Source organism: Pseudanabaena sp. lw0831, from assembly GCF_016584665.1.
Taxonomy (GTDB): domain Bacteria; phylum Cyanobacteriota; class Cyanobacteriia; order Pseudanabaenales; family Pseudanabaenaceae; genus Pseudanabaena.
The window spans coordinates 1-56866 of record NZ_BBJB01000112.1 but is presented as its reverse complement, the minus strand read 5'-3'; the positions used below and the strand labels follow the sequence as shown (position 1 = coordinate 56866).

Here is a 56866-nt window from a genome sequence, read left to right as displayed (position 1 = left end):
AGCTTTTGCTGTTGTCTCTATGTTAGGATCGCCAGCCGTAATAAATGGAATCAGCGCGGCTTGCCCTTTAGCTCGCAGTTCTTCAAATCGAGCGGAAACGGATATCATGACGTAAAAATTCCCACAGAATGTAGTCCCGTATTATAGTAGCGCCTCATGGCTACTTGTTACTGATCCCCGCCAAAGGCTCAACAAAACCAATTTTTATAATGAGAATTGCTGCTAAAAGCGGGGCAACCCGCAATAAATTAGAGTCAGCACCAAGTGCTGACTCTAATTTATTGCGGGTTGCATTTTCCAGCGCGGATTAGTCCGACTCGTTTGGCGATCGCTTCACCCTGAGAGGCAAAAGCACCCCAAGTTTCCACGGAATTTGCAATTTCTTCGCTACGATCGCTTTTGACGATCTCGCAATGACCCGTATCACGTTTACAAATAAACCATTCCTCTGAAGCAGGGCGATCGCTGAGATCTTGTGAGTTGTGAATTTGAGCAGACATAGGATTTATCGTGGTACTAAATTACATAAATACTAGAGTTTTCCGAAGACAAACTCTAATATTTATGTAATTTAACAGGTTGCATCGCGTCCCTAAACGTAGTAAAAGAAATCATAGATTTGTTAAGCTTTTGTAAGATATTGCATACCACTTAAGAAATCCTAAACAACTACAAATATTAAAAAATGGCGTTAACTATGGCGCAAGTCTTTGGAGAATTCACAGAAAATTTTTCCGAAAGAAGCGAGTTTTTGGTTCTAGGATTTTCTCCATCATCTTTACCAATCCAACTACGTTGGAAGACCAATGGGCTTTCGGCTGATTTCCTTGGAGATTATGTCAAGAACTTTTTCCCTGGTGACACTAGTGCGGCTTTAAACAAACAAACTGAAGTACGCCATGCAGTTAGCTTTGTCGCGAATGAATTGCTAGAGAATGCAATGAAATATAGTGATAAAAGTGCAGGACAACCAGTCAATCTAGAAGTGCATCTATTTAGCGATCGCCTAATATTTGTATCAAAAAATAGTGTTCACCAAGAAGCGATCGCTAATTTTCAGAACTACTTGCAGCAAATTACCACTGATGATGTGGGTGAAATGTATATTAATCAAGTTGAAAAAAGCGTTGACAATGGCGAATCCGAAAGTTCTGGGCTTGGCTATTTGACCATGATCATGGACTATGATGCAGTTCTAGGATGGAAGTTTGAACAGATTTCTAATAAGCCAGCCACAATGGTGACAACAATGGTGCAGTTGCCCCTGTAGCAAATTATTCAACAAAGTTATTAGGTTAATCCCTAGTGAAGTTTTTAGAAAATATGAATCAAATTTTTTGTCAGGAGAATTTAAATAATGGAAGTTAAAGGAGATGACTATCGGGTCTGGTATGAACAATCAGATACAGTTATCTATTGCGAAGGATCTCTACGTTTAGCAGGGACAGAAGAATATGCGCCAATTGTGCAGGTTTTAGAGGATGTAATTGCACAAAACCCAAAAAAGATCACCTTAAATCTTTGTCAGTTAGAATTTTTGAATAGTTCAGGTATTAATGTCCTATCTAAATTCGTGATCAAAGTTCGCCAAAAAGAAACAATTAAGATTACTGTGCAAGGCTCTGAAAGTATACCTTGGCAGGGGAAATCCTTAAAAAACTTGCAAAGACTGATGCCAGCGCTTAAGTTGGAATGGATTTAACCAAAACCAAAGTCCAAAAAGAGCAATCACCAGATACGCTGGTGATTGCTCTTTTTGGACTTTGGTTTTGAGGCTAAGTGGCAACAGCGATAACTCTATGAATAGTTTCTTTGCGAACAGTCTCTAAAAGATTTTTGATTAAGGTTGCTGAAACATGACCAGTATCAACCTCTTGACCCGATACTTGCGACAAAAACGTCAAAATTTGTTTTGGCAAAATCAATGTTAATCCATTTTTTAGATGTAGTTCTAATTTACAAACTCCTGTAACTACAGGGTAAATGCTGTATTGATTTAATCCATTGATAAACTGTCCACCAGTATCGAAATAGCTCAATTGAAGATATCGATAGCTAGGGGTTTGGCTACCATAACCATAAAGTTCTTGTTTGATGAACTCAGAAAGCTCAATGGAGTTATTAGCCTGTGCAAATGCCAAACATTTTTCTAATGCTTGAGTTAGTGGCAACTTATTGATTGCTTCTTCCAATTCTAGACGTGATTCTAAGGCGGCTAGGATATTGTCTAGGCTAAAGGTAATACGAGCTTCAGGAACTGACATGATGATCCGCAATGATAAAGCTATCTTTAGTAAAATTAGGACATAAAACTTAGAAAGTAAAGATAAATGCTGGGCATTCCAGCAATTCTAGTTTTCAAAATGGATTTTGATATTTTTAGCGATTACGATGCTGAAAATCTTCACAATGAGACTTATACTCTATCAAAAAAAATACTAGAGGCAGAGCGAAGCAATGCCTCTAGTATTTTTTTGATGGTGACAGATTGTCTTTACTTCAGTAATTCAATTATAAAACCGATTTTGGAGATTTTAGAGCCGCAGGCTCTAAAATCTCCAAAATCGGTTTTGATGAGCTATGTGATGATCGGCTAAAATGATAATCAAAGTTATTCTTGCCTAAAGTCCATGCTCACTTCCGATCGCATTGTTAAACAAGAAATTACACCAGATTTTATTGATGTAGATGTCCCCAAACGCGGGATGCCAGTTACGATCATTACAGGCTTTTTAGGCAGCGGTAAGACCACCTTACTCAATCACATTTTACAAAACCAGCAGGATTTGAAGGTTGCGGTTTTAGTAAATGAGTTTGGCGATATCAACATCGATAGTCAATTATTGGTTTCTGTCGATGAAAATATGATGGAACTTAGCAATGGCTGTATTTGCTGCACCATCAATGATGGGCTAGTTGATGCTGTTTATAGTGTGCTTGAAAAAGGCGATCGCATTGATTACATGATTGTCGAAACTACTGGCGTAGCCGATCCTTTACCGATCGCCTTAACATTCTTAGGCACTGAGCTACAGCATTTAACTCGTCTTGATTCGATTTTGACTGTTGTTGACTCTGAATCGTTTACATCTGACCATTTCAATAGTGATGCTGCTTATGCCCAAATCATGTATGGCGATATTATTATTCTTAATAAAACCGATCTAGTTCCCGAAGAAAAGCTACAAGAACTAGAAACTTACATTCACAAAACCAAGACTAAAGCCAGAATTTTGCGATCGCATTTAGGAGTTGTCCCATTACCGCTAATTCTGGATATTCAGATCGACCAATCAGCGATCGCTGCTACCAAAGAGTCTAGTCAACAGGCTGATCATCACGAGCATGACGATCACGCCCACCACGACCACGCTCATGCCCATGAACACAGCCATGATGCCAATTGCCAACACGATCATCACGACCATGATCATCATCACCATTCTAATCACCTAGAAAACGACGGATTTATCTCAATTTCATTTCAAAGCGATCGCGCCTTTGAGCTTGATAAGTTTCAAAACTTTCTGGACAAGCAATTACCAATCGATGTTTTCCGCGCCAAAGGTATTTTATGGTTCGCCAATATCGACAGTCGCTATGTCTTTCAACTCAGTGGTAAACGTTATGAACTCAAAACTGACGATCGCGGCAAATCTTTAAATAATCAACTAGTAATCATTGGTCGTAATTTGCACCGTGAAGAACTACTAGCAAAGCTCACAGATTGTCTTGTCTAAATCAAAAATGCGCTTTTGAGAGTTAATAATGAGCCGCGCGAAGCGCGGCTCATTATTAACTCTTTAGGACAAAAAAACACCAGCAAGGGTTCTTTTTTTTGGATTAGGCGTGAATTGCTATGCGATCGCATAATTGATCGGCTTGAATTACCCCCTCAACCCGATCAACAGGCGCTCCATCCTTAAACAAAACTAATGTTGGCAAAGCATAAACCTTATATTGTGAGGCTAGATCGGGGTAGTTGTCAGTATTGATCTTTACAATCTGAACTTTATCTTTCATCTTTTCACTAACCTTGTCCAAAATCCCTGTCATAAGCTGACAAGGACCACACCAAGGTGCATAAAAGTCCACAAGTACAGGCAATTCTGAACTTTCCAACAATTCGTCAAAACTACCAAACTGCTTTTTTACTGACATGGGGCGATCGCTCCTATAAAAACTCAATTCTATAACAATTGCCATAAAAGTAGGAGAGCTACAATGTGTCCCTAGCTATTCTCATTACAAAAACAATTTCGATAATTGAGAATTGCAGATGCGTCCTACCTGCTTTTATATTGGTTTTAATATTTTTTGTCGCAAAGGTTACATCACTAGGCTAAAATTGTCACTGGCTATTACTCAACCTGCAATGATCTCTAGTAACGATTTTCGACCCGGTGTAACAATTGAACTTGACGGCGAAGTCTGGCGTGTAGTTGAATTTTTACACGTGAAGCCCGGCAAAGGTTCCGCATTCGTTCGCACGACTCTAAAAAGCGCCATGACAGGTAAAACCCTAGAAAAGACCTTTAGGGCTGGCGAGACACTCCCTCAGGCTGTTCTAGAAAAAAGCTCAATGCAGCACACCTATAAAGAAGGCGATGATTATGTCTTTATGGATATGCAGAGCTTTGATGAAGCGACGTTAACTACTGCCCAGATTGGTACTCGCGTCAAGTACATCAAAGAAGGCATGGAAGTCAATGTTGTGCGCTGGGGTGAAAGAATCATTGAAGTTGAATTGCCCAACACTGTTGTCCTCGAAGTGATCGAAACCGATCCCGGCTTAAAGGGTGACACAGCAACGGGCGGTAGCAAATCCGCGAAGATGGAAACTGGCGCGTCAATCAATGTTCCTCTATTTGTGAATATTGGCGATCGCATCAAAATTGATACTCGTGAAGACACGTATTTGGGGCGTGAAAATTAGGTGGAATTTAGCTTAGAGCAAGTACGTGAACTAGTCACGATTCTAAATAAGACTGATATTACCGAACTGACTCTAGAATCAGGCGATGTCCGTCTGAGTATCCGTAAAAGCGAAAATAGATATGCTGCACCTGCGACTATGCCAACAGCTGCCGTTGTCTCCGCAATGTCATCAACAGCGATCGAGAACAATGCAACAAGCACTGTGGCACATACCACCACGATCGCTGATTCTCTTCCTACCAAAAAGCTGATCGAAATTACATCGCCTATGGTTGGTACTTTTTATCGCTCTCCAGGTCCTGACGAATCTCCATTTATCGAGATTGGAGATACAGTCAAAAAAGGTCACACAGTTTGCATCATCGAAGCAATGAAGTTAATGAATGAGATCGAATCAGAGGCTTCTGGCAAAATCGTAGAAATTCTAGTGGAAAATACTCAACCAGTTGAGTATGGTCAAGTTTTAATGCGAATCGAAGCAAATTAAAGAATAGACTCTTTCCATTTACTCTTTAGACATAGAAAAGGCGGCACAAAGTGCCGCCTTTTCTATGTCTAAAGAGTAAATGGAAAGCACACCTAAGAGATATTGCCCTTAATTGTAAACAATTGTTAAGATAACTACATCGAACATCAAGTAACTTCTTCAGAGGACACAATGGAAACCAAATTTGACTTTAATGGCAAAAATCTTTTTACCCCAATCGCCTTTCGCGAAGACTTTAATCAGTTTGCCCGTTTAAGTGAAACTCAAGCTTGGTCAATGTTTTTTACAGCAAGTCGTGAGGATAATGCGTTGGGATTTAGTAAAAGCACAGGAAGATTTTGGACAGGGCTAGTTATTGCCGCAGTTGTCGAAGCGATGCTCGGTGCTACCATTTTTCATGTTCTTTAAAATGATTGTTGTCGATCAAATCTTGATACCGTCAACCTGTGCGGCAATCAAGATTTGCTCTCTTCATCTATTAAGCTTTGCGAACATTTTTGATTAACCAGTTAAACTTGGCTTCGGCTAGTTCTAAGTTGCCTAACATAGACTGACCAAATCCACCAAAATGTGATTCTAAGTTGTCAATATCGTAACCATACCCAAGCCGACTAACAGTACCGCGCAGGCGATCGGAAAGGCAAAGGCAGATGGCACGATAAAATCGCGATGCAAAATTTATATCCTGTTGAAGTTTCGATAAGAGTTGAACTCTTGGTATTGATAATACGACGCTTTCTTCTAGCGATCGCACACTAGCCAGAGGGGGTCTACTGTCAATAAATGAGACTTCACCCAGAATTTCTCCTTCAGAAATTCTGGCAAGTTCTTTATGATCTTGAGACTCAATAGCAACACTAAACGATCCACTCACAACGATATATAAAGCTTCACTGACCTGACCTTCTCGAATCAGTAGGCGATCGGGGGCAATTGTCTCGCTTTTTCCTTTCTGGACGAGCCAGTCAAGGTCACTATTATTGAGTTCGCTAAAGAAAAGTAAAATTTTCTTCACATTTAACCTCTGTAACTGGATAAAACGTAAGAAATCATATTCTTGCAGATTATTTTGTAAAAATAGTAATGATAATTAAAAAATTTAAGAAATAGTATTTTTTAATTTTTAGCTATTTCTAATGATGCTTAACCTTAAAACAAAAGCGGCGCAAAGAGCCGCCCTTATTTTAGGATTAAATTACAAAATCAACATCATTTTCAATGTTTTAGGCTTAGATAAATCTCCCTCAAATAGAATTTTGCAATTGGCATGAAGATGACGAGCAATGTGGTACAAAGACTCAATTTCATCTAAAGCATCGATTTTGATGGCAATTTCTTCCAGAGAGAGAGAGACATTTGAAGTTTTCAATGCTTCAACAAGTTTCATTTGCAAAGCAAGTACTTTTGCACCAGCTTTTTTACCAGCCTCAACTCCAGGTTGATGGTAAGCGTTGATGTTTACTAACGAAGCATAAAAACTCACAGCACGCTCATACAGAGCAATTAATGCGCCAATCGTAAGTTCAGAAACAAACGGGATCGTGACCGTGATGGAGTCTCTACCATTTTCGTATAGAGCACTGCGAGTACCTTGGAGAAACCCTAGTAAATAATCACCTGTGACAACACCTTCTTCGACTTCGGGATGTGGCTTTGCCGAGTCCAGTAAAACTTCGATAAAAGTTGCAAAGAAGTTAGGGACACCTTCGCGCAGCTGCTGTACGTAAGCATGTTGATCGGTAGAGCCTTTGTTCCCATAGACTGCGATCCCTTGATAGACAGTATTACCATCAAGATCTTTCTCTTTACCGAGAGATTCCATTACCAGTTGTTGCAGATAGCGACTAAACAACAGAAGTCGATCCTTATAGGGCAAAACCACCATATCTTTTTCGCCCTTACCGTTGCCTGTAAAGTACCATGACATCGCCAGAAGAGCCGCAGGGTTTTGGTGAATATCCTCAATACGGGTAGCGGCATCCATCAAACTTGCACCACGCAGCATTTCGCGAATATCAATGCCTTGAAGGGCTGCAGGTAATAAGCCGACCGCCGAAAGTTCTGAGGTTCTGCCACCAATCCAGTCATACATGGGGAATTGATCGAGCCAACCACCAGCGATCGCATATTTCTCCAACGCACTACCGACTCCTGTAATCGCGATCGCCTGTTTCGCAAAATCTAAACCTGCTTGTTTAAAAGCAAACTCGGCTTCTTTCATGCCATTGGCTGCTTCAGGAGTACCGCCAGACTTGGAAATTACCAAGACTAATGTTGTACTAAGGCGATCGCTTAATAGGTCGAGCACTAAGTCGATCCCATCGGGATCGGAGTTATCCATAAAACTGATTTTGAGGGGCACATCGGCTTTAGCAAAACATTGGGCAACAAATTGTGGACCTAAAGCCGATCCACCAATGCCAATCGAAAGAATATCTGTAAACTTTGGTGCACTTGGTGGATGGATGATCCCCGTATGCACCTTCTTTGTAAAATCTTCAATGCGATCAAGAGTCTCTGTAATATCTTTCCGCAATTCTTCAGTAGGAGCGATTTCAGGGGATCGCAGCCAATAATGCCCAACCATCCGCTGTTCGTCAGGATTGGCGATCGCGCCTAACTCTAGAGCTTTCATGTCGGCAAAAGCCCTGACAAACTTAGGTAGTATCTGTGTCACAAAGTCTGGCGTAAACCTGATCCGACTGATATCCACGTACAGCCCCAACTCTGAATGGTAGTACAGCCAGTCTTGATAACGTTGCCACAGTTCCACAGCCGAACTCATACGAACCTCACTTTGCTTTTTCTGGATAGCTTAGATGCATAAACCCAATCGTAAGTGATAACAAGCAACCTTGTTTGCTGTTATTCCTACAGATTGCGATCGCCACTGTTTTTTGTAAGTATTTATGCAAAATAAATTACCCAAATTTGTAAGGTTGCGCCCCTGCGGGGCGCAACCTTACAAATTTGGGATTTCTAGCACTATAGGCGATAAAAATGCCAAAATCGGTTGTTAAGTCTACATTAAGAAGTGCATCAAAGTTGGGTTGCTGACACCAGCAAAGTGTTATGGTGATCTCATAGCCAAATCAGCTATTCGGCGCAGTGGGGTAATTAAAAACAAGATTGCGCGTTTCAAATTTTTTAGCTGATTTGGAACTCAGAAGCGAGGTCATAGAGATGAAACTTGTAATTCAAGGCAAGAATATTGAAGTCACGGAAGCCATCCGCGAGTACGTCGAGCAAAAGATCGACAAAGCGGTGAGCCATTTCCAAGCATTAACCACAGAGGTAGATGTCCATCTATCTGTGGCTCGTAACCCTCGCATTGCTTCTAGCCAATCGGCTGAAGTAACAGTGTACGCAAATGGATCTGTGATCCGCGCCGAGGAAAAGAGCGAGAATTTGTATGCAAGTATTGACCTAGTTGCTGACAAAATTGCCCGCAAGTTGCGGAAATTCAAGGAGCGCAAGAGCGATCGCGCTGCTGCAAAAACCAGTGTTGCCGTGGTTGAGCAGCCGCCTATACCATTGCCAAATGACAATCGTGTGGTTGAATTGCCAAGTCAGGTTGTGCGAAACAAGTACTTTGCCATGCCTGCACTGTCAGTCGAAGAGGCTCTTGAACGGCTAGAGTTAATCGATCATGACTTCTATGTTTTTCGCAACGCCGATACTGGGGAAATCAACGTTGTCTATGAACGAAATCATGGCGGCTATGGTGTAATCCAACCCCATGATGTCAAAAAAAATTAAGCCAAACTTCAGAAGAGGGCGCTAAGTGCTATTCAAAAAAAGGAAGGACGCCTTGCGTCCTTCCTTTTTTTGAGTTTAAATTTGCTACGCTAGAAGACTAAAGCAAATCTTGCACAATTTATTTTTTATTTTTTATCTCAGAGCAGACATGACTGTTAAGTACGGCGAACAAGCGATCGCAGAAGTAAATCTCACCACTTTTCCGAATCCTCGAATCGGCAGAGATTACAAAATCCAAATAACTCTTCCTGAATTTACTAGCAAATGTCCATTTTCAGGATATCCCGACTTTGCCACAATTTACATTACCTATACACCTGACCTCGTATTGGTAGAACTCAAGGCGATAAAGCTATATATCAATAGCTACCGCGATCGCTTTATTTCCCACGAAGAAGCGGTTAATCAAATTCTTGATGATTTTGTGAAGGCAGGCGATCCCTTAAGAATTAATGTCAAAGGTGATTTTACGCCTCGCGGAAATGTCCATACGGTTGTGGAAGTAAATTACACTAAGCCCCAAGAAACAATCTAGCTTTAGATTCGTCACATTGATATGAGTGCAGTTGATTTATGAAAATTCGCAAAAAAAAACAAACAACGGCTAATGACGAAATCAATCTAACCGCTTTTTTGGATGTGGTATTTTCGATTTTGGCTTTTTTTATCCTGTTATCAGCAGCCCTGACTGTGCCAAGTCGGATTGGCATCGATTTGCCAATTAGCGATCGCAATAGCAAGGGCGACTCAAATTCAGGTGATCTTCAGCCAGAAGATGTTTTTGTAATTACTCTTGATCCTGCGGGGCAAATGTTAAAAGATGGAAAATCTATGCCGCCCCAGCAGTTGTCGCAGGAGATTACTCGGTTCTTAGACTCCTCTACGAGAGGTATGGTTGTACTTAGTGCTGATGACTCAACAGTGTCTTATCAAATCGTGATTAGTCGCTTATCAGAATTAAGAGCCATTGCTGGTAATCGGGTGGCGATCGCCACGTCTCGATCTTGATTAAAGTGTTTTGCTTAGTAAATTTATACTTAATAAATAATTACAAAATCAAAATCAAAATACTTACATAAAAGAACAAAAAACAATGTTGCCGACTGAACCCAAAAGCAAGCTAAATGTATGTCAAGCGGATAACTCTATGTTTAAATCTGTGCATACATTTGTGGCTAAGAATTCTATGCTTCAATTTGCGAATAAAGCAGGTAACCTAATCATGCAGCATCCTTTTTGGTTGCTTGTGGTTGGTTCTGTCGGAATCCATACTGTCTTTGCTTTAGTCGCGCCCAATCCAATCAAAAAAGAAGAGCTTCGTGAAGTCGTAGTCTCAACCCTTCCAGTTGTTAAACTACCTCCCAAGCCATTACCAACTAACTCAAAATCGAATAAATCGCTCTTAGACAATTTCTTCGTCAAAACTATGCCTAAGTCTGGTTCGCCCCAGACTACATTTCCCGATAGGTTTAGCAGCCCGCTAACCACATTAGACTTAGATGACCTTGGTAGTTTTGAGGGTTTACAACCAGTTACAGAGTCGTACTCAGTTCCTCCATTAAGTAATGACACTGATGCACCACAGTTTGTAAAACCACAAACTCCTACACCACCAAAGGATCAACCGCCCCAGCGCTTTACTCAATCTGGACAGATCGATAACACTGCTCCTGTGAAGCCAACAGATAATCTCAAGCCTGAGTTTAAGAATGGCAATCTAAGAAAGGATGGAACAGCTCCAAACAAAAATAATGGCAATAATAAAACCCCTGATAAAGTTGCAACAAACCCACAAGGAGGCAATGGCGATCGCAGAGAAAAATCGATTGACAATGTTACAACTGCATATATAACCAATCCGAAAATTCTTGATTTAACTTCTAGGAAATTACTTAGGACTACAGAAATTGCGCCTCCTGATGCACTGCTATCCGATCTTGATAACAGTAGGCGAGAAAAAGGAGTGGAATGGATTCCGCCAAAACGTGCAAATACTTCTGGGAAAAGTGGGACAGTCACATTTATGTGGTTAGTTGATCCTAACGGTAAAATCGAAGAGGATACTGTACTTCTTATTTTAAGTGGAATTCCTGAGTTAGATGATATTGCTAGAGAAGCAGCTAAGGGTTACAAATTTAAACCAATTGAAGATCCAACCAGTGGCATACATCGTCTTGTGACCGCTAGATATAAATTCCCCTAGCCCAAATGCGGCGCACTGTGCCGCATTTGCCAAAAACAAAGATGGCGCAACGCGCCATCTTTGTTTTTTTCTAGCCCAAATGTGGCGCGGTGCGCCGCATTTGGTGATCATTCAAAGATGGGCGTTGCGCCATCTTTGATTTTATGGATAAATAATTGGAAAGTCTTGGACATAATTGCCATCGCAGGCATATTTAGCACGATATTCTTGTAAAACCATGCGATCGCCTTCTAATTTATAAAGAGCCGATGAGCCACAATCACCAACACCTCGAAATTTGGTAAAGTTGGTCATGGTTTGCGATCGCACATTAAATCTAGGCAGCCCTGCGATCGACCTGTAAGTGACCCGTTGTGGCTTTTCACCTGTTTTCGGCTCTTGGAAACTATCAAATTCAAGAGGGACTACACGAGGTTTCGGAGCTTCGTCAATCCATAAGACATATTCAAAGTTTCCTTGATAAGCAGCTAGGAAACACTTGATCTGTACCAAATACTTTTTGTCGGTGATTTGGAAAGCTTTAGACCCCATCCCGCTTTGTCCATCTTCTGAACGGAAGTTATCCTTACAAACCCCTAAAGTTTCGCGATTTTGCAGCACATATTGCAATGGATCAGCAGGAGAACTAGTTGCGGACTTAGATGGATTTGAGCGAGTAAGATAGCGCAATAATTGCTCTTCAGTTAATTTTTGATTGGGGAAAGTCACCCTTAATACTGGCTCAGGATTTTGAGTAGTAGGTGATTCGAGCGTATAAATATATCCATCATTATTAAACTCGATTACCCCATCTTTCTGAGGGTTATAATTCATCGCTTCTAAGTTCAAACCACCACTGCCATCTTTGTTTCGGCTGATGTAGTATCGCGGGCGATCGGGTTCCTTTGCATCGGCACAAATATAAACTCGATAGTTGGAAGTTTCCCCATAGGCATAAATCACTTTGGTTTTGCCACAGATAATATCGCCTTCAAGTTCTTTGATATCTCCAACAGCGATCGTTTTTGCAGAAGTGTTTGGAGATGTAGAGGTTGGTTTTGTGTTGGCTGGAGTTGCATCAGGAGATGGAGAGACTGTTTTGGAAGTGGTTGTAGTGGTTGTAGTGGTTGTCGTCGAATTATTAGGTGACAGTGATGCTTTTGGGGCATCTTGATTAGTACACCCAATAAATGAAAGGCTTGCCATCACAGCCATTAAACCAAGTCGAATTTGCAACATGAGTCCTGCTCCTGATATCTGCTCTCTAAGTATAGCGATCGCCCCTTTAGTTAAGACATAAAACCCAAATGAGAGTTCCGACCTTTCTAATAAGAACCAATTTTTTGTGGCTCCGCCGCGCCACAAAAAATTGGTTCTTTAACATGTTGTAATTCTAGCTACGCCCCGTAATTGATTAGCGTACCATTGGGAAACTCGATCTAATCCTGCTAGTTCACTCACTGCAATTCCATTATGTCCATGTTCTTTTCCTGAGCTGTGAATATATTCACTATTGCCGATGTAGATGCCAACATGGGTTGTTTTTGTTGGATTGCCGAAAAATATTAAATCACCGATTTGGATTTCTTCAATATTTACGGGCTTTGCAAATGCTTCTTGTTGATAGGCATCGCGAGGTATCCAAATACCAACCGAGGCAAAAGCAGCTTGCATTAATCCTGAACAATCATAATTTGGCGCAACTGTTCCGCCCCACAAATACTCATTTGGTATTGCCATAGCTATTTGAATAAAAGCAATTACCTGAGTAAGACGATCGCTTATTTCCTGAGTACTTAAAGCTTGCGGCAAATTATCTATAAAACTTTGGCGATCGCTTAGTTCTAATTTCTCAAAATCTTGACGATCAAGTAACCCTGTATAGTCATCTTCAAGTAATTGGATTTCGAGGGAATTTGGCTCAGATTCTAGTACCTGCAAATATCTACCCTTTGCCATCTGCGTTGCTAAGCGATCGAGTTTTGGCGAATCGTAAATATTAATGTCAGCCAAACTGCGATAAATCATGGCTATATTCCCAAAGTGTGTTTCAATGCTTTATCAATTTCGGGGGTTGGTAGCGAACCGATCACATTGTAAATCGAAGAAATAGTTATGGTTGTCAGATTATCGGTCATTACTACTGAGTCTGTGAGTAAGCCTGATTGCTTGCCAGCGATCGTGTTTAATAGCACCAAAACACGGCTGGGATGAATGCTCCTGATCCTGCGGCTAGTGATCATCGCGACTACTACTTGCGGAAGTCCTGTTTGTAAATTATCAGCTTGGACAATTAGTGCGGGTCTTGTTTTTGCCGTAATTAGATCTGAGTTGGGAAACACCACGAGAGCCACGTCTCCGCGTTTAACGTTTTTTGACAGCATCGTAATTATCGTAAATACTCATTTCGGGGCTGTCCCACTCTTCAGCAAAGGTCAGTAAACTGGATCGCAATATCTGTGCATCTGCCTTATTAATGCCGAGGGATTCTAAATCAATCCCACCTGAATTCAGGAACGTGACGATAACTCTTGTGCCATCGGGGATACCTGTGGGTAGATCGCCGATCTTGATTTGACCGTTACGGTATAAACCTTCAAAACTTGTGAGCATAGCAAGCTATTCCATAATTTTGGGGCGGAAGTTATCTTTTAGAATACCAAAATCCAAGCCCAAAACTAGAGACACGAAGCGCTTATTCTCATTTACAGGAATTACCAATTAAACCCAAACCAAGAAAATTTTTAAAAGTGTTGCAAAGCAACACTTTTAAAAATTTTCTTGGTTTGGGTTTGAGCGCAAAGCGCTGTAATTGCGGTGCTAAAAAACAATTAGTACGAACTACGGGTTGCATTATCATACTTTGCTGCTAGTATGTGTGCATCAATTTTGAAAACTAAAAAAGTGAGCTAGCAATAGCCGTGACCGTGCAGCTTCCCCCCCTTCCCGAAATTCATCACCCAAAGATTCAGGCGCTTTTCCAGAAGAGCGATCGCGAACTCGTGACGCTATTTCAAAGACATCCTGAAGAGGGTCAGTTTTTTGCGGCGATTTTTTGTCGCTATGGACAAGTGCTTTATACCTTAATTGGTACAGCAACAAGATCGCCTGTGCAATCAGACTACTTATTTGTGAAAACTTGGGAATATATCTACCACGAGATGCGAGTGCTAGACTTGCGTGCGAATACACCTCGCCTATCCTTGCAGAGTTGGTTGATTAATATTGCGGCAATGATGATTAATCGTGCTGAAGTCCCACCTGTTGAAGAGATCCAATATTCACTTAAAGATACGCCGCCAGTATTTTGGTGCTACCTTAATCAAGCGCTAAATCAAATGGCTGGTAACCTACGTCTGATACTATTGTTGTCTCAAACTTTTCAGTGGAGTCATACGCGCATCGCAGCTTACCTACATGCTGAAGGTGAAAACATCTCTGCTAGTGATGTTAAACAGCTTCTAGTCAGGGCCTATCATGCTCTAGAAGATGCCCTTCCCGAAGATATCCGAGACATTTACCTAGCTCAAACCGCCGTTACTGCCTGAGGTAAAGATTATGCAAACATTGAGTCCCACCATCTCTCCAACTATTTCCAGAACATACAACCCAAGGGGTACTGACGCAGAGACTGATTTTTTGCCTGCGATCGCTCAGTCTTCAGTCTTGCAAACAGCGTTGGCTGGTTTGGATGCGAGCCTCAATGACGAGCTAGATCGTTATCGCCATTGGCAAGACAACGGTCAAACTATCTCATACCTCAATCCTTTCCGACCTCGTGCTGTCTCAACTCAGTCGATCTGGACATCACCAAGTTTGTCCGACGCGCTCTCACCGATTGCCCCAATCGCCGATCCAACTACTAGCGATCGGCGGACAATCCAAATGCCTGTAATGCCACCAATGGGGACAGGGTTACTAGCAAATCCATCGATTAATATTTCAGCAGCCGAGCTACATAACTTTAAAGGGCTAGAAACTCTCCATAGCCTTGAAAGTTTGAATGGCACTGGTTTTGAGCAAGATTTACCCTATGCTCAAGACATGAATGGCTATGGTGAGGCAAGCGGGCTGACTTCGCCGACGATGGCAAGAGCACCTGAACCCGATGATGATGATATTTTGCAAAGTTTTGCCAATGATTATGCAGATTCCTCTCAGGAAAACGTTGAGGAAGAGTCTGCATACCCGATTCCTAATGCACCAAACGAAAAAAGTGCCCTACGCAGTTTAATGAATCCCGTGGGGATTATTTCACTATTATTGTTGCTTTGTTCTAGTGCCGCGATCGGCTATTTGATGGTCGATCCATCTGGGGTGATGAAACTTTTTAAACCTGAATCACGCCCAAAATCTGCCCAAAATGATGTTAAAAACTCAGACTTAGGTAGTGATATTAATTTACAAAACCAGCAGCAAAAAGCCAATGATACAGGATTATCTTTTGTGCCATTTGCTGGTGATAAATCTGCATTATCAAATAGTAATAAATCGTTAACCAATCCTGCGGTATCAACCAAAAATCCATTAACTAAACCATCAACAAAAGCATCAAGTTTATTCGCTCCAAATAGCGCCTTTGTTCCTAATACAACCTTGAGAACAGTGCCGTCAACTGCATTGCCGCCCATTTCAGTTGCTCCACTGCCTGCTGCTTTAGCCCCAGCACCTGCAGAGCGTAGCTATAATGCTGCTCCTAGCAGAAATTACGATTCGGCTCCTGCGCCCTCTTATAATCCACCTGCTCCTCGCCCTACAACTAGCAAAGTCAATAGTTCTCCAAGTACAGCTAAATCGACTTCCACAAACACAAGTCGTAATGACACAAACCCTGCGCCGACGACTGTTTATGTTACTCCGCGTAGCAATACGGCTGTGAAGTATGCTGCACCTTTGTCATCGTCTTCTGCGACGGCTCCCGCACCAAGTAGCAGCTATCGTGTAGTTGTTGAGAATAGCTATGCAGCAAGTGCTCAGCAAGTTGAGCGAGATGCTTATGTGCGCCCTAGTGACGGACAAGTACAAGTTGGCTCTTATCGGGATGCTAATGCGGCTCAACAACGAATTGAGCAATTGCGTCGTCAGGGTATTCCTGCCAGAATTGAATAAAAATTGCTAGCATTGTGTAGCGCAAAGCGCTACACAATGCTAGCAATGAGAAGTTACTCGCGAGACGCAAAAATATATGCACTTTTTTTTCGATGCGATCGCCTGCGGTTTGTTGGCAGCCTTAACATGGATGGGGCTAGTATGGATGTCGCCTAATCACCCAATTGAATCTGGAAAAGCATGGGTGCAGGGTGTGGGGCTGGTTGCGATCGCGAATATTTTTGTTTGGATTGCATTAGTAGGGTTGAATTTGCGATGGATTCCCCTATGGGTGATTTGCTTTTTGATGATTAATGCTGCGATCGCGCGTTTAATATTTCCACTTTGTGAAGGGATTAAAATTCCGAGTATTTGGGCTTTAGTGATTCATCCTGTGGCGATCGCTTTGATGAGTATTTTGCTAGGCGGAGCCGTAGGATTTTTATAATTACAGCATGTTGCGCTCAAATCCGAAGCAAATTTTTTTTGGTTCGTTTGATTGGAAATTGCTTTAAAACCTAAAGAGCGTGAGGTGTCGCAAAGTGCCACCTCATACTCTTTGGGTTTTAAAGGAGCGTGCATTGCACGCCCCTTTTTTATTTGATGGAAAAATTTAGGAATATTAGCATGATGCCAAAGGCGAGCATTCCAACGGCAAAAACTGACAAAGCGCTGGTAAATTGCTCTGAGAACTGCATGACTTCTGCGGCAATGACTTCTGGAGTTTTGTAGCGATCGGCCCACCAGAAATAACTTAGAGTAAATGCTGCTCCTAAAAACAGGATGACAAATAGAGTGAAACCAATCAAAGGGGTATACACCATATACTTTCCAACTCCTCCGTGTGATTTAAAATTTAGAAATAGCGCCAACTATTTTTAAACTGGTATTAGTAAGCGTCAAGACATAAGTTGAGTTGGTAGCGATCGCTACTAGCTCAATTTATTACTATTATCGGTCTTTAGTCTATCTTTTGTATTGAGCCATGTTTGGGCAATTGTTACGTTCAATTACAATTGAACTCGATCAAATATAGCAATGCAAGTTTTACTTAGGACAAATCAAAACAAAAAAAGAAAGGTGGCGCGAAGCGCCACCTTTCTTTTTTTGTTTTGATTTGCTACATATTGCGATCATTTAGAGAAGTAGAGGATTTAAAAAGCCTTTTGCACCCTTTTAACGAGGTTACTAGAGGTTTGATTATTTGGTCCCGCTACAGCAAAGAAAACAACTCCTCGTTTCGCTTCACAGCGTATTGATACACTGTAGTTGCCATTGACTCCAAATGCTCCGTTAGCAAGGGGTTCAAAGTTGCGATCAAAGCCAGAGTCTTTGGCGGCTATCTCTGCTCTTCTGATACAAGCATCTTGGCTAATAGAAATATATTTTACATGATTAAAAATGATCGGATATTGTGCCATAGCCATAGCAGGAAAGGCAAAAATACTCAAGATTGGTAACACTTTTAGATAGTTCATGATGCCTTTTAAGTTGATGTTTACTTCAGATCTTATTAAAACCTGTATTGCAAAAATCTAATTTTACATTCAAATTTTATTAACCAGCAATAATATTTCTAAAAAGTGTGATATGCGATCGCGATCCATTCGTCAATTTGAGCGCGATCGCATACTCTAAAACCCGCCTCAATCATTGCTGAAGTTACATCTTCTTCGCGATCGTTGGTATAACCTGCGGTGATTAAGATTCCTGAATGTGTAGAAGTATTGCGTAAAGCTTTGTAAAATTCGGCGGCGAGAGAAATATGCACTCGCGCAAAAATATTTGCCACGATTAGATCGAACTGTCCATTAGCCTTGATTTCGGTGACTGACTCAATGCTATCACCGCCCATCCAATGCCCTAATTGGCTAGCACTGCCTAGACTTGCTTCTGTAACTGTGACCTGTGACGAGACTTGGTTACGTTCCACTGCGTCTTGAGTGGCGGATACCGCAATGCGATCGTTATCGATCGCTAAGACGTTTGCACCAAGTTTTGCTAGAGCCACGCTTAAGATTCCTGAGCCTGAGCCAAGATCGAGGGCATAAAATGATGGCTGGGTGTACCGTTCTATTAGTTGCAAACTAAGGATGGTAGCGGGATGGAGACCACTGCCAAAGGCGAGACTATTTTGGAGGCGGAGAACAATCTCTTGGGAATTGCTAGTTTGATAATCGGAGTCAGCAGATAGAATTACAAAGCGATCGCCTATATGCCGAATTAAAGAATTTTCGAGATTCTGTTCTATTTTAGGAGGCTTCCGATCAACTACAAAAGTTTGTAATTCAGTAGTTAGCCCTGTGCGATGGAGTGGCTTGAGGATAGAAGCGATTGTCTCTATGCGTTGATAGATTTGGGTGTCTTCAGGCAGGTACATTTGAATCGTGAATGTCCATTTAGCTGGAGGATCTCTATATTCGCTAATATGCATATCTTCGGCTGCGATCGCATTGGCGAGTAATGTGCAAACCCAATCCACGGCTTCATTAGTGGTATCTAGATTCAATTCTATCCATGACATAGTTATTGCGCTCTTAAGAAAATCATAGAAAATTCGGCGCGAAGCGCCGAATTTTCTATTTGGGTTGATGACAGGTAATGCAATGGAATGCGCCACCGCCTAGGAGAATATGTTTTGCTGGTAGCCCTATCGCTTTGCGATTTGGGAAATGCCTAGCGATTTCTGCTACTGCTAATTCATCATTAGCAGAACCGTAGGTGGGAATAATCACGCTGTCATTGGAGATATAGAAATTGAGATAACTAGCGGGCATGATTTCGTCTTCTTCATCAAGAACGAGATTGGGAGAAGGGACTTTAACTACATCCAATTTCCGTCCCTTGGCATCGGTCATTGCTTCTAATTGTGCCGCAATATGATTGAGAACTTGATAATTGGGATCGTCCTCTGAGGTTGGTTGCATACACATGACAGTATGTGGTGCGATGAAACGTGCGATCGTGTCAATATGTCCGTCGGTATGGTCATTGAGCAGTCCTTCATCGATCCAAAGAATCTTTTCTACTCCTAAGGCATTTTTTAATCCAGACTCGATTGCATCTTGATCCATGTGCGGATTACGATTGGGATTGAGTAAACATTGCTTAGTAGTAAGGCAAGTTCCTTCGCCATCAACTTCGATCGCACCACCTTCGAGTACCCAGTCAAATTCAAATTTAGGAATGTCTAGTGTTTGGAGAATATTCTCGGCTACGCGATCGTCATGTTTGAGTAGATATTTGCCACCCCAGCCGTTCCATTGAAAATGCAATGCACCCAGTTCTCCATTCGCATTTTTGATGTAGATGGGGGTGATATCGCGCATCCAGATGTCTCCAAAGGGAATCTGATGGAATCTCACAGGTAAATCACCGAGAAGTTCTTTTGCTAAGGTGGTAGTTTCTTCTAATACCAGTATTTCTAGCTTTTCGGATGTGGCGATCGCTTTGGCGAGGGCGACAAACTCAGTTTGGACGATATCGAGATCTTCTAACCACAGGTCGCGATGGCTGGGGAAGGCTAACCAACAGGCGCTGTGAGGTTGCCATTCGGCTGGCTGTGAGTAGCCCACCAAGTTTTTGGGGTGATCCATGACGGTTACAGTGTTGTTAATAATCCATCGAAAATCCTACCTTTATTTTGGGCGATCGCGCTATCGATAATGCTACTTGTCTTAGAAAACTTAGAAAACAGGTCAGAAAAGTATTATCCTAAAAATAGTGGGTGTGATTGCTTGATTTCGGTTTTGTTTTTTGCCTTGCAGATATCTACATAGTTCGGGTTCGTAACCTAAGAAATAACAATGAGTACAGTTAATACAGAGATTCGTTTGCTTCTAAATTTGTGGGGTTTGGGAAATGGTCAAGGGCTAGTCAAGAAAAGTGAGCTTTTGCGCCCCTATAAAGGTAAGGAGAAGAAGGCGGTTTATGAGGTTAGTTTGAATGATCTGGCGGATCGTGGTGCGATCGCTTTCACGATGGATAAGAAAGTGCCGAAGCTATCGTTGACGGATGCGGGTTTGCAACAGTTGGCGGCGGGTTTGCTGTCGGCAGATTTTGGGTTTGAGGGTCAGTTGGTGGGTAGTCGGTTGGCGAATGCGGCTTTGAGATGGTTTAGGCACTATCAAGGTGTGAGTGTGGATGCGATCGCGCCTAAAATTTCGACCTACGATGAGTTTAAGGCTATGGCTTTAGAAGCTTATGATCGGATTAATTTTGAGTTTAGTCACAATAACTTTGTCCCTATTTACAAAATTCGCCGTTCAATTGGGGAGCTTGTAACTCGCTCAGAGTTTAACGAATGGCTAATTAAGATGCAAGCAGATGATATTTTGCTGCTTCAAGAGAGTGGCGTTGAGGATAGCTCACCAGACAAACTTCAGGATTCGGTATCAACTCCTATTAGTGGGCTGCGATGCTATGCCACTAAGAAAACAAAGTAAGAGATAAAAGAAAAGGTGCTACAAAAAATGACTGATATTAAAGTTTTGAATCAACTTATTGAACAATTCAATCCATTCTCCGCAAAAGTAACAGCCCAGCATAATGTCTGGAGTCACGATTATTCTGGCGTAGCAGAAATTAATCAGAATGCTTTTAATAGTGTGCTGAAACTTATTGATGATGTTGATGCAGGTAAGTCAACTTCAGAGGGGGCGGCATTAATTGGCGAACGTGGTCTAGGAAAAACACAGTTACTTGCCAGATTGCATCACCATCTAAACGCCAATGACAAGGCTTTTTTTGTTTACATGGGCGAATATGACAACCTTGATCTAATCAAATCAGAATTTTTGCAATCCCTTGTCTATAGCCTCAAACGAGAATATTGCCCTAATGTCACCCAATGGCAAGCTCTAGCTGCGGCAATGTACTTTGATGCAAGAGGAAATACACCGTGTTCAGTAGAACATCTTGTAAATCAATTTCCTAGCATCTTCGCAAAAGATCCAAATAAGATCAATACTTGGACTAACGGAATAGCGAAAAAATGTCCAGATATAAAAAATGTGTTCTTGATTAGAGCAATTTTATGGACACTTTTGCCAGAAGCTGCTCCATTTGCGGCTATGTGGCTTGCAGGCAAGAAACTATCTGAAGAGGAAGCTAAGAGTTTAAATCTACCAGTAGATCGGGAATCTGATTCTTTTGCCTACACTTGCGATCTATTAAATCTAATCACCAGATATAAAACTATTGTCTTTTGTTTTGATGAGTTGGATACTCCTCAAGCAAATAGTCAGATGCTTACGCTTGTTCAAGTCGTGATTGATTTAGCAAAATACTTACGAAACAATATCAAACGAATTGTTATTTTGCTTTCTGTGTTTCCTCAGACGCTTGAAGAAGATATTCTATCTGCTCAGTCTTTTGTCAGTAGTCAGACTCGCGCTGCATATGATCGTTTTGACCATCAAATTCGTCTTGAATTTCTTGACGAACAGTCTAGCCTTGCATTGATCGAGCATCGTTTGCAGCAATTCTATAAGCAGCACGATGTTGTTTCTCCCGATTCTTTCTACCCTTTTCAAGAGGATAAATTAAGACAAATCTTTGCGAATGAGAGAGCAACAGCACGTCAAGTCTTGCGCTGGTGTGAAGAAAATTGGACACCAAAACCACCAATTATTATTGGTGTGACAGATCTCCCTCCTGTTGCGCCGACTCCTTCGACTAGCAATCGAGTTGCCGAATGCTTCAAAGAACAGATGATGGAAGTTTATGATCGTATAGACGATATTATTGATGACTCAGACAAAATTTCAAAGGCTCTCGATCTGGCTTTTAGACTTTTAGTAGAGGAGGTTATTGAGGGTTTCCGAGTTTATGAATTGGTTGAAGAGCAAGATAAAAAATATAGCGATCTCGTCCCTTTCAAGATTAAAGTCCGTAAAGCTGAAAATCAAAATGGGCCATTTACATTTATTGGCGTTGCTGTAATCCAAAAAACAGGAAATGCACTAACTAGCGCTCTATCTAAGTTGGTAGAGTTCAATAAACTCAAGCAAACAAGAGCTTGCATGGTTCGTACTGAAGATATCAGGGGAGCAAAGGCTCAGGATTATGCACTAAAGCTTCTCAACGACGGAGGTGAGTGGGTGGCAATGGTTGTAGAGCAAATAGTTCCTCTTTTGGCACTGCAAGCTTTAGCTGACAAACTAGAACAGTACGAGTTGACTCCAGAACAGGTCATGGAGTATGTGAAATCGAACAAACTTCTAACTGAGAATGCTTTAATCAAAGAGATATTGAGCAAACCAGAAGGGACACCACCCAAAAACGCGAAGCCATCAAATATCAATAACTTTGCTAGTATTCCTCAGCCTTCGTCAGTCCCAGATAATAGCGAAGATAGTGATTTGCAAGCCGATGACAGTTTACTGACTGAATAGCCATGACAGAAGCAACAATTTTTGCTGCATTACGCCTGCCGTCGGGCGTTTTGTCTTCTCTTGAATCGGGAAGTACTACAGCCATTTATGCTCAATCTTTCAACAGACCAAAACAAGACTTTGCTTTATGCAGTGATGACCCAGCAGCTAGTGAAGTCAAAATATCTGTATGGGCGCGTTGTGAGGGAAGTCAACAGTTTTCTGAAAAAGATAAATGTGACATTCTTGCAGCACGCCTACAAGTACCTATAGAAAGCTTGCAAAATGCCTTAGAGCAAAATGGCTTTATTTGGCTTAGCTATCTGCGGGTTTATCATTTGCCATCACCTATCATCATCAAAAACAGTACAAAAGGAGTATTTATAGCCCTAGAAAATAGGATTTACATCAACAAACTGCAACCTGTTTTGGACGACTCCAACTATGAAAAGCGAAAAAGAGAAGTTGAAAATCTAGAACCACCAGAGCCGCTAGATGTCCAAATTCAGAAAATGCTAGAAGAAGTAGAGTTTCAGAGCAAGATAGAATCTCTAAAAAAATTTGATTGGATTAAAACTATACATAATTTAGGAACAGCAACAACTGGAGGTAATTATGAGAAAGGCACTGCATTTGAACAGGTTGTTCAGCGCAGCTTAGCTTCTCTAGGATTTGAACTTGACCCAAACGCTAAAGGTGGTGCTGGAGGTATGGACGTATGCTGTATAAAACCTTACCTCCTTGTTTGTGAATGTAAGTCAGGGCTGAGCATCCCTGGTAACACTGTTTATGAGCTACATAAACTTGGAAATGTTCACCTTACAAAAGACATCTTTGATTCTGCTGTTAAGTTAATTATTGGACCTGGCAAACCAACTGACCAACTCAAAAGATCTTCTCAAGAGTACAAAATCAGCATTATTAATCCTATGACATTACAAAAACTCGTTGAACTCAAAGCCAAATATGATGGCGCAATCAATCTATTTGAACTCAAGGAATGTTTGCAAGCAGGACAAATTGACGACAAGATTGATGAATATATCCAAAAAGTTGAAGGTAAGATCAAACTGCGATCAAAGATTGTAGGGGCAGTCAAAGAATTAATTATTGATCTTGATAGTGAAAAACCTACTGCTCAGGATGTAAAAGTTCACTCCAATGCTACCTTTGCCAGAAATTACAATCCAAAACTAGGTGACCGTCTGGTTTATGAAATCCTAATCGAGCTTTCTTCACCATTGGCGGGATATTTGGGAAGAGTTGAGAGTGATGGGATAAAGGGCGATCGCTTTTATTTTTTGAGAGATTTACCAATTTGAATTGTCAATGTGACGATTAAGCAATTAAATACGCGATCGCAGATCCTAATAATTTTCATTTGCTGAAAATGTTAAAATTATCTATCCTAGCCTCCCAACACAGCCCAACTGGAGTAACACTATGTTATTGCAAGAACTTAAAAATCAGGTGCGTAAATTACCTGTAAGCGATCGCCTAGAACTTGTACGCTCTATCATCGACTCGATTCAAGAAACTCCAATCTCAACACCTAAGCGATCGCAAGCAATCAGCCGCATGAAAGGTTTACTCAAAACTAGCCAGCCAGCCCCAACCGATGCCGAAGTCGAATCAATGTTAGAACAGCATCGCATGGAAAAATATCTCTAATGAAAGTTCTCATTGATACAAATGTTCTACTAGATTTTTTGTTAGAAAGAGAGCCTTTTAAAAAAGATGTAGAAGAACTGTTTGCCGCGATCGACTCTGGACAAATCATTGGCTTTGTAACCGCTACAACCCTGACCGATATTTTCTACATCGCGCGTAAACATACCCGTAGCCTAGAACTTGCAAGAGAAGCAGTTTCCAGTACTTTAGACACTATGACCATTTGTCCAGTCAATCGTAATGTCTTAGAGGCAGCATTTGCATCTGGCTTAACAGATTTTGAAGATGCTGTCCAGATTTATAGTGCGATCGCTCAAAATTTAGACGCAATAGTAACCCGTGATGCTAAAGGATTTGTGAGTTCAACTATCCCTGTATACTCTGTCCAAGAATTACTAAAGAGATTGTGAAATACTAAAGGCGGGATATTTGGGAAGAGTAGAAGAGGATGGGAAAAAGTGCGATCGCTTTTACTACCTACGAGACTTACCGATCTGAATTGTTGATAGCAATAATTGATTCTATTTTCTTAAATGCTAAACTGTAAATACTTAAAATAACTCTAGCAATCACAATGAATACATCCAATGATATATCTATTGTCGATAATCCCTCTACGATACCAGTAATGGAAATACAGAATCAACTGAGTGAATCAATTAAACAGCTATCTCCAGAAAGATTAAAAGTAGTTGCCGATTTTGCAGCATTCTTAGCAAATGCTGAAAGCGAAGCAGCAACTCAAGAGCTATTATCAATCTCAGGACTATTAGAGCGCATCAAACAGAATCAAACAACACCTAAAAGCCAATATGTAAATTGGAGAACAGTGCGTTCTGATGTATGAAATTTTACTGCATCCTGATGCTCAAAAAGTTTATGCTAAAGCAGATAAAGCTTTAGCGAAAAAGATTGCTAAATGCTTGCAACAATTAGAACAAGATCCGCGATCGCACCCCAACATCAAAGCACTCAAGGGAGAATATTCAAGTTTATATCGCTATCGCATTGGCGACTATAGGATTATTTATTCAGTCGAAGATGAAATAGTACAAGTGTTTGTTGTGGCGATCGCTCACCGCAGTAAGGCTTACGAAATATAAGGTATAGATACGTGATTAAGGGAATGAATAGGCGATCGCTATTCACGTCTTCTCATTAGCCTAAGATATTTGGAAAAAGTTAAGAGTGATGGTAAAAAGTGCGCTCGCTTTTATTGTTTGAGAGACTTATCAATACAAGAAGAGGAATAATATGACACTTACAGAACGGCAATATACAACTAATGACAAATAAAAAAATGGAAAAAGTAATCACCAAAACTAACATCAAACAACAAACCAGCGATTTTCAATACTGGCAACAACAAACACCCCAAAAGCGACTAGAAACCCTCGAACAAATTCGCCAAGAGTACCATCAATACAAATACAATGCTCAACCAAGACTTCAAAGAATTTATACAATTATTAAACGACAACCAAGTTAGTTATTTAGTCATTGGCGGCTATGCAGTCGCCGTACATGGACATCCACGATATACCAAAGATATTGATATTTGGATAGAAATTAGCGAAGAAAATTCACAAAAAATAATTACAGCATTAACTGAGTTCGGCTTTGGTAGCTTAGGACTTACTGCACAAGACTTTCAAGAACCGCATCAAATCATCCAACTTGGTTATCCCCCTAACCGCATTGACTTAATCACCAGTCCAGATGGCATTGACTTTCAAACCTGTTATGCATCCAAAATAGAAATAATGCTTAACGATATAGCCGTTAAATTCATCGATCTTGATAATCTCAAAAAAAATAAATTAGCATCTGGCAGACTCCAAGACCTAGCAGATTTAGAGAATCTTCGCTAGATTAGAATATTTGGGAAGAGATAAAGGTGATAGAGGAAAAAGCGATCGCTTTTATTATTTGAGAGACTTACTAACAGAATAAGGAGACATCACATGACACTCAAAGAACTACAACCACAACTACTAGCCCTAACCCCCGAAGAAAAATCTCAAGCAATCCAAATACTAGTACAAAGCCTCAGCAACACATGGCAAGGCATCGAAAAAAATCCTAGAGTCATGGGCAGCGATGCGTGCATTCGACAAACGCGCATACCCGTATGGCTGCTAGTAAGCCTCCAACGCCAAGGCGCAAGCGAAGCCTACATCCTCGAAGACTATCCCACACTCTCCGCAACAGACCTAGTAAACGCATGGCGCTACGCCGAAACTCACATTGATGAGATAGAAGCAGCCATTCATAGACAAGAGGCAGCTTAAAATGGCACGTCTTTATGCTGATGAGCAATTTCCAAAAATTGTCGTCAAACTACTACGCGAACTAGGACATGACATTTTGACAGTCCAAGAAGAAGAAAAAGCCAACCAAAAAATCCCCGATGAAGACGTATTAGCCTTTGCGATTAGTGACAACCGTGCTGTGTTAACGATTAATCGAAGTGACTTCATTCGCCTGCATAACTTACAACCTAACCATGCAGGTATTATCGTGTGTACAGAAGACCTCAATAGACAAAGACTAGCTACCCAAATTAATGAGGCAATTACTAACACAGTAGATCTAGCCAGCCAACTAATTCGTATAAATCGTCCTAGTAAATAGATATTACTTCACTATGGGAGAGATATGGTAATGTATCACATTTGTTGGAAGACTCATGAGAATTGAAAGCAAAACTCATATCTATTGATAAACAAACTGATGACAATATCATGCATCACAATGGATTTAGAAAAGCAAATCGTCTTTCTGGAAGCCGACACTGGTTCCGCACTATGAGAAAAAGCGCTGAAACCCTTTTTGTGTCTAGGTCTCGGCAATTGACCTTAAAATGGCTAAAACCCTTGTCAAGCAAGGATTTTAGCCGAACAATCTGATAGTGCGGAACCAGTGCCCCCATACTCATTTATTACGCAATTATTTAGTGGGCTGAAGTATCGCGACAGAAACAAGTACTAGAGATTGTGGTGAGAAATTTGCCTGCCTTACTCCATAGTGCGATCGCGTTGGTATGCCCAATTGGCAAGGAAGACAAAAGCACAGCCCGTCCACAGCAACCAAATCACATGCAGCCAGAAATAGCCATCATTGGACAGTCCTGCTGACCACAGTACCAGTTGTCCATAGTGATAGAAAGGCGAATAGGCGATCGCATCTTGGACAACCTGAGAAACTGGTAAAGGTAAACCACAGGTAAACAGTGCGATCGGAATTGCTAAGCCAGCAATGGAATCCACACTTTTGGGATTGACTAGATAGCCTAAAGCCAAGCCAAATATTGTAAATGGAATGCTGCCGAGTAGCAAACTTGTAAATTCTAGCGATCGCTGTGCCAAGGACTGATCAATGCCAAGTTTCCAAGCCCCAAGCCCCAAGATCAGCAGTAGACTCATCGCAGACATCACCAACGACATCACCACCTTCGCGGATAGATAAGCAAAGGGATGCAAAGGCGTAACGCGCAGCAGTTTTAGCCAACCCTCGACCCGCTCGACCGCAACCCGTTTGCCCGTGCGCTCAAAGGCGATCGTCAGCAAACTCAGTCCAGCAAAGAAAATCACTCCTAACATGCCCAATCGCTCATCTGGAGGGAACAACGCGATCGCACTGGAAAAAAGCAAGATACCGATTGCATAGGTAGGAGTTCGCAATAGTTGTAATGACTCCGCCCATAGTTGCGGCAGGAAGCCTCGCAATATGCTGTCATTCCCAAAGGATAAAACTGGAGAATTCTCTGCTGGCGGATTGCTAGTCGCCTGAGCCAGACTCTCAAGACTTGCATCTGAGGAGGAATAGAACAACGGGATACCACCTTTCGACATCGCTACTTGTTTCCTCTCAGGGATGGGCGTGGTTGGCGGTTTGGCGATCGCACTATGCCGAGCTTCATGAATTCGACCATTATCCAAAGTAATTGTTCGCGTTGTGAGGCTGACTAACTCTTTCCAGTCGGCTTGATTGTTCGTCACCATCAAAACGGTTTTGCCTTGGGACACACAGAGGCGCAGTTGCTTCCAAAAGTCGGCATAACCTTCTAGATCGAGATTGCGCGTCGGTTCGTCTAACACAATCAGATCGGGCTTCCCAGCCAAGGCTAAGGCAAATAACAGGCGTTGTTCTTGTCCACCTGATAGATTTGCCGCCCAGTCATTGTGCTTTCCCGCTAAGTTCACCGTATTGAGAATCTCTTCGGTAGAAAGCGCATCGGGGTAGTAACTACGCACGAGGTCGATCAACTCTTTAACCTTAAGATTCTTGGGTGGACTCACCTTCTGTAACACCACGCCTACGCGCGTCTTTGCCGATGGAAGGAGTGGCGATCGCCCCAATAGCATCGCTGTCCCCATATCTGGCTGTAACAATCCGAGGATGACGTTGAGCAAGGTTGTTTTACCCGCACCATTCGTACCACGCAGGACGATAAATTCTCCTTGGCGAACAGTCAAACTGATCTCTTGGAGAATGGATTTCTGCCCGAAGCGTTTAGAAACATTTTGAAGTTCGATAAGATGCATGATTTCTGTGCCTAATCTGTGCCTGAATTGTCAAGGACTACAGAATCAATGCATGAATTGGCTGACGATCCACCCAACCACAAATCCCGCCCCAACCGCAACCATCACGGAAGTTCCAAACGCCGTGGTTAGCACGAGTACGGTGGCGGCGCTAGCTCCTAGAGCCAAGATTACAGGTACGGTAGCAACTGGTGCGATCGGATTGCAGCTACTAAAACTCAAGATGCAGTTATTGCTTCCTTTGTTTGCAAACAAAAACATGGTCAGCACCAGTATGCCGATTAACCCAGCGACAAGGAGGCGATCGCCAGACAGAGCCGCCCAACGCGCAGACAGTTGTGAAAGGAGGGAAGTACCTTGGGAATCACCAGACGCAGCGACATCTTTTGCCTGTAGCTCGGGTGATGTGGCTTTAACTTGTGCGGGTTGAGTTGGCTGGACAGCTTTACTAGCTTCAGAAATGCTGGTACTCGGTTTGGAGGAAGACTGCATAGATATACCTCGTGATGTCGAAGTGATAACTCCTACACTTTACGAGACACTTGCCGCTTTGATGAAAAATTTAACGAAAAACCACATTGCTACGCCGATGCCAACTGTGAGGAACGCGGGTGCTCCAGCTATAGCAGAAACGATCGCTACGGCTGTGCCAGATACAACGCCGATGGTATTGGGATTTATAATGTCGCGATTTGGGCGATCGCGGCTAGCAAGTACGCTAGAATCTTGCGGTTTAAAACTAGTGAGATCATTATGTGTCAACCAATTGGGAATAAGCGATCTCTGAGCAGTATTGTTATCTTTTTGCGGATGGCAATTGGTGGGTAATGTGTCGCTCCAAGCGATGATTGGTGCACAGGAGTGTTGGATTTCCCAAGTAATTCCACTAAGTAAGATTGTCCATAGCAAAAATAGAACCCAGACAATGGCTTTTGTGGCGATCGGTTGTTTAGGTAGAGATTGTGGTGTTTCTACAAGAGGCTGCATGGCTTGGAGCAATGGTTGAGTTGTCCTAAATCATATCGCAATCTTAAATCAATGAATTCATTTTGATTTTGGGCTAAAATACAGTTTTGTTGGTCAGGTCTGTTAGGCAATGAGCGAGATAAAGAGTAATTTAATAAATTCAGCCAATCAAGTACAATTCCTTGATGAATTTGAGGTGGTTGTCGTTGGCGCAGGACATGCAGGCTGTGAAGCCGCCCTCGCCTCGGCAAGAATGGGCTGCAAAACCTTACTCCTCACCCTCAACCTCGATCGCATTGCATGGCAACCCTGTAACCCCGCCGTTGGTGGCCCTGCCAAATCACAACTCGTCCATGAAGTCGATGCCCTCGGCGGCGAAATTGGCAAGATCACCGATCGCACTTATTTACAAAAGCGGATTCTTAATAGTTCGCGAGGCCCCGCCGTTTGGGCATTGCGAGCGCAAACCGACAAGCGCGAATATGCCGCCGAAATGAAAACGGTAGTCGAGAATGAGCCAAATCTCTCTGTGCGTGAGGGAACGGTGATTAATACTTTGCTAGATGCTAATCAAGGAATTATTGGGGTCGAAACCCAGTTTGGAGTTGGCTATGCTTGCAAAGCCGTGATTTTGACAACTGGCACATTTCTCAATGGCAAAATCTGGGTGGGCAATCGATCTATGTCCGCAGGTCGGGCTGGAGAATTTGCGGTTGCGGGACTTACGGAAACTCTCAATGCCTTGGGATTTGTCACCGATCGCCTCAAAACAGGAACACCAGCGCGAGTAGATCGCCGCAGTGTGGACTATAGCAAAATGGAAGTTCAACCTTCGGATACCGAGCATAACTGGTTCAGCTTCGATCCAAGCGCATGGGTGGAACGGGAACAGATGAATTGCTATTTAACCCGTACTACCACCGAAACCCATAAAATTATTCGTGATAATCTGCATCTCACGCCAGTTTATGGTGGCTTTATCGATGCGAAAGGTCCCCGCTATTGTCCGAGCATCGAAGATAAAATTGTTCGCTTTGCCGATAAAGAGAGTCATCAAATTTTTATCGAGCCAGAAGGTCGGACGATTCCTGAGCTTTATATTCAAGGCTTCTCAACGGGAATGCCTGAAAATATTCAATTGCAAATGTTGAGAACTCTCCCTGGGTTAGAAAATTGTCATATGCTTCGTGCTGCCTATGCAGTTGAATATGACTATATTCCTGCGACTCAGTGCTATCCCACTTTAATGACAAAGTTGATTGAAGGGCTATTTTGTGCAGGTCAGATTAATGGAACCACTGGTTATGAAGAAGCGGCGGCGCAAGGTGTGATTGCGGGGATGAATGCTGCCCTATTTGCGAAGGGTAAAGAGATGGTGGTATTGCCTCGTGCTAGCAGCTATATTGGTACGCTGATCGACGATCTATGTACTAAGGAATTGCGTGAACCCTATCGAATGCTAACGAGTCGTTCGGAGTATCGGTTGATTTTGAGATCGGACAATGCCGATCGCCGCCTCACTCCCATCGGACGTGAGATCGGATTAGTCGATGATCGTCGTTGGCAACTGTTCTGCGACAAGCAGGAGCGCGTTTATGCTGAAGTGGAGCGTTTAAATGGAACTCGCGTTAAGGAAAAGGATGAACTTGGGCAACTGATTACAGCGGAAACGGGTGAAGCAATTCGTGGTGCAATCACTCTTTCTGATTTATTGCGTCGTCCTAAGTTTAACTATGCGGAATTGATTCACTATGGTTTAGCAGATCCTAACTTGAATCGGTTTGAACGTCTGGCTGCGGAAATTGAAGTGAAGTATGTGGGCTATATCCAACGTCAAGAGCATCAGATCGAGGAGGTTGCTAAACATAGCGATCGCAAGTTACCGACAGACATTGATTACAATGCGATCAAGACCCTTTCTAAAGAGTCGAGAGAGAAGTTAAGCAAGATTCGTCCGATGACAATTGGACAGGCTAGCCGCATTGGTGGAGTTAATCCTGCGGATGTGAATGCATTGCTGGTGTATTTAGAGATTCAACATCGTTTAGCTGCTAAAACTAGATAAACTTATGCGGGGTAGTTATGTCACATTTATGGAATTAAATTGAGGTCACAACCTCTTAATACCCTAGGCTTTCATTGTGCTTATTTTTAGGAAGTTCAGATACAGTAGATGGGACTTCACGCTTTGGGCGAAGGGGAGCTGCTTGCAAAAAAATTGATTTATCTGGACTCTCGCGAACCAAATCCCTCGGCTTCTTTTGAATTGATTGCAGCATCTCATTATCAAACGAGCCTGCAGCATTAGTTAATTGCCGCTCTTGACGCTTGAGTTGTTCGAGCTTTTTATATTGTTGATTCCATTGCTCTTGGGCATATACAGTCCAGCCGTAGATCGCGAATACTGAAACGGTGAGCAGGACGGTCGCAGCGATAGAAAGCTTTTGAGTGGTCATCAAGACCCGCAACCACAGAGGCAGAGGAAATGAGTTAGTACGAGGCAACCGCTTTACATTGCGATTTTTGATCGGTTGGGGACTTGCTTGCCGAAGTTTATTCTTGCGATCAAGAGGTTGAGAGGATCTCTGTGGTTCAGGAATTCTTGCTCTGCTAGCTGTCATTTTTTTTACTCTTCTTTCACTCAAGATTCACCACTGCTACTTGTAGCACTTTCAGGGAGAAATTACTAAGTAGTTTTGAACATTTTGAAACTTATTTACTTTTTGTGTTCAATATTGCTTTGCAATATCTTTGGATCGGTAAATAATTTCGGACTATAGAATTATAGTGGTCATTGATTTTTTGGCAACAAGAATTTAACAGAAATCCGATCGCCTTCCTTTAAGCCAATTTCTTGGGTTAGTCCCGCTCTCACTTCAAGCACATTATCTGCGACCACGCCTCCCTCAGGATAAACAGGACAGGGATCACTCTTGCAAGTCGTAGCATTGCGGGCGATCGCCTTCACTTCGCCGTCAAGCAAGAAAATAATATCAAGGGGTGAAGGTGTATTTTTCATCCAAAAGGCAACGGGACGCGCAGGTGTGAAGATAAATAACATGCCGAGATCGTCAGCCAATGGGGGACGAAACATTAGACCTTTCTCCTGTTCCTGAAAAGTATTGGCTACCTCAAGCTGGATTTCGCGACCTGAAATTGTTGCTGTGGCAGTAATTGGCAAATATTGAGCCAGTTCTGAGACTGGTTTGGGTTTAGTCTGGGGTGTAATAGGTTGCGGTGAGGATGTCGCGGGGATCGTTGGTGCAGTAGGAATCTTAGCTGAGTCGTTAGAGACAGGTGCACAGCCCATCAAACAAAGACTGAGGCTAACCGTACATAGCTTTATACAAAGTGTTTGGATCGAACTATGATTAGGTGTGTCACAATTTCTAAAAGTATCGCCAGTCATATTGCCAGTCATCCTATGTCATATCCTCTACATATCGCATTTATCTGGCACCAACATCAACCTCTCTACAAAAGCGCGATCGCAGGCAAGTATCATTTGCCTTGGGTGAGGCTGCATGGCGTAAAAGATTATTTGGATTTAGCGTTGATGTTGTCAAGATACCCCAAGCTACATCAAACGATCAATCTTGTCCCATCGCTGATCTTGCAATTGCAGGATTATGTTGAGGGAAATGCGTTTGATCCTTACTTGGCTTTGACTTTAACACCTGTCGATACGTTAACGCGATCGCAAAAACATTTCATTGTCGAACATTTCTTTGATGCCAATCATCAGACGATGATCGAGCCATATAATCGCTATGCCGATTTATTGGCGCAAAGACTATCCTGCGGGATCGAGTGGTGTGTCAACAATTGGCTAGCACCTGATTTTAGCGATTTACTTGCTTGGCATAACTTGGCATGGATTGATCCCATATTTCGGGAAGCCGATCCCGAAATTGCCGAATGGTACGATCGCGGAAAAGATTTTACTCTCGCCGATCGGCAAAGAATTTATAGCAAGCAGCGTGATATTATTTCTCAAATTTTGCCGCAGCATCGAAAAATGCAAAAAAATGGGCAGCTAGAAATTACCACCACGCCCTACACGCATCCGATCATGCCGCTTTTAGCCGATACACAAGCAGGTAGAATCGCTGTGCCACAGATGAATCTGCCCAATCATCGCTTTCGTCATGAGCCAGACATTACTCTGCATCTAGAAAAAGCCAAAGAAGTTTACCGCCAACACTTTAGCTGCGATCCCAGAGGTTTATGGCCCTCAGAGCAGTCCGTTAGCCCCTCTATCTTGCCGCATGTTTCCAAGCAGGGATTTTCTTGGTTATGTTCTGATGAAGGCGTATTAGGCTGGAGTCTAGGACATTATTTCCGTCGTGATGAGCGCGGGGCGATCGATGCACCACATTTGCTCTATCAACCCTATCGCCTCGAAACTATTCATGGGGACTTAGCAATTATTTTCCGCGATCGCTTACTCTCGGATCTGATCGGTTTTAGCTATGGTGCATTACTGCCTCAAGCGGCTAGCGATGATTTATGCGATCGTTTGATGACTATTCAAAAACAACAAAATGAATATCTAGCAGAGCATCCTGAAGGAAATCCTTGGCTAGTGACGATCGCCCTTGACGGTGAAAATTGCTGGGAATTTTATCCTCAAGATGGCAACCCATTCTTGCAAACGCTTTACGAAAATCTTTCCAACAATGAAAATCTAAAACTGGTTACGCCCTCTGAATATCTAGAGAAATTCCCACCCAACGAAAAAATTCCACCGCACCAGTTGCATAGTGGCTCATGGATTGACTCTAGCTTCACCACATGGATCGGTGATCCCGTTAAAAACCGTGCTTGGGAGCTACTTGCTGAAGCGCGTCAAGTCTTAGCTATGCACGCAGAAGCTACACCAGAAAATAATCCTGAAGCATGGGAAAGCCTGATGGCAGCCGAAGGCTCGGATTGGTTTTGGTGGTTTGGTGAAGGACATAGCTCTAATGACGACGCGATGTTTGATCGCCTATTTCGTGAGCATTTGCAGGTGATTTATCGCGCCCTCAATGAGCCAGTACCCCACGCCTTGCTATATCCCCTTGAACCTCACGATGTCTCTACTAGCGATCGCCCTACTAGTCTAATTGAGCCAATAATTAATGGCAGATTTGAAAATGATGATTGGCAAGGCGCTGGCAAAATCGAAATTAGTGGGGCAAGGGGTGCAATGCATCAAAATACACCTGTCAAGCGCCTATGGTATGGTTACGATCATTTTTATTGCTACTTGCGCCTAGAATTTAGTAATCTAGAGAGCATCGCCCAAAGTAAACTACATTTGTTGTGGTTTTATCCTAGTCGGATTCATCCCAACAGTCCTGTAAAGCTTCTTGATATGCCTGACGTATCGCCGCTAAATTATTTGTTTCGCCATCACCTAACAATTGATTTTGCCGATACTTCAGTCCAGCTTCAAGAATCTACAGAACAATTTCAGTGGGAAACTATTGCAACTCATACGAAAATAGGTTTTGCGCAATGTCTGGAAGTTGCTATACCTTGGAGCGATTTGGCAGTTAAGCCTCAGTCTGTAGCAAGACTGGTGATCCTGCTCAGCCAAAAAGAGCATTTCCAGATGTCTCTACCTGAGTATACGATTATTCCTATTGAAGTGCCTTAGTGTTGCGTTATTAAAGAGATAACAGTGGAAAAGATAGTAAAAACCAGCATTGAGTCTATTGTCGAACAGGCTTTACAAGATGGCTACCTAACTCCTGCTATGGAAGCCGAAGTGGGGCGGATATGTGATAGTGCCTTTGAGCTATCAGTTGAAGAGTACATGGCTCTTGATCGCCTGATGGGTGCTTTGCTTACGGGAGAAGTCGTTGCTGTTCCCCGCAAGCAATTTATCAATGTCATGGAGGAATTGGTATTGAGCGAAGCTGTGGCAAGAGTCGCTGAGATCGAAGCAAATAGTAATAAAGTTTTGGATTTGGGGGATATTGCTGCCTATGCACTTAACCGTTTGCCGCCGTTGTATGCCACCACTGAGCAAGGCGCAAATTACCAACGGGACAGAGCCCTTGCCGATCTACAGCATTTGATTGCGCAGCAGGTCAAGGAAGCAATAGATCGCAACCTAGATCGTCCTGAATTCTTCCCAGATCGCTCTAGTTTTGGCTCTGTAAACAAAGATTCCGTACTTTCGCAACTTAGTAACCTACTCCAAGCTTATGCCCCTGACTTTGAGGAAAAAGTTTAAGGACTGGTTACTTTTTGCGTAGATGATTGATCTTTAAATTGATCGGCAAATAAAAATGACAATGGATAACTGGGGCTAGCAGAAAATCCTAAAATTCCGCGATCGCGATGTTCGTAGGTTAATTTGTTCTCGGCATCAAGCAGAAAAGTGCCGCCGCGCTGCGTCATATACGATGCATCAGGAACATAGGCGTTCCAATTGCCTAAAACTTCTGCCATATTTCGTAGGCGCAAAGTTGCTAGTTCAAAAGGACGTTGAAATCCACTACCACCAGCCCATCTAAAGAAGGAACCTTTTAAGGCTGGTAACGGTGAAGCTTTGATAATTTCTTGATCACCAATTAGTTGTGGTGCATTGCGATCGCCTCGGTAGCCGCGAAATACTTCAGCTAATGTGCCTTGGCTGCCAATTCCTGCACACATCAACATCAGATTCACCCAAGCGCTCTGCCCAGATGAGAGTAAAGGAAATTTAGTAGTTAATCCTGAATAGAGATTTAATTGGCGATGTAATTCTCCCGTAGGATCGACAAACAACCAATTTTTATCGAAGCCTGTAAATTCACAAAAATATTCTCCCGACTGGCGATTGCCGATGCCAATAGCGCGAACGGCTATGCCTGCGGATTTAATGCGATCGATTTCTCTATGTATCCACCAAATATATTCAAGGCTATCAAAATCGCCTAACTGGGGTAGTACTAAAATTAGTTTGCGGTGAGCTGATTCACAACCTTCAAAAATTGAGGCGATCGCGCCATCGCTAACTCGTTGCCGTTGGGTTTGACTTAGAATTTCGTAGGTGTTTTGATGCATGGGGTTATATTTAGGATTGCGAAAGTACAAGCTCTTGATGTGATGGCAAAATTAATGAAATCTACCTTTCACCTTATAGCACTTCTGTTTTTGACATTAATGCCCAGCGCTGGATTTGCAGAGCCTGTCGTTATCAAAACAACACCCGCTAATACAAATTACTATCCTTGGATCGTACAGCTCTCCCAAAGTCCAATTGATTGGTTTGAGAGCGATGTCAATGCAAAGATTCAGGGTCGAGCCTACCGTGTTGTCATTCTCCTTGAAGATATATATAACAGCGTATTTATTGAGCAGGTAACCTTTGGTACAGAAGGTTGCTGCAAAAAAGTATCCAGCGTACGACGGTTTGATATAAAAACTTTCTCTGAAAAATTTGGTTTCATAGGAGAGATCTCAGGGTTTAGGTTTATTCGTTGGCTAAGCCCAACATCATTTATCTTCCTTTACAAAGATCTGCTTTTCGTAATGACTGCGATCAACGAACCCGAAGTCAAGGTCGAAGTATATTCTGGCGACTAATACCAATTTCAAAAAAATGAGTAGAGGGGCGAAGCCCCTCTACTCATTTTTTTTGGCTTTTTTTTCTAAACGCCAACAGCCACAGGACTATCCATCTTCTTCAACTGCTGAACTAGCAAGCTGAGGAATAAACCGACATCGGTGACCACACCAACAGACTCAACCGAACCGCGATCTGCAAGTTTGGTCACAACCGCAGGGTTGATATCTACACAAACCATCTTCACACCTGCGGGAGTCATATTCCCCACGCCGATGGAATGCAGCATCGATGACAGCATTAAAATCATATCCGCACCGCGAATTTGTTCGCTATACAAACGTTGAGCTTCGAGCAAATCCATCACTGTGTCAGGCAAGGGACCATCATCACGGATCGAGCCAGCTAGTACAAAGGGAACGTTATTAGTAACACACTCGTACATCACGCCAGTTTTCACAAAACCAGCTTCAACAGCCTTGTGAATGCTGCCATAGCGACGGACTGAGTTAATCACTTTTAGGTGATGGCGATGTCCGCCCTTGACGCTGACACCGCGCTTGAGATCAACACCGAGGGAAGTTCCCATCGAGGATTGCTCCATGTCGTGCACTGCGATCGCATTGCCACCAAGCATCGATTGGACATAACCTTCACGAATCAAGTAAGCAAGGTGAGGTGCACCGCCAGTATGGACAACTACGGGACCACAGGAGATGACTAATTTGCCACCGCGATCGCGAATTTGGCGGAGTTCCCACGCAATCTGTTCGACAACCAGTTCGACTCGACGTTCGCTCGATACACCAGCACCCATGAACGAGAATTCTTCTTTCTTGGCGGTATCTCTGGCTTCAGGTTTACGGACTGTCCGCACGCCATCATAACCAACTACAACTCGATCGCCGACTACGAGATCTCGCAAAAGCTTACATTTAGCAGAGCCATCAGCACTAATTGCGATCGCGGCATCCATACGTTGATTAGTACAACGAATCCATTCGCCATCAACACAGGCTTCAGTAGGATAAATCGTACTGACATAGAAGTCATCAGGAGCCACGCCATCTTGTAATACAGGCTCAAGATTTGCCGCGCATGTGTCACGATCTTGCAATACTGCACCGATTTCAATCAGTTCACCCATGATTGTTTCCATGAGGTCATGGGATGGTGCAGAGATGCGAATCCTTGCTAAGGATGTACTTTGTCTCTGTTCTCCGAGGCTGAACTCCAATACTTGAAAGCTACCGCCGTTATCAGTTACCAGATCGAGAGCCCGATTGATAATTCCTGAGTCCAGCAGATGTCCTCTTAATTCAACGATCCGCGCTTCAACGCCACTTTGCTCGATGGTAACTTGTTCATTGGTAACAGGAACTTCAATTGTCCGCAAAGTTAAGCATTTTGCGGCTCCACCTGCCTTGAGAAACTCTGTTAGAGGAGTTTCAATCACAGTAAACCCGCAATTGGTGATTTGTTGTTTTAAGCGATCGCTGATTTTGTTCATGACCACATTGCGATCCACGTTGACCGCATTACAAGCAAAGTTCACGGCATCCGCTTCTTCGATCGCAATCCGCTTATCGGCAGGAACCCGCATCTCGATCAAACGATTGGAATAGGAATCAAATGCGGGTGGATAGTAAAGTAAATAGCCACCTGTAAGAGGACAGAAGCAGGTATCAAGATGATAAAAGCGATTGTCGATTAAACGTAGCGAGAGAACCTCAACATCGAGCCATTTCGCCAAATAAGGATGGGCATCTAGCTCCGAGCGAAAACCATAGCCAGCCCATAGCCAACCACCATTACGATCAAATAAGGCATCGCCAGCACCTTCAAATGGTAAATCTTTAGGCAGTTCAAACACTGTAAAACCCTTGGACTCAAACCATGCTTTGAAATAGGGTTCTTCGCCTTGACGCTCTTTGTGTAAGAAGCGACTTAATACCGCTTTGTCACCTAATACTAATCCAGCGTTAGCGGTAAATACCATGTCTGGCCAGCCCTTAGCGGGTGTCACTAGCTCGACATTTACTAAGCCTTTGAGGACTTCATGCAGTTTTTGCCATTGCACTACAGCGCGATCGCGGCTAGATTTGTGAACGTTACCCTCCATCCAAGGATTGATCACATAGTCTACGTCGTAGTGATCGGGGGCACACATCAAATAATTCAGTTGGGCAGTCATAGATAGGAGTAAATAATTGGGAGAATTTGCCAAATTCGGCACATTGGGATTTGACATCATGGCTGATCTATCAAAAGCGCAAATATGTCAATTTATAAAATGTCAATCTTTAATCATACTCAATATACTTAGTTACAAGTGATCATAAAAGTTACCATCTCCTGATAATTGCCGCGTTTCTATAGTGATCGCCATAGAAAGTAGGGGCTAACCCCCAAGAAGAGAGTGGCGGCGCAAAGCGCCGCCACTCTCTTCTTGGGGGGTGATTTTTTCTAACTTAGGGCGATAGGCATAAAGTGCTTATTGCACACTAAACTTTTTTACTTTCTTTATCTTTTTTTCTTGAGCACCAATAATTGTTACGACGTTATAGAGATTCTGTTCATCATCTACTAGAGACTCTAAATCACTACTTAAAGCGATCGCCTTCGGTTTGCCTACATCCTCAAACATGGCACTACAATTCCAATTCGTCATCAACGCAAAATCATTGCTATCAATACCCTTAAGTAGGATTACTGACTGAGGAATTGGCTGATTTCGCAGAATATTGGGGATCATTTCCTCAACGAGATTTAAACTGTGCGATCTCGTATCAGGTTTTTGGGTTGTAAATCGAGTTAACTGTACAATTGCTTCCTTACCTCTAAGGGCTGGACTAGTACCAGCGATCGAGGTCTGAGCAGTGGCGACTTCAAACATTAAGGTCTGAGTGGGAGCAGGTGGCATAGCTAGCGTATCTGCGGCATTGACTTTGTTAGAGTCTGTAGCGATCGTCGAAATGTTAGCCTGATAGCTAGCTAGATCTTGCCATTGAGAGAGTGAGGCTACATGTTTACCATCTTGGCTTTGTAGGATTAAAAATCCCTTAAACCCAAGAGACTTCTTAATCAACTTGTTGCCAATTTTGAGAGACTTCACAATACCTTTTTGCGCCGAGTAGGAAGTTTCGTAGATAGCAATTACCTCAACAATGCCACTTGAATCATCAAACTTTAGCGAACTCATCACCTTTCCAGCTTGTGAAGGAATGGGAGATGTCACAAGAATCATGCAGATCAGCAGACAAGATAATATTACTGTCTTTAGAAATGACCTTAAATAACCAATATCTAGTTTAGGCATAAGAAACTAACGAGTCGAATCGAAGAAGTGAGATGCCTGTGCTGGCTTTTTACATAGCTTCATCTGGGTTTAGCCACTCATCGAACTTCCGTCTTTAATGATACAAAACATCCTTATATTTTCAGTATACAGTATACAGACATTGAAATCTCCGTTTTAATTAAGTAGCTAGGCACAATTAAATATATAACCCCAAAATCTGTACCGCCCGCGTAGCGGGCTGCACAGATTTTGGCTCTGGGTTTTAATTATGCTGAGTTACTTATTGCGGTTGTCACACAATCAAAATGTGAGCGGAGAAAAATATTAAATCGCCAAAACAGACGAGGATTTTTAATGGCGCATACTGAAGTGCAAGCACTAAATGATAGCGAAGTTTCTACTCCTCCTAGACTGCTGTACAACCTAAACGATAAACCACCAGTCAAAGATGCCTTATTTGCTGCATTTCAACATGTCTGTGCAATTTTTATCCCCGTTGTTACGCCTGGACTATTGATCACAGGAGCGTTAGGACTAGATCCAAATCAGTCATCTTATATTTTAGGGATGTCACTATTTGTGTCGGGACTTGGCACTTTTATTCAGGTACATCAATTAGGTCCAGTTGGTTCTGGACTCTTGGCAGTTCAAGGCACTAGTTTCGCTTTTGTAACGCCGATTCTGGCGGTTGTAACAACATCATTACAATCTGGCAAAACTCCTGAGCAGATACTTTCTTTGGTTATGGGATTGTGCTTCTTTGGCTCATTTATCCCCATTATCCTTAGTCGTTTTTTGCATCTAACTCGCAAGATTTTCACGCCTCTGGTAACTGGTACTGCTGTGACCTTAATCGGGCTATGTTTGATTAAGGTCGGGATGTTTTACATGGCAGGCGGTGGTAAAGCTAAGGCGATCGCAGTCAAGATGCCTGATAGTCCGCAATCATTCGGCAGCTTACAGAACTGGGCTTTAGCACTTACTGTTTTTACAATAGTCGGAGTTTGTAGCGCTAGTCCAAATCGCTATTTGCGGATGGGCTCCGTCATTATTGGTTTGTTTGTTGGCCTTATAACATCTCTCTGTATGGGTATTGCAGACTTCAGTATGATTTCAACACTACCAATCATTAATGTTCCAATCCCATTCCGCTTCGGTCTAGATTTTGACTTGGTAACCTTTATTGGTTTCGCAGTGATTTATATTGCACTAACATTGGAAGTATTGGGCGATATTACGGCAACCTCTATGGTTTCAGGTGAGCCAATTAGTGGTCATATCTATATGAAGCGCCTCAAGGGAGGCATTTTAGGTGATGGTATAAATTCATTGATGGCTTCTATTCTCGGCTCTTTTCCGATTGTGACTCCTGCTCAAAACAATGGCATTATTCAACTTACAGGTGTCGGCAGCAGGTATGTGGGGTACTACATTGCGGCGATTCTAACTTTTTTAGGTTTGTTCCCTGTCGTGGGTGGTGTGCTACTGGCTATCCCTACATCAGTATTTGGAGGAGCTATAATGCTCATGTTTGGCACTGTTGCAGTTGCTGGGTTAAATATTCTGCGAGAAGTTGAGATGGATAATCGCTCATTTGTAATTTTGGCTATATCACTTGCTGCTGGTTTGGGCGTAACATCTTTGCCAGAATCTCTTGAACATTTCCCTAGTGCCGTGAGAAGTGTCTTAGAGTCTGGTATTGCGACAGGTTCCATTTGCGCCTTAGTTCTAAATCTTGTGGTTCCTATTGCTCACAAAGAGCCAGAAATTTCAGAAGCGGAAATAGTTATGGAATCAGAATAGTGTCAACTTTGTGTAACACATACGCAAAGTGCTGTAGTTTTGTAAGCACTTCTCATGATCAAAATTGGTTTTGTTGAAAGTCTGCCTTCGGCAGACTTTCAACAAAACCAATTTTGGGGTTTGCGGCGCCGAAGGCACAGCAAACCCCAAAATTGGCTTCATAATGAGAATTGCTGTTTTTTTTTGAAATCTCTTGCAAATATATTTGAATTGATATATATTATGAGCAGACCCATCCTATTCCCCCCCGTGTGGGTCTGGTATCCCCGAAATGGCAATTACTTCCGAAAGGGGTAAGCGCAAATTAGTAGACCTAAAGCTATCCGCTACACATACGGTATGGTGGCTACTGATGCCGAAGGGATATTTTGTAATCCTAAAACTGAATAAATAAAAAAGGCTCGCAATGCGAGCCTTTTTTATTTTTAAAAAATCTCTCAATGCGAGATTTTTGGCTTATCCGCCAATTTGGGACATAGTGCGAAGATAGCTTTTTTGCTCACCAGTCCCCCGATCGCGTTCTTTAAAATTAATTTCATCCTTGAGATTCAGCAAATCACGCACCGCAATTCGCAACTCAGTAAAATCTTGCCCCTGACGTAATGCAGTTTTGAGGTCGATCTGTCCCGTCTCATTTAATAAACAAGGACGCAATAAGCCATCAGCCGAGAGGCGCATTCGGTTGCAGCGATCGCAAAAACATTCAGACATTTGACTAATAAAGCCCAAAGTCCCCTTCGCATTTGGAATTTGAAATACATCAGCTGGCCCATTGCCTTTGCAGTTGCCAGCATCTAAGCCATAGCGATCGCCTATTTGTTGGCGCAAGGTTGCCGAATCTACCCACCCTTTATGGGTAAAGAGGCTGTCATTACCGATCGGCATAAATTCTATAAAGCGAATATGCCAACGGCGATCGATACTTAGGGCTGCTAAATCTAATATTTCGCGATCGTTCACATCTGGGACAACTACCACATTTAGCTTGAGGGGATCAAAACCTACTTCGTGAGCTGCTAAAATTCCCGCCCATACCTTTTCCCAAAGATTGCGTCCTGTAATCTGCCGAAACACATCGCGATCAAGGGAATCAAGACTAATATTAATTCGACGTAAACCTGCTTCGTACAAAGGCTTAGCTAATTCGCCAAGCATAAAGCCATTAGTGGTCATCGACAAATCTTCGACACCCTGTAAATTTGCGATCGCCTCCACCAATCTCACCAGATCGCGCCTGAGTAAAGGTTCGCCGCCTGTCAATCGAAATTTCTTAAAGCCAAGGGGAATAAATACCTCTTTTAATAACGCGATTAACTCAGCATTGGTGAGGCTTTCCTGCGCTTGAATATAATCAACTTCTGCGCCTTCAGGCATACAGTAGGTGCAACGAAAATTGCAGCGATCGATCAAACTGATGCGAAGGTAGTCAACAGTATTCACAGATTTATGTCCTTATGGTGTGCATTGCAGCAATTAATTGTGGCGCTTTGCGCCACGATTAATTTATGAGTTTTCAGTCATGGCGTAGAAGTGCCGCCGCTAATTTTCTGGGTTTTAATTAGTCCTAGTTATATGATAGAAAAATAATTGAACAAGATGTGTTAAACCATGACCTTACAGTACGCCTATATACGCGGAACATTCGTCCCTCTCGAAGATGCCACAATCAGTATCCGCACCCATGCATTTCTATATGGTACGGCTGTTTTTGAAGGTATCAAGGCGTATTGGTTACCAGAAGAAAACCGTATGGCGGCTTTTCGTCTACAAGAGCATTACCAACGCCTGATCCAAAGTTGCCGCATTATTGGTTTACAACATCCCCTTGATGTTGAGACAATGATTCATCTCACCACGGAATTAATCCAGCGAAATCAATGTAACTCGGCTACATATATTCGTCCGATTATCTACAAAGCTGACCTTCGGATTGGACCAATTCTTAAAGTTCCTCATACCCATGATGATTTTTGCTTGTTCTCTGTGCCGATGGATGGCTACCTTGATACTAGCAATGGCATTAAAGTGGGAGTGTCTTCATGGCGACGTTTAGACGACAATGCTATCCCTGCTAGGGCAAAAGTGAATGGTGCTTATGTAAACACTGCTCTTGCCAAAACTGATGGTTATGCTTCTGGTTTTGATGATGTTGTTGTTTTGACTAATGAAGGTCATGTTGCTGAAGGAAGTGCGATGAATCTCTTTTTGGTAAGAGATGGAAAACTAATCACTAGCTCTATTACTGACAATATTCTCGAAGGCATCACTCGCAGTTCGGTCATGGAGTTAGCCGCAAAAGAGTTAGGGCTGGAGACTGTATCGCGCACAATCGATCGTACTGAGTTATATATTGCCGATGAAGCCTTTTTTGTTGGCACGGCAACTGAACTTGCGCCAATCACCAGTTTCGATCATCGTCCTGTCGGTGATGGAACTATTGGTGAGGTCACGAAGAAGCTTCGCGACCTATACAGCAAGGCTATTCAAGGGCTTTTACCTGACTATCATCACTGGCTAACCAAAGTCTAACCCAAAAGACGAGTGGCGGCGCGAAGCGCCGCCACTCGTTCAACTGCGCCAGCGTAAGATGCGTTCTTTGACAGGATTCTCAAAAGGACGATTTTCATTGTGGGCGCGGGTAAATTCAGCTTTGAGTTGATAGTACCAACGCGCTTGAGTGTCAGCATCCTTGATCAGCATCAAAGATGGATCGGATTTCAACCCAATTTGCTGCTTAACGACCATATCGCGATCTTGATTGAGAAAGGTGCGAACGAAGGGTAACAATATTGGTTTGAGCGCCTTTACCCAAGGGAGAGTGGTGTAAAAAAGAGTGGTTACTTCGGTTTGGTTTTCGGAAATTGGCGTAATCGTAGTCATATTACAAACGGTATGCTGCTTAGTTGTAATTCGCTCAATTCTGACTCCTGGTAAACGGAAAGAAATCTCAACTTCAGGGTTACCACCGATAAGATCGTAGAAAAAAGTCGATCGCAAAAGTTGATGTCGCCGCATTGTAAAGCCGTAGGGAGACGGATCGAAGGCTTTGATTTCTTCCGATAAGTTAGGATCGGCACGCCACCACCATGCTCTGTGCACAAAGGGAACATGGGCGGGATCCATTAAACCGACGACAGCATGATCGATATGACATGGGAAATTCATGATTTCGATCGCTTGAGACGTAGCAAATTTGTCAAACCCAATAATTTCTGGAATATCGAGTTCAGATGCTCTAATTTCGTCTTCGCTATTATTTGGGTTATTAACTGAGCCATTAATTGAGCTATTTACTGGCATATAAATCCAAATATTGCCTTGGACTTCTCGAACTGGATATGACTTCACCCGAAAAAGATCTAAGTTGAGAGTTTGGTCATCAGTGAGCGAGGGGATTTTGGTACATTGTCCGCCCTTGTCAAAGTGCCAGCCATGATAGCTACATTCGACCTCATGTCCATCAAAGCGTCCACAGCTTAATGGTATGGCTCGATGAGGGCAAATGTCTCGTAGTGCAAAGACTTCACCATCAAGAGTGCGTCCAAACAAGATTGGCTCATTGAGTATTGTTTTTGCAAGCACTTTTCCGCACTTGAGTTGCTCTCCTACGAGTGCGTAGTACCAAATATTATTGAGAAATACATTCTCGATACTCATCTAAAAGATTGCTATAAGTAGGTGGGCATTATTAAACTTACAATGATTTTAGCCACTATAAAGCTTAAATCGCAGCGCTTTAATAATGAACTTCTTGTAGCGCGGCGGAGCCGCGCTACAAGAAGTTCATTACGTGAAAATTGCACCGCCTTGCAAACGTTGATAATGAAGTTCAAATTCAGCTTTTAACTCAGGGAAATGTTCTAAGGTGGCATCTTTTTTGATAATCCGTTCGGCAGCTTCACGAGCAATTTGGAAGATCTCTTGACGTGCCGCCTCATCGGGCAAGCGATCCTCAATCGAAAATCCCGCATGACCTGATTGCTCTGTGCCTTCGTCTTTACCTTTACCGCGCATTTGAAAATCTCGTTCAGCGATAAAAAAGCCGTCCTGCGATTGTTCGAGAACTTGTAGACGCTCTTGAGAAGTTTGCGATTTAGAACTGCTTAATAATAGACAATAGGACTGCGCTGCACCACGTCCAACTCTGCCGCGTAATTGGTGAAGCTGGGCAAGCCCAAAGCGATCGGCATGTTCGATCAGCATTACCGATGCATTCGGAATATCCACACCCACTTCGATTACAGTTGTCGCCACAAGGATTTGCGTCTCGCCTCTACGGAAAGTATTAATCGCTTCATCTTTTTCAGCGGAAGACATTTGACCGTGAAGTAAACCAATTTGGAAGTTAGGGAACACGACATTTTGCAAATGCTCGCGTTCTTGGGTTGCTGCCTTAATATCTTCCATTTTCTCGGACTCTTCCACCAAAGGAAAGACAATATAAGCCTGACGATCTTGGGCAATTTCGCGGCGAATTAAATCGAAAGCATTTTTACGCTGAGAAGGTTTCAGTAAAACAGTTTGAATTGGTTTGCGTCCTGGGGGAAGTTCATCGATGATGCTAACTTCGATTTCGGAATTAGTTAGATAGAGAGTACGTGGAATTGGTGTAGCGGTCATGATCAGCACATGTGGATCATTCCCTTTTTGCAAAAGTCGCGATCGCTGATCTCTGCCAAAACGATGTTGCTCATCGATGACGGCTAGTCCTAGCCGCGCAAAGTTGACACCATCTTGAATTAAGGCGTGAGTGCCAATTACCAAAGGCAATTCGCCTGTTTCCAATTGCCGCAAAGTTTCGCGCCGTTTTGCCGTTTTCGTGGAACCAGTTAAAATTTCTACGGGCAAATTTAGCTGCATAAACCACTCGACAATTTTGCGATAATGCTGCTCCGTAAGAACTTCGGTCGGAGCCATTAGCGCGGTTTGATAACCTGCCTCGATCGCAGTTAAAAGTGCATACACTGCCACAATGGTTTTACCTGAGCCGACATCGCCTTGCACGAGTCGATTCATCGGCGTTTGCCCTTGAAGATCGGCACGTATTTCCGCGACAACTCGCTTTTGGGCATTAGTTAATTCAAAGGGAAGTAGTTTTTCTAATTGGGCGATCGCTTGACTTTGGGGAACAAAAAGAATTGCTTTTTTTTGATGACGGCGATATAGAGAAACAAGGCGACGATAGAAATATTTATCGAAGGTTAGCCGAATTACGGCTTGCTCTAGAGTTTCGCTGGTGTCTGGATAATGCACTTGCGCGATCGCATCAGGTAATCGCATCATTTTATAATCATTCAAAAAGCGATCGGGCATCGGATCGTGGATTTGAGTAACTGCGGGCAAACATTGGGCGACAAGGCGACGAATTGCTTCGGGGGTAATTCCTTCTGTAAGTGGATAAACAGGTACGACCCGTCCGACGGTTTTGGACTGGATCGTATCTTGAGTATGCTCAAGTACTTCCACCTCATAATTCTCTAGGGTCAAACCATATTTGCTTTGTTTCACTACTCCCGAAGCCGCCACTGTACAGCCCTGTGGATAAAGCTTTTTCTGCGATTCTTGCCAACCGCGATTGGCGTAGCGTTTGCCAGTCCAGAAGCGACTAAGTTTAATCTGCCCTGTATAGTCGCGCAGAATAATTTCGACAATCGTGAGGTTAGTATTTTTGGGGCTAGTAAAGCAGCCAAATCTTTTGATCGTGCCGATGACTGTGACCGTATCGCCATCTTTAAGATCGCGGATGGGGATCTGCCTCGCATAGTCGATATGATCGCGAGGATAGTAATTAAGCACGTCACGCACTGTATGCAAATCGAGCAGCTTAAATTTGGTTGCCATAAATGAACCAACGCCTTCTACGCTTTTTAATTCCGTATCGGGTGTTATTTTCTTGGTGGCTTTGGGTTCAGTCGCTGCGATCGCTTCCGTCTTAGGTTTCTTTGTTTTTGGAGCGGCGCTAGTTTCTGCGATTTCACGACGACGGACTTCGTAGAGTAGGCGACGGGTCTCAGCGACTAAATGCTGTCTTCTCGCTAGAGCCAAATCACTATATTGAGCATATTGATTGGCAAGGGTGTTGGCTTGAAGGCGATCGCTCATTTCCCAGTCTTCTGGGATCTCTTGCAAGCTCACATTCAAAAAATCTGCAAACAAAAATTGCTTTCCCTGTAAATTGGAAAAGCCTTTCTCTGCCTCGATACTCAAGGCTTGTTGTAATCGGTTTATATCAAGCGGCACAAGTTAGATGTCAAGCAATGGTTTTATGCTGATTGTCGTTAAGAACCCATTTAATAATCGAAGTTTTTGCCCCCCTAGCCCCCCAATTCTGGGGGGAACCATATTTAAGTCCCCCAGAATTGGGGGATTTAGGGGGCTAGACACCTAGAGCTTTAAACGAGATTTTGACGTGTCTTGTAATTCTTAAATGGGTTCTAATCCCTATATTGCCATATATCGTCCTTTTCAGTCCTATAGGCGATCGCGATCGCAATCTGCCATAAACCGCGATCGCCTATCAAGCAATTTTCAACAGTGCATTTTTAAAATCATCTCCTTGCAAGTCTGCAATTTCATATTGAGTTTCTATTCCCCGAAAGTCTCTTAGTGTATCGGGAATATCGCTAATATCTATCGGCTGCATAAATTCGTTACCAATTACAGCGTTTAGTCTTTTGCTGTCGTGATAGAAGTATTCTTGCAGTAGGGGAATGATGCGATGATACCAAGTGAAGCGGAGGTCTTCAATGTTTTCAATATTCAAGAAATAGCTATGCCCGATTTGGTAATCGCGTCCAATGAGGAGGGTGATGCGTTTGTTGAGTTGGGTGAGTAGGCGATCGCAATGTATGCCATCAATAACGATCTCTTTGAGCAGTTCGGGATCGGGTTTGAGTTCAATAAATGTGAATCTGCGGCGGAGGGCGATGTCTAGCAGTGCGATCGAGCGATCGCTTGTATTCATTGTTCCTAAGATATAAAGATTTTTCGGTACGCCAAATTCTTCTTGGGAGTAAGGCAAGGTAACTTTTAATTCGTTACGCTCTCCAATCCTTTTGTCATCTTCAATCAGTGTAATCAATTCACCAAAAACTTTAGCAATATTTGCTCTGTTGATTTCATCAATAATAATCAAATATTTGTTGTCTGGATCTAATTCTGCCTGTCTACAAATTTGTTTAAATACCCCATCAACTACTTTATAACTAACTTCATTTAATTCATTAGTTAAGGGTTTAATTCCTTCTACAAATTCTTCATAAGCAAAGGATTGGTGAAAGGTAACAAATCTTAAATATTTTGATATGTCTGCAACAATTTCTGTAGATTCCTTGAGGCTTTGGAGTTGTTCAGATAAATTTTCTTCAACATACTCTCTACCCAAATCAGTTAAAAACCAATCTCCATCTTTTGTCTTCTCAAATAAATATGGAAGCTGCCTTTTTGAAATTCCATATTTTACTGTCTCAACAGAAACATCTGTATGTATTTGCAGCATTGCATGAATCATATTACTCAATTTCTGAGTCTTAGTTGTCTTCCAAAAAGTATCGATCAAATTATCCTTGACTAGTTCAGTAACTTTGAATAATTTACCTTTTTTATAATTGACATACATTGCAAATGCGATCGCTTCATGCCATGTCAAACCTTTTACTGAATCTTGTCTTCGTTGTTCGGGAGTTATGGGAGATTGTAATTGCTTTGACAAAAACAATTTCGCAAATTGGCTAACTGTATAGGTTTTACCTGTACCTGGCGATCCATAAAGAATCACATTTTTAGTCGTTTGAGAAATTTTGAGCAAGTTCTGAATTGTTTTCAAATTTAATAAGTTCACTGTTTTAGATTCTAATTCTATATCAACGTCAGAAATCTCTTGTTCTCCTTGTGGCGATAAGTGATACAAAAAATACATCATTTGCACTGTATCAAAATCATGAAATTCTTTCTGGCTTCTTAAAAACTCTAAAAGCTGACTATTCTTTGCGTGTAGACCATCTTTAGGTATTTGATTAAAATATTTTAGAAAATTATCTAAATGGGTTGGATTAGAAACAGGCAAAAAATCATCTGGGAAATATAAAGAAAGAGGTTTAGCCCGAACTGAGTTTCTGTTCTTTCCTAATCCTTTATCTCCAATTTTATCCAAATCATCGAATTGTTTTAATTCAGCCGCACTAATGAGATCTATTAATCCATCTTTGATTTTTTGAAAAGCTGACTCTTCATTGTCAGCTTGAAGTACCTGATTCCATTCCCATTTTTTATATTTAGCACTCCAAGCAATACCAAACTTGGCTGAACTACCACCGCTAATACTTCCCAACCTCCTTGTTCTAAACTCAATCCAATGACAAAAAGTACTATCAGTTTTTGGATCATGCTTTCCCGCAGCATATTGATCGAGAGTCATTTCCGACAATTTTTCTATAGGAAAACTTTTGACAAAATCTTCTCTTAATTTTTTTAAGTCATCAGGCATCACTTTAGGGTTTTTCTTCAACCATTCCTGAAGCACAACCCGCCAATCTTGACTAGAACTCATAAATTTTAATGATATACAAAAGTATCCCCAAACGCTTTACTAGCTTATCATGCTCTTTAGAATCTCACCTCTATACGATGACAACTCATATCGATCTTGTTAGAGTAAAATCAAAGCATACAAATCAGAGCTTACAAAAAGTCTAAATTTATGACTCAAGTTGTCACCCTAGAGCAAGTCTTAGAACTAGCCAAGCAACTTTCACTTGTGGATAAAATTAACTTAATCGAAAAAGTAACCCCCGAAATTAAGCGTGAACTGAATATAAAACCTAAGCCTCGTAGATCTTTGCGTGGTTTGTGGCGTGGCGCTAACATTAGCGATGAAGACATTGCCAATGTCAGAAAAGAAATGTCGGCAAACTTTCCCCGTAAGAGTATTTGATGAGCAATGCAGTAACTGATACCCATGCCTTAATTTGGTATTTAGAAGACAACCCAAAATTGAGTACTGTGGCTAGCGAAGTTTTTGAACAGTGCGATCGCGGCGAGATTGTGATTTACATTCCAACAATTTGTCTAGTTGAAATTGTCTATCTGCAAGAAAAAGCACGTATTTCTGGCGACTTCAAAAAACAATTAGATGAGGTTCTAGCAGTCGGCGATACTGGATTAGTTCTATTTGATTTAACATCTGAAGTAGTTGATGCTTTAGCGAAAATCCCCAAACAGGCAGTTCCTGATTTGCCTGATAGAGTCATAGCTGCTACAGCTTCCCATCTTGGTTTACCCCTCATTAGCCGAGATCATCGAATGCCTCTTGTTGGTATTCCATTAATTTGGTGATGACTATTTTTATAAATATTTTGCCTGAGAACCTTCATCAAGCAGCAACTTTAGACTCAAAGGAAACTCCTTTCTCTACTAAATGGTAGTACTCCTCATCGGCTTCTAATTTCAACAAGTCCTGATGACTTTCACAATAGCGAATAATCTCATTAATTGCATCTAAAGGCAAATCCCAATTTTCAGCAGCCTCTTCAACTGACATTTCATTAGCTATCATGTCTTGCCAAACGGTCGAAGCAAGCAGTTTTTGACCCTTAACATATAACTGTTTTCGCCAAGGATGATTCCGTTTTGCTAAATATTGCCAGTCATCAACCTCGACTTGATTTTGTGCTAGCTGCAAAATAGCCGCCACCCTCTCAGCATCTTCATTTTCTACACGAGAGACAAAATCCAATAACTCTTGATGCTCCGCTTCCGTAATATCACCACTTTCATTTTGTTCACGCAAATAATCAAGCCTAGCTTGGTCATCTGGCAAAAGTCGCCGACCCATAACTTGTAATAACAACTCTTCAGAATTGGATGATATTAAGGGTTGAGATTGCCTAGTTTGCCTAAGTAAATTATTTAATAAGTCAATCACCTCACTAAGCGACTCATCAGGTAATTGCTCAACTAACTGAATAACTCTTTGGCGATCGCCTTTTGATATTGCCATTTCACACTCCTTGGCTATCCGCAAAAAGCCGTTTTAATCTTTCAATTAGCTTATCACGCTCCTCCTGCTTGCTCAAATCACCACAAAGATCGATCGTAGCTGCCGTAATCTTGCCGCCCTCGATCGCAAACTCAGCTTCCAGTTCCGACATCCCTACAACTTGTGGATAAATCAGCAACACATGCGGACAACCGTAGCGTTGAGCATAGGCATACATTTGATAAAAATCTGCCTGTGAAACACCCAACTTGCGATCGCCTTCCTTTAGCCGCTTATATTTCGTATCGATAATCAAAGGGAATCTGACCTTTTGACGCATCACCAAATCTGGCTTCAGTTGAAATACTGGCAGTTGATTACTTGTCTTAGCCAAATAGCGCACCGCACCCATTGACTGTGACAGCAATTCACAATCCTGTAACTCTGTGGGCAAAATTTCACGACGATGGCGATCGATAAAGCTGATCACAAACTCCTCAAATAGCTTATTCATATCCAAAGCAAAAGCAAAAGTATGGAAATTGCCACTGGATAACTGGATGCTTTCATTCTCTAAAAATAAACGTGCTAGATTTAAAAGTGTTTCATAGCGTTGGTTTAAGCGCGTAATCGGGATTAGCCGCAAATCCTCAATATTTACCTTTGACAACAAAGTCACCTCTTCCATCCATTGCTGCAACTCATGCAACATCTGCCGATTATGGAAATTGCGGGTTAACTGATATAGCCGCTCTACCACATAACGCAAGACTCGATTGAGTTGATTGTCCGCCGTAAATTCATCAAATGTGACCGAGAATAAATGCTTGCGTTCAGGACGGCGCAACTGTTCGGTTAAGTTCCATTTCCCCTTTAATACAGGCAAAGTATCGCTCACTGATTGATAATTCCGAAAAGCCCCTCTTTGCCACTCCTCCAAAAGATTAATCGCGAATAATCTTGTCAAAACCTCAAACCAATCTAGATCTTGTTGTGATAGAGAAGCCAATGAATATTGCTTGACACTTAACTGGTTGGTATATTCCAGCATATACAGCAAATTTTGCACAGCTTCCTGATTTTGCTCTTCAGGATTGGTTGATCGATACATTTTTGGCAAAACTTGTACTGTGCGATCGCCTAAACGAAACACGCCCACATATTGCCTCGCTTTTAGCTCACGTTTGCCATTGTGGATAACAGTTTCCAGTGGGCAATCTCCGATTACTGTCTCTAAATAGGCGATCGCCTCTTGATCTTGATCTGTCCAATCAAAGCCACAGCTTAACTCATATTCAAACAATGCTAATTTCACAAATTTTCTGACTGAGTGTTTCTGTAATACAGCCTAATATTAAATAGTTGAAATATCTGTAAACCATCTAAAAACTTTGCGATCTATCATTTCCCTATATTGCCATATATCTTACTTTGCAATCCTATGAGCGATCGAGATCGCAATCTGACATAACCAGCGATCGTCAATCAATCAATTTTCAACAGTGCATTTTTAAAATCTTCGTCTTGTAATTCTATTTCGCATCAAATCTGATGAGATTGCTTTTCCTAATGAGTCAAGAAAATAAATCTTTGAGAAAGAGAGATATCTCTGCCCGATCGCTAACATTAAAAAAATCAAGAGGAACTACTCCATCTAAGTGCCGACTGACTACACTAAAGCCCAGTCTAGCTCTGCGATAGTTAATCACTAAAGGACTATTGGCTGGCAAAGGTAAACGCAACCAACTATCAAAATTAGGAGCTTGCGCCATGCGATCGCTCATCGCTTTGATGATTGCTGCTGAACGCTCATCGGGTAAACTACTCGTAGCAAATACATAGGCGCGTTCCAGTAACTTGTCCCGCAAATTAGGATTTAGCCATGCCGAAATCACCATTTCTAGAGGGGTTTGGGGATTTTGCTTGACTGATTGCAAGGTCTTAGCATCATTGGCGATCGCATTAGCGAGTAAAACTGCCGTGGGATAGCCTGTTTGCTTGAGTTCATTCACTGCATTAGGATTACCATTCCACCATCTTAAGGCAGCAAGAGTTATCGCTTTACTAGGATTATTACGATAGCTACTTTCCAGATTAGCTAATACTTGTGGGTAAAGACTCTGAAAAGGGGTATCTTTCCAAATTGGACTAGCCATGAAAATAGGATCGTTAATTACTTCCGTAGTCATAGCAGTGACAGCTTCATTGGTCTTACCTTGACGTAATAAACTCAATCCCAATCCGAAGGAGAGCGATCGCTTATTGGGAACTAGTTCTAAACCACGGCGAAAATAAGCCTCTGCTTCTTGAGCAGAACTGGGCGAGGAGCCTCGGAGACTTAACCATGCGGCGGCGTTGTATCCTGCTTCGTTATTGGGATTAGTAGCGATCGCTGTTTTAATCCATGTCAAACCATCTTTTTGCCATGCTTGCGACTGCGGCAAACTCGGATAGTTAATCGCGAGATCTGCTAGATTCCAGCCAAATTGATAGGGATAGTAAGGTTCCCAAGGTGCAAATTGATGAGCAAATTTGAGCCGATCTTGGAACTTATCGATCGCTGCGATCGCTTCAGGTAAGGCTTCCTGTTTTAATGTCGCCAAATCTTCTCTTGCTCTTGACAAATAGATAAAGCCCACACTTGAAGCCTGCCAAGCCATATTTACAGGAACAAGCCATGCGATCGCGGCTACTAAATAAACGGTGGCAATTGTTGCTAACCATAGGCGTGGCTGTTTTTGATAACCGAGGCTAATCAATTCGCCCGTATGCCTTTGTCCTAAATAAGCCAGACAAGCAAATACAATCACCAAGCTGCCACTAATCGCAGGAACATCAAGCTGATAGTCAGTAATCGCTAACATGCCATAACCAATCAAACTGCCAAACAATCCATAGGCGATCGCCTGTTCCTGTGGATTAGCTTGCCAAGTTTGAGATTTATGTAATTTGATAAATAGGGCAACGATCGCCACTAATAAAAACACAAAGGTAATTACTGCGCCGATCCCCAGTTCTGCCCAAAGATGAACGGGCGTACTATGTAACTGAAATAAAAGCTCGGCTTCACGTCCAGCCCATTGCGGACGATATTGTTGATAGAGCATAATCGCGGAGCCTGCTCCTGCCCCAAATAGCCAATGATCTAAGCCAATCCTCCAGCCCACATCCGCCGCGATCGCCCTAAATAGCAATTCGCCCGATCCTTGAGTAGGATTTGCAGAACTAGTAATTAATCCTGAAATTAGCGATCGCAAGCGATTATTAGTAGAAATTAAAAATGCTAATAAGGCGATCGTGCCACCGCTACCGAAAACAACTAACCAGCGATTCCCCCTGCCACGCAATAAAGCCACAATAATTCCATACAAAACGATTGCCCCCAGTCCCAAAAAACCGCCCCGCGAACTGGTAGTGTACAAATCGATTAAGCCTAAACCGATCGCCGTTAGCCATAGAGATCTCCACATTCCCTTTTGGGCGATCGCCAAGCTTGCAAAAAGCGGTAAAACCAACATCAGAAATCCCGCCACATAATTTTGATGTCCCATCGGCGCCCAATTGCGAGATTGCAAATCCGAAAAATCGTAACTAAGATTTAACCCCCATTGATTCAGCTTGGCAAAATTATTTAATTGTGGCAGCCATGTTTGAGCAATCCACAAAAATAAGCTTAAAAGAATCACCAAAAATCCTAACAAGCCTTGAAAGCGCAAAATTGGTAAAATTTTTGACTCAAGACTTTTCCCCTCCTGTGAGGAGCCTTGATAGATTTCAGGTGATTCTCTATGCAAGAAATTATTAGTTACATACAACGAAATGAAATAGCCAAAAGCAGTCAGGCTATACCACATACCCTGATTGGGGAACCGTGAAAACATTGTCGATAGACCCAGTGTTACCAAACCAGCACCGATCGCCCAGTCAAAGCCACTACCTAATAAATAAAATGGTTTCTCGCGCCGCCATAGATTTAGCAACCCCGCGATCGCAAAGCATAGCAATCCCACTTGCCATAGTAAAACCCAAGGGAAAGCCACCATCTGCGTACTACTATCGGGCAATAAGGTAAATAAAATATAGGCGGCGATGCCTAACTGGACGATTAACCGACCTGTACTCATAAAATTTGGTAGACCAATTTCGCAAAATAATCAGTGACTGATAGACTTAAATTATGTCAGCAATTCATAAGTACATCGTCACAATTAAAACCAAAACCCAAAGAAGC

62 protein-coding genes and 1 riboswitch (1 of these 63 cut by a window edge) are annotated in these 56866 nt (G+C 42.4%); of the genes, 33 read left to right on the top strand and 29 right to left on the bottom strand.

Translation table 11 applies throughout. The features are described from left to right. Together trpA and APA_RS22900 are read right to left on the bottom strand one after the other, a co-directional pair. A protein-coding gene (gene trpA, locus APA_RS22905) for a tryptophan synthase subunit alpha (protein ID WP_201324532.1) crosses the window boundary here: on the bottom strand, positions 1–108 show its beginning. It extends 687 nt beyond the left edge of the window; the window shows 108 of its 795 coding nt (coding positions 1–108); it begins with the start codon at positions 106–108; its stop codon lies off the left edge, out of view. Positions 109–278: 170 nt separating this feature from the next. Beyond that, positions 279–500: a DDE transposase family protein gene (locus APA_RS22900; RefSeq protein ID WP_236579992.1), complete on the bottom strand. Its 222-nt coding sequence runs from the start codon at positions 498–500 to the stop codon at positions 279–281. Between the two features lie 197 nt (positions 501–697). Between APA_RS22900 and APA_RS22895 the strand changes: the two genes are divergently transcribed. Both APA_RS22895 and APA_RS22890 read left to right on the top strand, forming a co-directional pair. After that, positions 698–1270, top strand: a complete 573-nt coding sequence (locus APA_RS22895; RefSeq protein WP_201324531.1) for a DUF6272 family protein — start codon at positions 698–700, stop codon at positions 1268–1270. Positions 1271–1357: 87 nt separating this feature from the next. Then, the gene (locus APA_RS22890; RefSeq protein WP_201324530.1) at positions 1358–1702 is read left to right on the top strand and encodes a hypothetical protein; all 345 of its coding nucleotides are present in this window, start codon (positions 1358–1360) and stop codon (positions 1700–1702) included. Positions 1703–1775: 73 nt separating this feature from the next. On the opposite strand, the gene APA_RS22885 is transcribed toward APA_RS22890, so the two are convergent. Beyond that, positions 1776–2264, bottom strand: coding sequence for a hypothetical protein (locus tag APA_RS22885; protein ID WP_201324529.1), 489 nt, complete (start codon positions 2262–2264; stop codon positions 1776–1778). Positions 2265–2330: 66 nt separating this feature from the next. Between APA_RS22885 and APA_RS22880 the strand changes: the two genes are divergently transcribed. Together APA_RS22880 and APA_RS22875 are read left to right on the top strand one after the other, a co-directional pair. Continuing rightward, on the top strand, positions 2331–2597 hold the full coding sequence (locus tag APA_RS22880) for a hypothetical protein (RefSeq protein WP_201324528.1): 267 nt from the start codon (positions 2331–2333) through the stop codon (positions 2595–2597). Positions 2598–2630: 33 nt separating this feature from the next. Then, positions 2631–3740 (top strand): GTP-binding protein, encoded by a 1110-nt coding sequence (locus APA_RS22875; protein WP_201324527.1) that lies wholly within the window; start codon positions 2631–2633, stop codon positions 3738–3740. A 103-nt stretch (positions 3741–3843) separates the two neighbouring features. Here the strand turns inward: APA_RS22875 and trxA are convergent, their stop codons facing one another. After that, positions 3844–4161: a thioredoxin gene (gene trxA / locus APA_RS22870; RefSeq protein WP_201324543.1), complete on the bottom strand. Its 318-nt coding sequence runs from the start codon at positions 4159–4161 to the stop codon at positions 3844–3846. A 214-nt stretch (positions 4162–4375) separates the two neighbouring features. Here trxA and efp point away from each other — a divergent pair, with 214 nt between their 5' ends. The 3 genes from efp (at position 4376) to APA_RS22855 (ending at position 5833) form a co-directional block, all read left to right on the top strand. Continuing rightward, the gene (efp, locus tag APA_RS22865; RefSeq protein WP_201324542.1) at positions 4376–4936 is read left to right on the top strand and encodes an elongation factor P; all 561 of its coding nucleotides are present in this window, start codon (positions 4376–4378) and stop codon (positions 4934–4936) included. Next, positions 4937–5425 (top strand): acetyl-CoA carboxylase biotin carboxyl carrier protein, encoded by a 489-nt coding sequence (gene accB, locus APA_RS22860; RefSeq protein WP_201324526.1) that lies wholly within the window; start codon positions 4937–4939, stop codon positions 5423–5425. Between the two features lie 171 nt (positions 5426–5596). Then, entirely contained in the window at positions 5597–5833 is a 237-nt protein-coding gene (locus tag APA_RS22855; protein ID WP_201324525.1) for a hypothetical protein, read from the top strand. A 70-nt stretch (positions 5834–5903) separates the two neighbouring features. On the opposite strand, the gene APA_RS22850 is transcribed toward APA_RS22855, so the two are convergent. Next, positions 5904–6440 carry a cyclic nucleotide-binding domain-containing protein gene (locus APA_RS22850; protein ID WP_201324524.1) on the bottom strand — a complete coding sequence of 179 codons (537 nt, stop codon included), beginning with the start codon at positions 6438–6440 and terminating at the stop codon, positions 5904–5906. A 180-nt stretch (positions 6441–6620) separates the two neighbouring features. Further along, entirely contained in the window at positions 6621–8210 is a 1590-nt protein-coding gene (locus tag APA_RS22845; protein WP_201324523.1) for a glucose-6-phosphate isomerase, read from the bottom strand. Between the two features lie 398 nt (positions 8211–8608). Here APA_RS22845 and hpf point away from each other — a divergent pair, with 398 nt between their 5' ends. From hpf to APA_RS22825, 4 genes are all read left to right on the top strand, one after another. Further along, positions 8609–9184: a ribosome hibernation-promoting factor, HPF/YfiA family gene (gene hpf / locus APA_RS22840; RefSeq protein WP_201324522.1), complete on the top strand. Its 576-nt coding sequence runs from the start codon at positions 8609–8611 to the stop codon at positions 9182–9184. 148 nt (positions 9185–9332) lie between these two features. Next, entirely contained in the window at positions 9333–9719 is a 387-nt protein-coding gene (queF, locus tag APA_RS22835; protein ID WP_201324521.1) for a preQ(1) synthase, read from the top strand. A gap of 38 nt (positions 9720–9757) precedes the next feature. Continuing rightward, positions 9758–10192, top strand: a complete 435-nt coding sequence (locus APA_RS22830; RefSeq protein WP_201324520.1) for a biopolymer transporter ExbD — start codon at positions 9758–9760, stop codon at positions 10190–10192. A gap of 85 nt (positions 10193–10277) precedes the next feature. Beyond that, complete coding sequence (locus tag APA_RS22825; protein ID WP_201324519.1) at positions 10278–11387, top strand: TonB family protein; 1110 nt, start codon at positions 10278–10280, stop codon at positions 11385–11387. Positions 11388–11528: 141 nt separating this feature from the next. Here APA_RS22825 and APA_RS22820 read toward each other — a convergent pair whose 3' ends face one another. The 4 genes from APA_RS22820 to APA_RS22805 all read right to left on the bottom strand — a co-directional run bounded on the left by APA_RS22820 (position 11529) and on the right by APA_RS22805 (position 13979). Next, a complete protein-coding gene (locus APA_RS22820; protein WP_201324518.1) occupies positions 11529–12605 on the bottom strand; it encodes a DUF1176 domain-containing protein in 1077 nt (358 codons plus the stop codon). A 138-nt stretch (positions 12606–12743) separates the two neighbouring features. Next, on the bottom strand, positions 12744–13394 hold the full coding sequence (locus APA_RS22815) for a C40 family peptidase (RefSeq protein ID WP_201324517.1): 651 nt from the start codon (positions 13392–13394) through the stop codon (positions 12744–12746). A gap of 2 nt (positions 13395–13396) precedes the next feature. Further along, the gene (locus tag APA_RS22810) at positions 13397–13750 is read right to left on the bottom strand and encodes a type II toxin-antitoxin system PemK/MazF family toxin (RefSeq protein WP_201324516.1); all 354 of its coding nucleotides are present in this window, start codon (positions 13748–13750) and stop codon (positions 13397–13399) included. Then, the gene (locus APA_RS22805) at positions 13731–13979 is read right to left on the bottom strand and encodes a hypothetical protein (protein WP_201324515.1); all 249 of its coding nucleotides are present in this window, start codon (positions 13977–13979) and stop codon (positions 13731–13733) included. Before APA_RS22805 ends, APA_RS22810 begins: the two co-directional genes overlap by 20 nt. Positions 13980–14293: 314 nt before the next feature. Here APA_RS22805 and APA_RS22800 point away from each other — a divergent pair, with 314 nt between their 5' ends. The 3 genes from APA_RS22800 to APA_RS22790 all read left to right on the top strand — a co-directional run bounded on the left by APA_RS22800 (position 14294) and on the right by APA_RS22790 (position 16902). Next, positions 14294–14914 carry an RNA polymerase sigma factor gene (locus APA_RS22800; protein WP_201324541.1) on the top strand — a complete coding sequence of 207 codons (621 nt, stop codon included), beginning with the start codon at positions 14294–14296 and terminating at the stop codon, positions 14912–14914. 10 nt (positions 14915–14924) lie between these two features. Further along, positions 14925–16475 carry an SPOR domain-containing protein gene (locus tag APA_RS22795; protein WP_201324514.1) on the top strand — a complete coding sequence of 517 codons (1551 nt, stop codon included), beginning with the start codon at positions 14925–14927 and terminating at the stop codon, positions 16473–16475. A gap of 76 nt (positions 16476–16551) precedes the next feature. Next, on the top strand, positions 16552–16902 hold the full coding sequence (locus tag APA_RS22790; protein ID WP_201324513.1) for a hypothetical protein: 351 nt from the start codon (positions 16552–16554) through the stop codon (positions 16900–16902). Between the two features lie 148 nt (positions 16903–17050). On the opposite strand, the gene APA_RS22785 is transcribed toward APA_RS22790, so the two are convergent. The 4 genes from APA_RS22785 to APA_RS22770 all read right to left on the bottom strand — a co-directional run bounded on the left by APA_RS22785 (position 17051) and on the right by APA_RS22770 (position 20050). Beyond that, positions 17051–17278, bottom strand: coding sequence for a hypothetical protein (locus APA_RS22785; RefSeq protein WP_103666518.1), 228 nt, complete (start codon positions 17276–17278; stop codon positions 17051–17053). Positions 17279–17608: 330 nt separating this feature from the next. Beyond that, complete coding sequence (locus APA_RS22780; protein ID WP_201324512.1) at positions 17609–17932, bottom strand: hypothetical protein; 324 nt, start codon at positions 17930–17932, stop codon at positions 17609–17611. Positions 17933–18030: 98 nt separating this feature from the next. Further along, positions 18031–18978 (bottom strand): 50S ribosomal protein L11 methyltransferase, encoded by a 948-nt coding sequence (locus tag APA_RS22775; RefSeq protein ID WP_201324511.1) that lies wholly within the window; start codon positions 18976–18978, stop codon positions 18031–18033. Between the two features lie 55 nt (positions 18979–19033). Beyond that, positions 19034–20050, bottom strand: coding sequence for an agmatine deiminase family protein (locus APA_RS22770; protein WP_201324510.1), 1017 nt, complete (start codon positions 20048–20050; stop codon positions 19034–19036). Between the two features lie 210 nt (positions 20051–20260). Between APA_RS22770 and APA_RS22765 the strand changes: the two genes are divergently transcribed. The 11 genes from APA_RS22765 to APA_RS22715 all read left to right on the top strand — a co-directional run bounded on the left by APA_RS22765 (position 20261) and on the right by APA_RS22715 (position 27133). Further along, positions 20261–20899, top strand: a complete 639-nt coding sequence (locus tag APA_RS22765) for a hypothetical protein (protein WP_201324509.1) — start codon at positions 20261–20263, stop codon at positions 20897–20899. Between the two features lie 27 nt (positions 20900–20926). Next, positions 20927–22849, top strand: a complete 1923-nt coding sequence (locus tag APA_RS22760; RefSeq protein ID WP_201324508.1) for a P-loop NTPase fold protein — start codon at positions 20927–20929, stop codon at positions 22847–22849. A gap of 2 nt (positions 22850–22851) precedes the next feature. Further along, the gene (locus APA_RS22755) at positions 22852–24150 is read left to right on the top strand and encodes a DUF1802 family protein (protein WP_201324507.1); all 1299 of its coding nucleotides are present in this window, start codon (positions 22852–22854) and stop codon (positions 24148–24150) included. Positions 24151–24271: 121 nt separating this feature from the next. Beyond that, positions 24272–24499, top strand: coding sequence for a hypothetical protein (locus APA_RS22750; protein WP_201324506.1), 228 nt, complete (start codon positions 24272–24274; stop codon positions 24497–24499). Beyond that, entirely contained in the window at positions 24499–24909 is a 411-nt protein-coding gene (locus tag APA_RS22745; protein WP_201324505.1) for a PIN domain-containing protein, read from the top strand. Before APA_RS22750 ends, APA_RS22745 begins: the two co-directional genes overlap by 1 nt. 164 nt (positions 24910–25073) lie before the next feature. Further along, a complete protein-coding gene (locus tag APA_RS22740) occupies positions 25074–25346 on the top strand; it encodes a hypothetical protein (protein WP_201324504.1) in 273 nt (90 codons plus the stop codon). After that, positions 25339–25602, top strand: coding sequence for a type II toxin-antitoxin system RelE/ParE family toxin (locus APA_RS22735; RefSeq protein WP_201324503.1), 264 nt, complete (start codon positions 25339–25341; stop codon positions 25600–25602). Before APA_RS22740 ends, APA_RS22735 begins: the two co-directional genes overlap by 8 nt. A gap of 197 nt (positions 25603–25799) precedes the next feature. Then, on the top strand, positions 25800–25988 hold the full coding sequence (locus tag APA_RS22730) for a hypothetical protein (RefSeq protein ID WP_201324540.1): 189 nt from the start codon (positions 25800–25802) through the stop codon (positions 25986–25988). Next, positions 25933–26370, top strand: coding sequence for a DUF6036 family nucleotidyltransferase (locus tag APA_RS22725; protein WP_201324502.1), 438 nt, complete (start codon positions 25933–25935; stop codon positions 26368–26370). The genes APA_RS22730 and APA_RS22725 overlap by 56 nt, the downstream gene beginning before the upstream one ends. Positions 26371–26463: 93 nt before the next feature. Next, positions 26464–26790 (top strand): DUF433 domain-containing protein, encoded by a 327-nt coding sequence (locus tag APA_RS22720; RefSeq protein WP_201324501.1) that lies wholly within the window; start codon positions 26464–26466, stop codon positions 26788–26790. A gap of 1 nt (position 26791) precedes the next feature. Then, positions 26792–27133, top strand: a complete 342-nt coding sequence (locus APA_RS22715) for a DUF5615 family PIN-like protein (RefSeq protein WP_201324500.1) — start codon at positions 26792–26794, stop codon at positions 27131–27133. Between the two features lie 383 nt (positions 27134–27516). On the opposite strand, the gene APA_RS22710 is transcribed toward APA_RS22715, so the two are convergent. From APA_RS22710 to APA_RS22700, 3 genes are read right to left on the bottom strand one after another with little or no spacing between them, the layout of a single operon-like run. After that, entirely contained in the window at positions 27517–29046 is a 1530-nt protein-coding gene (locus APA_RS22710) for an ABC transporter ATP-binding protein/permease (RefSeq protein WP_201324499.1), read from the bottom strand. Between the two features lie 45 nt (positions 29047–29091). Continuing rightward, positions 29092–29538, bottom strand: coding sequence for a hypothetical protein (locus APA_RS22705; RefSeq protein WP_201324498.1), 447 nt, complete (start codon positions 29536–29538; stop codon positions 29092–29094). 39 nt (positions 29539–29577) lie between these two features. Next, complete coding sequence (locus APA_RS22700) at positions 29578–30033, bottom strand: hypothetical protein (RefSeq protein WP_201324497.1); 456 nt, start codon at positions 30031–30033, stop codon at positions 29578–29580. 109 nt (positions 30034–30142) lie between these two features. On the opposite strand from APA_RS22700, the gene mnmG reads away from it, so the two are divergent. Next, positions 30143–32077 (top strand): tRNA uridine-5-carboxymethylaminomethyl(34) synthesis enzyme MnmG, encoded by a 1935-nt coding sequence (gene mnmG / locus APA_RS22695; protein WP_201324496.1) that lies wholly within the window; start codon positions 30143–30145, stop codon positions 32075–32077. A 55-nt stretch (positions 32078–32132) separates the two neighbouring features. Here the strand turns inward: mnmG and APA_RS22690 are convergent, their stop codons facing one another. Then, complete coding sequence (locus APA_RS22690) at positions 32133–32633, bottom strand: hypothetical protein (protein ID WP_201324495.1); 501 nt, start codon at positions 32631–32633, stop codon at positions 32133–32135. A gap of 170 nt (positions 32634–32803) precedes the next feature. Then, positions 32804–33433: a DUF192 domain-containing protein gene (locus APA_RS22685; protein ID WP_236579988.1), complete on the bottom strand. Its 630-nt coding sequence runs from the start codon at positions 33431–33433 to the stop codon at positions 32804–32806. A gap of 3 nt (positions 33434–33436) precedes the next feature. Here APA_RS22685 and APA_RS22680 point away from each other — a divergent pair, with 3 nt between their 5' ends. After that, entirely contained in the window at positions 33437–35656 is a 2220-nt protein-coding gene (locus tag APA_RS22680; protein WP_201324494.1) for a glycoside hydrolase, read from the top strand. Positions 35657–35680: 24 nt separating this feature from the next. Next, positions 35681–36238 carry a late competence development ComFB family protein gene (locus tag APA_RS22675; RefSeq protein ID WP_201324493.1) on the top strand — a complete coding sequence of 186 codons (558 nt, stop codon included), beginning with the start codon at positions 35681–35683 and terminating at the stop codon, positions 36236–36238. Here APA_RS22675 and APA_RS22670 read toward each other — a convergent pair. Beyond that, positions 36235–37053, bottom strand: coding sequence for a peroxiredoxin-like family protein (locus tag APA_RS22670; RefSeq protein WP_201324492.1), 819 nt, complete (start codon positions 37051–37053; stop codon positions 36235–36237). The genes APA_RS22675 and APA_RS22670 overlap by 4 nt on opposite strands. 54 nt (positions 37054–37107) lie before the next feature. Here APA_RS22670 and APA_RS22665 point away from each other — a divergent pair, with 54 nt between their 5' ends. Continuing rightward, positions 37108–37575, top strand: coding sequence for a hypothetical protein (locus APA_RS22665; protein WP_201324491.1), 468 nt, complete (start codon positions 37108–37110; stop codon positions 37573–37575). Positions 37576–37640: 65 nt separating this feature from the next. Here APA_RS22665 and APA_RS22660 read toward each other — a convergent pair whose 3' ends face one another. Both APA_RS22660 and APA_RS22655 read right to left on the bottom strand, forming a co-directional pair. Continuing rightward, positions 37641–39749 (bottom strand): TIGR00300 family protein, encoded by a 2109-nt coding sequence (locus APA_RS22660; protein ID WP_201324538.1) that lies wholly within the window; start codon positions 39747–39749, stop codon positions 37641–37643. Positions 39750–40049: 300 nt separating this feature from the next. Then, on the bottom strand, positions 40050–40802 hold the full coding sequence (locus tag APA_RS22655) for a hypothetical protein (RefSeq protein ID WP_201324490.1): 753 nt from the start codon (positions 40800–40802) through the stop codon (positions 40050–40052). A 408-nt stretch (positions 40803–41210) separates the two neighbouring features. Here APA_RS22655 and APA_RS22650 point away from each other — a divergent pair, with 408 nt between their 5' ends. Further along, entirely contained in the window at positions 41211–42659 is a 1449-nt protein-coding gene (locus APA_RS22650; protein WP_201324489.1) for a uracil-xanthine permease family protein, read from the top strand. Positions 42660–42922: 263 nt separating this feature from the next. Then, positions 42923–43019: riboswitch (cyclic di-GMP riboswitch) on the top strand. 96 nt (positions 43020–43115) lie between these two features. Here the strand turns inward: APA_RS22650 and moaA are convergent. Further along, on the bottom strand, positions 43116–44099 hold the full coding sequence (gene moaA / locus APA_RS22645) for a GTP 3',8-cyclase MoaA (protein WP_201324488.1): 984 nt from the start codon (positions 44097–44099) through the stop codon (positions 43116–43118). Between the two features lie 168 nt (positions 44100–44267). Here moaA and APA_RS22640 point away from each other — a divergent pair, with 168 nt between their 5' ends. Continuing rightward, positions 44268–45188, top strand: coding sequence for a branched-chain amino acid transaminase (locus APA_RS22640; RefSeq protein ID WP_201324487.1), 921 nt, complete (start codon positions 44268–44270; stop codon positions 45186–45188). 39 nt (positions 45189–45227) lie between these two features. On the opposite strand, the gene APA_RS22635 is transcribed toward APA_RS22640, so the two are convergent. The 3 genes from APA_RS22635 to APA_RS22625 all read right to left on the bottom strand — a co-directional run bounded on the left by APA_RS22635 (position 45228) and on the right by APA_RS22625 (position 51207). Next, the gene (locus APA_RS22635; RefSeq protein WP_201324486.1) at positions 45228–46316 is read right to left on the bottom strand and encodes an aromatic ring-hydroxylating dioxygenase subunit alpha; all 1089 of its coding nucleotides are present in this window, start codon (positions 46314–46316) and stop codon (positions 45228–45230) included. Between the two features lie 129 nt (positions 46317–46445). Then, positions 46446–48899: an ATP-dependent DNA helicase RecG gene (gene recG, locus APA_RS22630; RefSeq protein WP_201324485.1), complete on the bottom strand. Its 2454-nt coding sequence runs from the start codon at positions 48897–48899 to the stop codon at positions 46446–46448. Positions 48900–49176: 277 nt separating this feature from the next. Beyond that, on the bottom strand, positions 49177–51207 hold the full coding sequence (locus APA_RS22625) for an AAA family ATPase (protein ID WP_201324484.1): 2031 nt from the start codon (positions 51205–51207) through the stop codon (positions 49177–49179). Positions 51208–51357: 150 nt separating this feature from the next. On the opposite strand from APA_RS22625, the gene APA_RS22620 reads away from it, so the two are divergent. Together APA_RS22620 and APA_RS22615 are read left to right on the top strand one after the other, a co-directional pair. Next, positions 51358–51591 (top strand): hypothetical protein, encoded by a 234-nt coding sequence (locus APA_RS22620; RefSeq protein WP_201324483.1) that lies wholly within the window; start codon positions 51358–51360, stop codon positions 51589–51591. Further along, a complete protein-coding gene (locus tag APA_RS22615) occupies positions 51591–51992 on the top strand; it encodes a type II toxin-antitoxin system VapC family toxin (RefSeq protein WP_201324482.1) in 402 nt (133 codons plus the stop codon). The genes APA_RS22620 and APA_RS22615 overlap by 1 nt, the downstream gene beginning before the upstream one ends. A 37-nt stretch (positions 51993–52029) precedes the next feature. On the opposite strand, the gene APA_RS25350 is transcribed toward APA_RS22615, so the two are convergent. The 3 genes from APA_RS25350 to APA_RS22600 form a co-directional block, all read right to left on the bottom strand. Then, complete coding sequence (locus tag APA_RS25350; protein WP_236579986.1) at positions 52030–52656, bottom strand: hypothetical protein; 627 nt, start codon at positions 52654–52656, stop codon at positions 52030–52032. Between the two features lies 1 nt (position 52657). Further along, on the bottom strand, positions 52658–53950 hold the full coding sequence (locus APA_RS22605) for an McrC family protein (protein WP_201324481.1): 1293 nt from the start codon (positions 53948–53950) through the stop codon (positions 52658–52660). Between the two features lie 259 nt (positions 53951–54209). Further along, on the bottom strand, positions 54210–56759 hold the full coding sequence (locus tag APA_RS22600; protein ID WP_201324480.1) for an O-antigen ligase family protein: 2550 nt from the start codon (positions 56757–56759) through the stop codon (positions 54210–54212). Positions 56760–56866: the final 107 nt, after the last annotated feature.

What these genes read in the sequence shown, in the direction of transcription:
- APA_RS22900 (WP_236579992.1), bottom strand. Translation starts at nt 500, where the DNA reads ATGTCTGCTCAAATTCACAACTCACAAGATCTCAGCGATCGCCCTGCT.
- APA_RS22895 (WP_201324531.1), top strand. Translation starts at nt 698, where the DNA reads ATGGCGCAAGTCTTTGGAGAATTCACAGAAAATTTTTCCGAAAGAAGC.
- APA_RS22890 (WP_201324530.1), top strand. Translation starts at nt 1,358, where the DNA reads ATGGAAGTTAAAGGAGATGACTATCGGGTCTGGTATGAACAATCAGAT.
- APA_RS22885 (WP_201324529.1), bottom strand. Translation starts at nt 2,264, where the DNA reads ATGTCAGTTCCTGAAGCTCGTATTACCTTTAGCCTAGACAATATCCTA.
- APA_RS22880 (WP_201324528.1), top strand. Translation starts at nt 2,331, where the DNA reads ATGCTGGGCATTCCAGCAATTCTAGTTTTCAAAATGGATTTTGATATT.
- APA_RS22875 (WP_201324527.1), top strand. Translation starts at nt 2,631, where the DNA reads ATGCTCACTTCCGATCGCATTGTTAAACAAGAAATTACACCAGATTTT.
- trxA (WP_201324543.1), bottom strand. Translation starts at nt 4,161, where the DNA reads ATGTCAGTAAAAAAGCAGTTTGGTAGTTTTGACGAATTGTTGGAAAGT.
- efp (WP_201324542.1), top strand. Translation starts at nt 4,376, where the DNA reads ATGATCTCTAGTAACGATTTTCGACCCGGTGTAACAATTGAACTTGAC.
- APA_RS22855 (WP_201324525.1), top strand. Translation starts at nt 5,597, where the DNA reads ATGGAAACCAAATTTGACTTTAATGGCAAAAATCTTTTTACCCCAATC.
- APA_RS22845 (WP_201324523.1), bottom strand. Translation starts at nt 8,210, where the DNA reads ATGAGTTCGGCTGTGGAACTGTGGCAACGTTATCAAGACTGGCTGTAC.
- hpf (WP_201324522.1), top strand. Translation starts at nt 8,609, where the DNA reads ATGAAACTTGTAATTCAAGGCAAGAATATTGAAGTCACGGAAGCCATC.
- queF (WP_201324521.1), top strand. Translation starts at nt 9,333, where the DNA reads ATGACTGTTAAGTACGGCGAACAAGCGATCGCAGAAGTAAATCTCACC.
- APA_RS22830 (WP_201324520.1), top strand. Translation starts at nt 9,758, where the DNA reads ATGAAAATTCGCAAAAAAAAACAAACAACGGCTAATGACGAAATCAAT.
- APA_RS22825 (WP_201324519.1), top strand. Translation starts at nt 10,278, where the DNA reads ATGTTGCCGACTGAACCCAAAAGCAAGCTAAATGTATGTCAAGCGGAT.
- APA_RS22820 (WP_201324518.1), bottom strand. Translation starts at nt 12,605, where the DNA reads ATGTTGCAAATTCGACTTGGTTTAATGGCTGTGATGGCAAGCCTTTCA.
- APA_RS22815 (WP_201324517.1), bottom strand. Translation starts at nt 13,394, where the DNA reads ATGATTTATCGCAGTTTGGCTGACATTAATATTTACGATTCGCCAAAA.
- APA_RS22810 (WP_201324516.1), bottom strand. Translation starts at nt 13,750, where the DNA reads ATGCTGTCAAAAAACGTTAAACGCGGAGACGTGGCTCTCGTGGTGTTT.
- APA_RS22805 (WP_201324515.1), bottom strand. Translation starts at nt 13,979, where the DNA reads ATGCTCACAAGTTTTGAAGGTTTATACCGTAACGGTCAAATCAAGATC.
- APA_RS22795 (WP_201324514.1), top strand. Translation starts at nt 14,925, where the DNA reads ATGCAAACATTGAGTCCCACCATCTCTCCAACTATTTCCAGAACATAC.
- APA_RS22790 (WP_201324513.1), top strand. Translation starts at nt 16,552, where the DNA reads ATGCACTTTTTTTTCGATGCGATCGCCTGCGGTTTGTTGGCAGCCTTA.
- APA_RS22785 (WP_103666518.1), bottom strand. Translation starts at nt 17,278, where the DNA reads ATGGTGTATACCCCTTTGATTGGTTTCACTCTATTTGTCATCCTGTTT.
- APA_RS22780 (WP_201324512.1), bottom strand. Translation starts at nt 17,932, where the DNA reads ATGAACTATCTAAAAGTGTTACCAATCTTGAGTATTTTTGCCTTTCCT.
- APA_RS22775 (WP_201324511.1), bottom strand. Translation starts at nt 18,978, where the DNA reads ATGTCATGGATAGAATTGAATCTAGATACCACTAATGAAGCCGTGGAT.
- APA_RS22770 (WP_201324510.1), bottom strand. Translation starts at nt 20,050, where the DNA reads ATGGATCACCCCAAAAACTTGGTGGGCTACTCACAGCCAGCCGAATGG.
- APA_RS22765 (WP_201324509.1), top strand. Translation starts at nt 20,261, where the DNA reads ATGAGTACAGTTAATACAGAGATTCGTTTGCTTCTAAATTTGTGGGGT.
- APA_RS22760 (WP_201324508.1), top strand. Translation starts at nt 20,927, where the DNA reads ATGACTGATATTAAAGTTTTGAATCAACTTATTGAACAATTCAATCCA.
- APA_RS22755 (WP_201324507.1), top strand. Translation starts at nt 22,852, where the DNA reads ATGACAGAAGCAACAATTTTTGCTGCATTACGCCTGCCGTCGGGCGTT.
- APA_RS22750 (WP_201324506.1), top strand. Translation starts at nt 24,272, where the DNA reads ATGTTATTGCAAGAACTTAAAAATCAGGTGCGTAAATTACCTGTAAGC.
- APA_RS22745 (WP_201324505.1), top strand. Translation starts at nt 24,499, where the DNA reads ATGAAAGTTCTCATTGATACAAATGTTCTACTAGATTTTTTGTTAGAA.
- APA_RS22740 (WP_201324504.1), top strand. Translation starts at nt 25,074, where the DNA reads ATGAATACATCCAATGATATATCTATTGTCGATAATCCCTCTACGATA.
- APA_RS22735 (WP_201324503.1), top strand. Translation starts at nt 25,339, where the DNA reads ATGTATGAAATTTTACTGCATCCTGATGCTCAAAAAGTTTATGCTAAA.
- APA_RS22730 (WP_201324540.1), top strand. Translation starts at nt 25,800, where the DNA reads ATGGAAAAAGTAATCACCAAAACTAACATCAAACAACAAACCAGCGAT.
- APA_RS22725 (WP_201324502.1), top strand. Translation starts at nt 25,933, where the DNA reads ATGCTCAACCAAGACTTCAAAGAATTTATACAATTATTAAACGACAAC.
- APA_RS22720 (WP_201324501.1), top strand. Translation starts at nt 26,464, where the DNA reads ATGACACTCAAAGAACTACAACCACAACTACTAGCCCTAACCCCCGAA.
- APA_RS22715 (WP_201324500.1), top strand. Translation starts at nt 26,792, where the DNA reads ATGGCACGTCTTTATGCTGATGAGCAATTTCCAAAAATTGTCGTCAAA.
- APA_RS22710 (WP_201324499.1), bottom strand. Translation starts at nt 29,046, where the DNA reads ATGCATCTTATCGAACTTCAAAATGTTTCTAAACGCTTCGGGCAGAAA.
- APA_RS22705 (WP_201324498.1), bottom strand. Translation starts at nt 29,538, where the DNA reads ATGCAGTCTTCCTCCAAACCGAGTACCAGCATTTCTGAAGCTAGTAAA.
- APA_RS22700 (WP_201324497.1), bottom strand. Translation starts at nt 30,033, where the DNA reads ATGCAGCCTCTTGTAGAAACACCACAATCTCTACCTAAACAACCGATC.
- mnmG (WP_201324496.1), top strand. Translation starts at nt 30,143, where the DNA reads ATGAGCGAGATAAAGAGTAATTTAATAAATTCAGCCAATCAAGTACAA.
- APA_RS22690 (WP_201324495.1), bottom strand. Translation starts at nt 32,633, where the DNA reads ATGACAGCTAGCAGAGCAAGAATTCCTGAACCACAGAGATCCTCTCAA.
- APA_RS22685 (WP_236579988.1), bottom strand. Translation starts at nt 33,433, where the DNA reads ATGACTGGCAATATGACTGGCGATACTTTTAGAAATTGTGACACACCT.
- APA_RS22680 (WP_201324494.1), top strand. Translation starts at nt 33,437, where the DNA reads ATGTCATATCCTCTACATATCGCATTTATCTGGCACCAACATCAACCT.
- APA_RS22670 (WP_201324492.1), bottom strand. Translation starts at nt 37,053, where the DNA reads ATGCATCAAAACACCTACGAAATTCTAAGTCAAACCCAACGGCAACGA.
- APA_RS22665 (WP_201324491.1), top strand. Translation starts at nt 37,108, where the DNA reads ATGAAATCTACCTTTCACCTTATAGCACTTCTGTTTTTGACATTAATG.
- APA_RS22660 (WP_201324538.1), bottom strand. Translation starts at nt 39,749, where the DNA reads ATGACTGCCCAACTGAATTATTTGATGTGTGCCCCCGATCACTACGAC.
- APA_RS22655 (WP_201324490.1), bottom strand. Translation starts at nt 40,802, where the DNA reads ATGATTCTTGTGACATCTCCCATTCCTTCACAAGCTGGAAAGGTGATG.
- APA_RS22650 (WP_201324489.1), top strand. Translation starts at nt 41,211, where the DNA reads ATGGCGCATACTGAAGTGCAAGCACTAAATGATAGCGAAGTTTCTACT.
- APA_RS22640 (WP_201324487.1), top strand. Translation starts at nt 44,268, where the DNA reads ATGACCTTACAGTACGCCTATATACGCGGAACATTCGTCCCTCTCGAA.
- APA_RS22635 (WP_201324486.1), bottom strand. Translation starts at nt 46,316, where the DNA reads ATGAGTATCGAGAATGTATTTCTCAATAATATTTGGTACTACGCACTC.
- APA_RS22625 (WP_201324484.1), bottom strand. Translation starts at nt 51,207, where the DNA reads ATGAGTTCTAGTCAAGATTGGCGGGTTGTGCTTCAGGAATGGTTGAAG.
- APA_RS22620 (WP_201324483.1), top strand. Translation starts at nt 51,358, where the DNA reads ATGACTCAAGTTGTCACCCTAGAGCAAGTCTTAGAACTAGCCAAGCAA.
- APA_RS22615 (WP_201324482.1), top strand. Translation starts at nt 51,591, where the DNA reads ATGAGCAATGCAGTAACTGATACCCATGCCTTAATTTGGTATTTAGAA.
- APA_RS25350 (WP_236579986.1), bottom strand. Translation starts at nt 52,656, where the DNA reads ATGGCAATATCAAAAGGCGATCGCCAAAGAGTTATTCAGTTAGTTGAG.
- APA_RS22600 (WP_201324480.1), bottom strand. Translation starts at nt 56,759, where the DNA reads ATGAGTACAGGTCGGTTAATCGTCCAGTTAGGCATCGCCGCCTATATT.